Source organism: Seramator thermalis, from assembly GCF_004138125.1.
GTDB classification, from domain to species: Bacteria; Bacteroidota; Bacteroidia; order Bacteroidales; family Dysgonomonadaceae; genus Seramator; species Seramator thermalis.
The window spans coordinates 1-52,970 of record NZ_RXHS01000017.1 but is presented as its reverse complement, the minus strand read 5'-3'; the positions used below and the strand labels follow the sequence as shown (position 1 = coordinate 52,970).

The following is a 52,970-nucleotide window of genomic DNA, read 5'->3' as shown; positions in this document are numbered from 1 at the left end:
AGAGAAATCTAATAATACGCTAATAATACGCTAACGATTACCGGTAAAGTTTGGAATCTCTGCACCAAGATTATAAACGCCAAAGTTTATTAGGAATAAATCAAGGGGTATTTAATCGGGTGCTTACGTTTTATCTTCTATCATTGGAAGGAGCAATGGTTTGAATTCTGTTTTATTTTGTATTGCCACTAATCTTATTCCTATTGCTCTCACAATTGCATTGGGAGAAGAAAATAGCGATTCGAAATGAATGTTTCGGTAATGTTTGGCTGCATTTACAATCACATTAAAATCCAATATAGATAGGCTTCGGGTATAATCGGCCAGAAAACTTAAATCGCTATCAGCATTCACTTTTACATAGGCTTGAATGGCTTCGGATCTGACTATATCATTTTTGCTGTAAATATATTTCGCAATGGATGGATTAAATTCTGATAATTGAAAATCCCCTGCTACTCGTAAGGCAAACATTTTGTTTCTGACATAAAGCGACCGCAGGTTTTTTTTCACCACGTCATCAAAATTCATTTCATGAAAAAGTGTAATGCAATCGTCGTGCACTTTCCCTTTTGTGAGGACTGCCGAGATTCTCAGTTGGTTAACAAATAATCTTTTTTCGGATTTCGATTTTGTGAGAGCCATGAGCTTTCTTGCATCTGCCGTCGAACATTCTTTCGTTAAATAATCCATCATTCGATTAAGCGTGTCTCGATTAAATTCTTGTTCTTTCTTGTCTGTGAACAACCTTCTGGCTGTTCCGATATATAGCGAAAACAGTTCGAGAACGGTTATCGATAGGAACACCAATACAAGTGCCTGCACCACATAAAGCCATCCGTGAGCGTGACTCACGATAGGATAAGCCGGATTATGAAAGATAAAGTATGGATTAGTGATGTCTTTTTGTCCAAGATAAAGGAACGTCAGCACAAACACCGATCCTCCAATTGCAACCACTACCCATGGAGAAAGATACTTCCTATAAATTCCTGCAAATCTCATATTAAAATCGATATTTATACCCTGCTTCCACCATATATCTGTTTCGATATTGCTTGGTAGAATTTTGATTAATTTGTTCGTACATATATCCCATGCGAATGTTGAAATCGGATATCCTGTTCAATTTGAAGTTTTTTTCCACCTTGATGTGATAGGACATGAGTTCGTTGAACGAGCTTTGCGACGTCGTGAGAATATCGTCGGGCGAATTACCTACTCCTGCTTCTATTCCCCAGTAATTCATCGGACTTTTTCCGTAGAGTCGATATTTGATGACAACTGATAGTGACTGTAAGTCGTTTTGCAAAACATAAAATGGTCGTATCGAAAGCCAGTTGTTGCCAAAATAATTTCCGATATTGCCGGTAACGATAAATACATCTTTGTTTGTCGCATTCGGATAATTCATGTAGCGCCCGCCTAAGGATGCTTCCCATTTATTCGCCGGTACAAAAAAGTATTCGATACCCATGCGATAGCGAGGAAATAAATTTGCATTCGACGCATAACCCAAGCCGAATTGAAGGTAATTTTTTTTGTATATTGTCCAATAATCGTTTAGTTCTATCAAAAAATCGTTTTTGGTAAATCGGTTTGCGTAATAGATATCGGCAGCAAGCGTATTGCCTGTTGCTATTTTTTTAGAATAACCGATGGATACAAGATGATGCGGATCGATATTATCGAACATGTCAAGCGAATACGACAACGTAACCAAGTTAGTCCGCCGGTTGAGCAATAAGGAGGTATAGAGCTGATCGATGGTGTCGTTTGCAAGATAATGCTTATATTTATCCTGTTCGGCAAGTTTAATTCCTTTTTCATATTCTCTTGTTTCCCGGTAAGCGATCAATTGTTTGGTAAGCAAATCTTTCGTATCGGAATATCCATTTTTTTCGGCTTCTTCTCCCGCTTTTGACAAGGTCTGAAAATCGTTCGATCGCAACAAAATGTTGAGATAACTGCTGTAAAAATCATCATTTAAGTAGTTCATATCCTTGGCTTTTTCTATGAAGATAAGAGCCGAATCGTTTTTGTGTGACCAGGAATATACGTTTGCGACAAAAACATAAATGTCGGCTCGTGACGAATCGGTTTGTAATGCCATGTTTGCGTCATGCAATGATTCTTCATATTTCCCCTGGTGCGCTTTTTGAATCGCAACGTTGAGAAGTGAATCGACGTTTGTTTGGGCATTTGCCGGTTCAATGCACAGTATGCAAATGCAAAAGAAGAGTAATAAGGGCAATATTTTTTTGTTCATAGGGTTATTGATTTTTCTTTTATTCATATGCGCTATGATTGCTCTACGACGTTTTTTTGTTTTAAGTAGTGGCAAATTTCAGCAGCTATTTCGATTGGATCAAATGGTCTTTCGATAATTCTGTTGGCTCCAACTTCACGTGCTTTGAGCAAAAATTCGGGTGTTTCTATAACTGAGAAAAACCAAATCGGCGTGATGATTCTCAAATTGAATCTTATGGTATACATTAAATCGATGGATGAGTTTTGTGTAAAAATTCCGTCCAAAATAATCAGATCCGAAGGTTGGTTGTTAAGTGACTCATGAATCATCGGAAGCGAATCCCATATTTGTATTTGAATATTCGAGTGCAAAAGTTTTACAAATCTTTCTATCAACAGATAGAAAGTGGGACTGTCTGAAATTACTTCGAGACGATATTCGGGATCATTTTTATTATTTTTCATATTTTTAAAAATAATTGCAGTGCATTTGCTTTATTAAAAGGAGTATTTGATAATCTTTTCTCATTAAACTTGATTTTACAGCCGCTATACAAACGCAAAAGTTTCGAACTCATAAATTTGGCAGTCATAAGGTAAAAGAGCCTCTGAGCGGGTAAGCTTTAAGTAAAATTTTCTATGAAGCAAAAGATCAATGATTCCCGGCTCATTATTTTGTGAATAGGACCGATTCTCCTGTTTGGTCGAATGTTCCTCAATGGATGAAGGGTTATAATTATGTTTGTCTGTTTTAACAAGTGATAAAAACGATTATCATATTTTGCAAATTTACTAATTAAACACAAATGGAGAAATATAGTTTGTTTTTTTTTGAACAAAACTCCTTTTCCGAATGTAAAATGTCTGTAGTTTTGCAAATATGCGACAGCATAATTTTACGGCACTTCATTTGAGAAAAATACGAAGAACATTTGTTCTTCAAAATTTTTACAAATCACATTCTTTCCGGCACTTCAATTCCCAGTAAGCCCATTGCTTTTTTTATCGTAAGGGCTGCGTTTTTCGAAAGCATCAGACGAAAATTGCGCAAGGCAACATTTCCTTCACGCAGAATTGGAAAATCGTGATAAAACTGATTATATTCTTTCACCAAATCGTAGGCATAATTGGCGACCAGCGAAACATTATATTCTGTTCCGGCCTGTTTCACAACAGATTCGAAATCGGAAAGCAATTGCACCAGAGCTTCTTCTTTCTCCGATAATTTGACATCTTCCGAAAGATGATCGGGCATTTCAATGCCTTGCTCGGCAGCTTTTCGCTGAATGGATTGGATTCGCGCATGCGTATATTGGATAAAAGGTCCTGTATTGCCATTGAAATCGATGGATTCTTTGGGGTTGAAAGTCATATTTTTTTTCGGATCGACTTTCAGAATGAAATACTTCAGAGCACCTAATCCAATCATGCGAACAATATTTTCGGCCTCTTCAGGCGAACAATCATCGAGTTTACCCAATTCTTTGGATGTTTCGCGTGCTGTTTCTATCATTTCGGCCATTAAATCGTCGGCATCGACCACTGTACCTTCGCGAGACTTCATTTTGCCTTCCGGCAACTCTACCATTCCATACGAAAAATGTACCAATCCTTTACCAAATTCGAATCCCAGCATATCAAGCAGGATCGACAACACCTGGAAATGATAATTCTGTTCGTTTCCCACAACATAAATCATGGTGTCGATCGGATAATCGTCGAAACGCAATTTTGCCGTACCAATATCCTGCGTTATGTAAACAGATGTTCCATCGGCTCGAAGCAACAACTTGTGATCCAAACCATAAGAAGTGAGATCAGCCCAAACCGAACCATCATCCTTTTGATAGAATAATCCTTCTTTCAGTCCACGAAGCACTTCTTGTTTGCCGGCCAAATAGGTTTGCGATTCGTAATAAATTTTGTCGAACGAAACGCCAAGCTGACGATACGTTTCGTCAAATCCCTCATACACCCAATTATTCATCATTTTCCATAAACTTACCGTTTCCGGATCGCCTGCTTCCCATTTGCGAAGCATTTCGCGTGCTTCCTGCATGAGTACCGACTGCTCTTCGGCCTGTTCCTTCGAAAGGCCCTTTTCCTGCAACTCGGCTATTTCGGCTTTATAGTTTTTATCGAAAAGGACATAATAATCGCCCACCAAATGGTCGCCTTTTTTTCCGGATGATTCAGGCGTTTCACCATTGCCCCATTTTTTCCAGGCCAGCATCGATTTGCAAATATGAATGCCTCGGTCGTTCACGATATTGGTTTTTACGACACATTTGCCATTGGCTTTCAACACTTCGCTCAACGAATGACCAAGCAGATTATTCCTTACGTGCCCCAGATGCAACGGTTTATTGGTGTTCGGCGAAGAATATTCGACCATGAACAGCGGGGCATTATCATTTGCCGACACAAATCCGAAATCGGGTGCGGCATCAATTGCTTCGAGCAATCGAATCCAAACGTTCGACGCAACAGTCAGGTTTAAAAATCCTTTGATGACGTTATATTCGGCAATGAACGAAGTTTTGTCCATCAGATAGGCTCCTATTTCCTGTGCTGTTTGCTCCGGATTTTTTTTCGATATTTTGAGCAACGGAAACGTAACCAATGTGTAATGTCCTTTAAATTCCTTTTTGGTTTTCTGAAGTGTGATTTGCGAAGCGTCCACATTGGCATGATAAAGTTCGTTGAGAGCGCCGATGATTGTATTTTGAAGATTTTGCTCGATGTTCATATCGTGAATTTGCTGATTGAGAGTGCAAAGGTAAAAAAAATATATTTATGCCACGCGTACCAATATCCATTCCTTCCTTTTGGAAAGCATTTGGGAGAAAACGAAGAAAATTTTTCGCCATAACAACCCGGTCGAATTACGATTTCGTAATGACTTTTCCTTTCGTAACTAACATCTCAAAGCTACTGTTTATTGATTTCTAAAGCGGCAGTACATTTATCGACCAAATATACCAATGATTTGTAAGCAATTCCGCTATTAACAGAAAGTCCGATTTCGCAAGTACGACTGTTTGAATATCCTTCTGTAGCGTCGAGCTTGGCATGTTTGAGGGGAGCAAGCGCCGAACGGTTTAATTCGGGATGGAAGAAACCCCGATCGCCGGCCCAGCCACAACAAGTAACGTTTTCGGGCACAATCACCTTTTCGGCACATAGCGAAGCTACACGATAGAATTTGTCTTCGATTTGCATTTTTGTGGTGCTGCATGTGTTGTGTATAGCGATGGAAACAGGCTGCCGTGTGAATTGCAAACGATCGAGCAAAAAATCGTGAATAAAATCCACCTGATCATAAAGTTTCAAACGTGGATCGAGCGTTTCGCGCATGTGAAGCAGACAGGGGCTCATATCGCAAACTAACGGCAATTTGCCGTTACGGGTTGCCGACAATAACGCTTCGTTGAGCTCGGTTTCTTTTTTCTTTGCCTGTTTTCGAAATCCCTTGCTACTGAAAGCCATACCGCAACATAATTTGTCTTTCCCTTCGGGAATAATGACCGTGTAGTTGGCTTTTTGAAGCAGCGAAAGCATTTTCGAGGGAACGTCCTCCGATTCGTCGTACCCAAAAGAAGGGCCACCCATCGCTCGGGTAATACACGACGGGAAATATACCACTGCCGGAGCATCGGCATCGTTGGCGGGAAAAATCGAACGGTCGATTTTCCGACTGCCCGAAGGCGTGTATCGTGTCCAAAGCGGGAAAAGACCGTCACCTACTTTAAATAAGCCATGGGTAACATTTTCGAGCGCATTGTAGCCGACAATTTTTGCCAGCGCATGCGGAAATCTCATCAACCCGCGCAGCGAAGTCGTAGTTTTATCCATATTTGCAGCTACAACATCGGCAATGGTATTGGCCAACAGACCGTTATTATGAAAACGAAGTTCTTTCACCAACGTTCCCGTATTAATGCCTACAGGGCAAGCTATAGCGCACAAACCGTCCGTAGCACAAGTTTCGTCCATCGGATAGGAAATCTCCTTTTCCAGCTGACGAAAAGTTTTTTTTCTGTCTTTTCCCGATAAAGCCTTTTCAGTCAGATTACGGTATGCTACAATGCGTTGACGCGGTGTAAGCGTCAAGTTTTTCGAAGGGCAATTCACCTCGCAGAAACCACATTCGATGCATTTGTCGATAAGTGGATTTGCTTCAGGAATGCGCTTCAAATTTTTGATAAAAACATCGGGATCGTCGTTGATCAATACTCCCGGATTTAGAATATTATCGGGATCGAACGCTTTTTTGATTCGTTTCATTAGGGCATAAATATCGCTTCCCCACTCTTTTTCGACGAAAGGTGCCATATTTCGGCCTGTACCGTGTTCGGCTTTCAGGCTTCCCTGATGTTTAATGGCAACCATTTCACTCAGTTCGTTCATAAATTGGGCATACTGACGAATGCCTTTCTCAGAGTTGATATCGGGGAAAACCGTGAAATGCACATTGCCGTCCAGTAAGTGTCCCCACATCACGGCATCGGGATAACCGGAGTCCACGAGCAATTGGCGTACATCGGTTAGCGCATCACCCAAAACATTCGCGCCAAAAGCCACATCTTCGATGATGCATGCGGTGTGAACGGGACGCGCAGCCGCTGCCGATGCAAAAAGTCCGTTTCGTACTTTCCAATACGTATTGTAAAGATGTACGTCACTTGTAAACTTGATAGGGGCAAGCGTGTGAACAGATGACAGTTTTTCCTCTATTTCACGAATCTGCTTTAGTAAGGTCTCTTCGTCATCGGCCGAAGTATCGATGAGAAGTGCTGCTGCATTTTCAGGTAGCGATTTCAGTTCGTCAGGCATCCCCTCCTGATTTTCTACCGCACGCAATGCGTTGCGATCCATCAATTCGGCAGCACTCACTTCGCACGACCGCAAAGGAAGAATAGCCTCACAAACATCGCGTAACCGAGCAAAATAAATCATCGCAGTGGCTTTGAGCGGTGCATCGTGAACGGTTTTAAAGGTAACTTGAGAAATAAACCCGAGCGTACCTTCGGAGCCAACCATCAAATGACGAATGATTTCGACAGGATCCTCAAAATCGATCAGCGAATTTACTCCATATCCACAGGTATTTTTGAGTCGAAACTTCCGCGATATTTTTTCGTAAATGGGCTCGCTTGTTGTTGCGAGAAGATGAAGTTGTTGAATTTCGGCTATCAGTTGTGGGTGTGTTTCAATGAAACGCCGACGACTTACCGTGTCCGCCGTATCCAGTATCGATCCGTCGGCAAAAACAATGCGCATCGCTTTCACGGTGTTGTAGCTGTTATGCCGAATGCCGTAACTCGATCCGCTGGCATTGTTCGAAACGATTCCGCCTATTTTTGCCGAAGCAATAGAAGCCGGTTTGGGTCCTATTTTCCGATGATAGCGCATCAGCATTCGATTGGCAGCAGCACCCACAACGCCACAACCGAAGGTAGCTGTTCGTCCGCTATTGGTGATCGATGCAAAATCGAATCCCTGTCCGATTTCCATCAAGACAGAGTCCGAAACGGTTTGTCCACTAAGGCTTGTACTTGCTGCCTTGAACGTTATGGGGACTTGATTGTTTTTGCAAAAAGAAAGCAATCGAACGACTTCTTCTTCCGAATTAACTTTGACCACTGCTTTTGGAATCATCCGATACAATCCGGCATCGGTGCCTTTGGTCAGCAACGAAAGCTCGTCGGTGAAAACTTGTTCCTTGGGAAAGAGCTTGAACAGCTGTTTACGAAGTTTCGATGTATCCATCATTTTTTTGTGATAAAGATAGTATCAAAATTTAAAGATGATGCGGGTATATCAAAAAAAACATCGATGAAGAAATATATTATTCCTTCATCGACCCGAAGATACTTCCTAAAAAACGGAAGATGTTAAACAGCGGTCGGAATCGAACTTACTTCAAAGAAACGAAAACTTCTTTGTCCACTTCTTCCAACGTCAATTTTCCTTCACGTGCCAGCCAGCCAATGGCTGCATACAAGTCTTTGTCTGTAAGTTTCGTCAATTTTTTCAGGTCTTTTACGCTTGAACGGCCGGCTGCATCCAATTGTGTCCAAACTTTGCCGGCGTTACAACCAATCTTTTCTACCATGATGCTCATTTTTTTTATTTTCTGTGCAAAGATACCTTTTTTTGAGTTATTTTGCAAAAAATCAGGTGAAAAGGTGAAAAAGCCTTTTGTACGCATAATTCAACACAACCTCCCCGATAGCCTGAGAGAAAAGTTTTATCGGTTCTCTTTGATTTGCGATATCAGATCGGATACTTGTCGGATAAGAGAATGTTTTTCGTCGTTGAAGATGACGAAATCCGAAAGCTTCACTTTTTCCTCGTCCGGAAATTGATGTCGCATGCGTTCTTCTATTTTTTCAGGTGTTGTCTTGTCGCGTTGCAAAGCGCGTGTTATTCGAAGCGACATCGGAGCATAGACTGTAACAATGCTATCGAACATGCTCTGAAAATTTGCTTCGAAAAGCAACGCCGCTTCCATTGCCACTATTTCCGATTCGGAATGGATTTCGACCCATCGCAAAAAATCTTTTTGCAGTTCGGGATGAATAACGGAGTTGGCTATGCGGAGTTTTTCGGGATCGTTGAAAATAATTTGGGCAAACTTTTGCTTGTCGAGTTTCCCTGAAGCATACAGATTTTCACCAAAGTATTGCGTCAATTTTTCGCGAATGAGAGGTGATTCGTCATTGAGTCGTTTGGCTTCCATATCGGCATTATAAATCGGTATGTCGTAAAGTTTCAATAGCTCGGATACTACTGATTTTCCGCTGCCAATGCCACCGGTTATTCCAATTTTGATCATTTGTATTTATTCGAGATTCTCGAAAAGAAATTCTACCGAACCCGGCGATAAGCGGGGGTTGCGAATCATTGCAGGCGACTGCGTCAGTTCTATCTCTATTTTACCGTCTTCTTGAGACTTAAGTTTGGTATAATCGAGATCAATGGCGAAGTCTTCCGGGCTAATTTTTTTATAATCTTCCAAAGTTGCAAGGAAAGAAACCTTGATTTGTGACGGAAAGAATTTAACCTCAAGATTGTCTGGAAGATTGGAGCAAGTGATCGGGATATCAAAGCTTTTCTCAGTGTATTCCTTAATCGGGATATATATTTCCACTTCGTCCGGAACGAACTTCACACCCTCCACTTTTTTGATTTTGATCTTGAATTGCGAGGTTGCTTTCAAGTTATCGAAAACGGTGTATTCGGTCAGAGCATTTGTTAGGTTTTCGAGAATCTTCTTGGAAGAGTATGCTGTAACTATTTCGGGGATAAATGATATGCTGTCGGTTACCAGATTGGCGCCACTTGTAGTGATTTCTCCGTCGAATACCACTGAGAGTTGCTTTTTTTCGAGCTTTGAGGTTGAGATCGGTATCAATGCCGGATAATAGCTGAGCAGGGTGGCTTTGGGGAAAAGATTATTGAGAATATATCGGAGTTCGTTTCCCTGTATGGTTTGAATGTTTTTTTCGTGATATTCTCCGACATCTATTCGAAGCGTGTCCGGCTTGAAAATGTCGTATCTGAAAATTTGCGATCCAACGTCCGAAATTCTGACATCAATATGTTGTGGCGTCGGTTGATCGAAAACCACATCTTCGGGCACGTTGATGTATTTGACCGGAACGCGATAAGAGCCTTCGACGTTTTCGCGACGGAAAAAGAGCATCAGCCAAAAGATATAGGCCATCAAGAGAAAAAAAAGGAATGCAAGCATATTTCTCCAGGGAAAATTGGAGAAATATGCCCGCACTCTCGGTTTCCAAATCTCTATGATAGCTTTGACGTCAATCATAGCTCGGCATCCAAGTGGGGTTTACTTATTAACGTCTTGGGCAGAAGCGTAAACAGAGCTTTTTTCGAATTTCAATTTTACGCCATCAGCCACCTCCACCAAAAAGTAGGTGTCGCCAACTTCTTTGATGCGACCGTGAATGCCGCCGGCTGTAACTACTTTGTCGCCAACCTGCATCGACTCGCGCGCTTTCTGAAGTTCTTTCTGTTTTTTTTGTTGGGGGCGAATCATGAAAAAATAAAAAACAGCAATGATAGCAATCATCATGATCAGCGTCATTCCCATTCCTCCTCCGTTTGCTGAGGATCCTGCTTGCAATAATACGTCCATTTCGATAAAATTTTGAAGTGAGTGAAATTAGTTTTTTAAAATGATATGTTCCTTTTTTGCTTCGTTGGCTATTGCGTCCAAAATGCCGTTGACGAAAGTCCCGCTTTTAGGCGTGCTGTACGATTTGGCAATATCGATGAATTCATTGAGCGTAACGCTGGTAGGAATGGACTCGCAGGTATAAAGTTCGGCGACGGCCACTTGCATAATAATCATGTCCATGAAAGCGATACGGTCGAAATCCCATTTTTGAGTATGCTTCTCGATGAGTTCCCGATATTTTTTTTCGTTTAGAATGGTTTCGTCCAAAAGTTTAAGAGCAAACTGTTTGTCCTCTTCGTCCTTAAACATGGGTAAAAGCGGTTGGTTGTCGCCATTCTGCTCCGAAAACTGCTTGATTGTTTTTAGCACGAAAGTTTCCACTGTTTCCACATCGTCATTCCAGAAAATGCTTTCGTCTTCGAGAATATCGTCGAGTTCGTCATTCAGATAGATATATTGCTTAAATATTTTTCGCCAAAAATCCTTGTCGTCGGCATAGGTTGGCGAAACATTGCCAGTATAGTTCTTATATTCTTCCGAGCCGAGAATCGTGTCCAACAGGTTTTTGACGAAAGTTTCGTTTTCGTCCCAACTCATGGGCCTTTCGGACAGATATTTGTTTAATGTCTTGTTGGTTCTGAGTTGTTTGATGAATTTGTTCTCGATAAGATGAGTGTTGGGATTCAGATCTTCTTCGGTTGGCAAAAATTTATTTTTTTTCATCTCAACACGTTCTTCATACAAGTCTGTTATTTTCACCATCAACAGGAGTAAGTAAAAATAAAGATCGTATGATTTTTGAAATCCTTGCAGTAGTTCTTTTTCCGCATTTTTCAGATTATTGTTCGAATTTTGATACCACGCATAAACGATCTGAACAATTCGGATACGAATTAAGTTTCTATTAATCATTGTTGAAATGAGCTTTTACATCGCAAAAATACGTATTTTTTCCTTATCGACAAGATAAAATTCGGGAAAATAGCGCTTTCTTATAACTGGAAGGTTTGGTTTAACAGGATTTTCGAAATAGTTTTATAAATTTGTGTCTAAAATCTGTCAACCCTTTATTAAATCTTCAAAAATGAAAAAAAACAGTGCCGTTATTTTTATGTTAGCCTTTTTCACGATGGTAACTTTCGCCCAGCAAAGCAAGACATCTGTGGCTATTATTCCCGAACCTGTTTCGCTTGTCGAAAAAGGAGGGGTGTATGTTCTGCCTGATCCGATCATCGTTGTTTCCCCTTCTGACAAGGAGATGGCGTATGTCAATGATTATCTCCGTAACAAACTTTCGGCGGCTACGGGTAAACGGATATCTGTAACCGAGCGTGCTTCACAACCGGCTATTCGATTGATATTGAACAAAAAAGCGGAAAAGGAAATTGGAAACGAAGGCTACACTTTTTCATCAACAGCCAACGGAGTGACTATTAAGGCTAATACGCCCGCAGGATTATTCTACGGCGTGCAGACTTTTTTCCAACTGTTACCGCCGCAAATCGAAAGCACCACCTTGGTAGAAAATATCGACTGGCAGCTTCCACAGGTCGAAATCACAGATTACCCGCGCGTTGGATGGCGCGGCATGATGCTCGACGTTTCACGCCATTTCTTTACGGTGGACGAAGTGAAACGATTTATCGACAACATGGTGAAGTATAAATTCAATACGTTTCACTGGCACTGGACCGACGACGAGGGCTGGCGGATCGAAATCAAGAGTTTGCCCAAACTCACCGAAGTGGGGGCATGGCGTGTTGACAAAGTGGGATGGTTCGGGACTTTTTCGAAACCGCTCCCCGACGAGCCTAAAACCTATGGAGGATTCTACACTCAGGATCAAATTCGCGACATCGTTCGTTATGCCGCTGAACGTTTCGTTCGGGTAATGCCCGAAATAGATGTTCCCGGACACAGTTTGGCAGCCATTGCATCATACCCTGAACTCTCGTGTACGCCGGGAGCAGAGGAATATTCGGTTCGCGCCGGTGAAGAATTTATGGACTGGTCGCATGGTGCACCACCCATTGCTTATGTAGATAATACACTATGTCCGGCCAACGAAAAAGTGTACGATTTCATGGATAAGGTAATTACCGAAGTGGCCCAATTGTTCCCGTTCGAATATATTCATTCCGGAGGAGACGAAGCACCCCACAATTTTTGGGAGAATAATCCGCAAGTGAAAGAACTCATGAAACGCGAAGGACTGAAAACCATGCCCGAAGTGCAATCCTATTTTGGCAAGCGTATCGAAAAAATTATTCAATCGAAAGGAAAAAAGATGATGGGATGGGATGAGATTTTGGAAGGAGGTATCACTCCAACTACTGCATTGATGAGCTGGCGCGGTATTGATGCCGGCATCGAAGCTTCCAAATCGGGACATTATGTGGTAATGAGTCCGACCAATTTTGTTTATATCGATTACATGCAGGGCGATCCATGCACCGAAGCTCCCGTTTATGCCACGTTGCGACTCAATCAGTCCTACAAGTTCGATCCTCTCCCAACCGGAGTCAATGAGAAATTTGTTCTGGGTGGGCAAGCCAATCTGTGGACCGAACAGATTTACAATATTCGTCAGGCGGAATACATGACTTGGCCGAGGGGATTTGCAATTGCCGAATCGTTATGGTCGCCCAAGGAGAAAAAAGATTGGAATAAATTCGTGACGAAAACCGAAGCACAATTTCCACGTCTCGACTGGGCTCAGACCAAATATTCCCCGGCAATGTACGATCCGATTGTTTCGGTCAGGAAAGAAGGGGAAAAATATTTTGTCGAACTCACTCCCGAAATCGATGGACTCGATATCTATACCAGCTTCGACGGATCTACTCCCGATAATTTCTATCCCAAATATTCGGCACCTCTGCTTATTCCCAAAGATGCACGATTGATGCGCATTATTACCTATCGTGATGGCAAACCGATTGGAAGGTTGATGTCAATCACGGTGGATGATTTGAAGAGTAGGGCAAAATAAAATATTTGCCGAATCGAAAGATTATCACTACATTTGCACCACTTTTTTAAGAAGCTCCCGTGTGATGGGAAATAAAGAAGCAATGTAAATACTTTATTTTGAGTAACACAAACAAAAACAAAAATGAAAACATTTGAATTAAAAGGCGAAATCAGAAACGATTTCGGCAAGAAAGCAGCTAAAACATATCGTTCACAGGGACTTATTCCTTGCGTGGTATATGGAGGAAGCAACGAAGAAAACCTGAATTTTCTGGTAAAGAGCGGTGATGTTCGCAAACTGATTTACACTCCCGAAGTGCAATTGGTTAGTCTTGACTTGGGTTCCAAAAAAATGAGAGCCATCATCAAGGAAATTCAATTTCATCCCGTGAAAGAAGAAATTCTTCATATCGATTTTCTGCATGTATTTGACGATGTTCCCGTCGTTATGGAAATTCCCGTTCAGTTGGAAGGCCTTGCCGAAGGAGTTCGTGCCGGTGGTAAATTATCGCTCGACATGCGCAAACTCAAGGTGAAAGCGCTTGCCGACAAATTACCGGAGAAATTGGTCATCGATGTTGAAAAGCTCCAGTTGGGTAAATCTATTCAAGTTGGCGAACTTCAATTCGAAGGATTGGAAATCCTCAACTCCAAAAACGCCGTTGTTTGTCGCGTTCAGCTTACTCGCGCTGCCAGAGGTGCTGCTGCAAAAGCATAATCGAGGTTTTACGAAAGATTTTTGGAATGAAATATCTGATTGCAGGTCTGGGAAATATCGGACCCGACTACGAAAATACCCGCCACAACATAGGCTTTATGATATTGGACGCTTTTGCAAAAGCGTCCAATGTTGTTTTTCAGGATAAGCGTTACGGATTTGTAGCCGAAACGCGACTCCGTAACCGGTCGCTCTTGCTGCTGAAACCATCCACGTTTATGAACCTGAGCGGCAACGCAGTGCGCTATTGGTTGCAACATGAGAAAATCGATAACGAGCATCTGCTGGTCGTGGTGGATGATTTGTCATTACCATTCGGTTCGCTTCGGCTCAAATCGAAAGGAAGCGATGCGGGGCACAACGGATTGAAGAACATTCAGGAGCTGATCGGCCAAAACTATGCCCGATTGCGCTTCGGCATCGGAAATGACTTTCCACGCGGTCGTCAAGTTGATTATGTATTAAGTGAATTTTCGGATGAGGAAAAAATCTTGCTCCCGCAAAAAATAGAAACAGCAGTGGACATCATTCGCAGTTTTTGCCTGTCGGGTGCAGATGTTACGATGAATCAGTACAACAAACGATAACAACCAACTTTCAACCAACAGCAAACGGCAATGGATGAGGTACGTATAGACAAATGGTTGTGGGCCGTTCGGATTTTCAAAACCCGAACAATTGCCGCCGAAGCCATCAAAAAAGGGCGAGTGATGGTTGGAGGTGTTGCCGTAAAACCTTCGCGCATGATTCGCGTGGGAGATGTTGTGCAAGTGCGCAAACCTCCCGTTACGTTTTCCTTCAAAGTACTTGCCTTGAGCGACAAGCGCATGGGGGCAAAGCTCGTTCCTCAGTTTATGGAAAACATCACCCCACCTGATCAATACGAATTATTGGAGCTCAACAAAATCAGCGGTTTTGTCGATAGACAGCGAGGAACAGGTCGCCCCACAAAAAAAGATCGCCGCAATTTGGAACAGTTCACCGATCAGTTCGATTTCGAAAATTTTGATTGGGACGATTAAATTTTCAGTTTCCCGTCCGCTTTGTCAAGACAAGGCACAAAATGCACTGTATCCGATTGCAGACAATAGGGCACATCGCCATCGGCGCCAGTGACCACTAACCGTCGATAATGATCGGTATCCTTTACATATTCCAACGGATTATTTTTAGCTTTTCGCCACAATTCGAGGGCAATGCGAAGGGCATCCGAATCGATTGTGATTTCCGACTTTTCCGATAAGCGCTCGGCAAAAGCACCTCCAAAAAGCATATCTTCTATATTGATTTTATTCTGCCATCCGGCACAAATCACCACCACGCGTCCTCCAATTGAAAGACATTTTTCGGTCAACACTTGCAAATTGCTAAAAGCGCCCACGAAAAGTTGACGACAGTTGCGTGCCTTTTCGATGGCTTGTGTTCCATTGGTTGTAGTGAAAACGACTTCTTTCCCCTCGACTTTTTCTCTTGGATAATCGAACGGAGAATTTCCGCCATCGGCAAAATCGCATTTTCGAGCGTTACGTTCGGCTCCTACCCGGTAACCCTCCGATTTATAACGTTGAGCCTCGGCAATATCTGCCACGGGGATCACGGCCGAAGCACCGTTTTGCAGCATGGCACATATTGTTGTCGATGCCCTGAAAATATCGGCAACAATCACGATGTCGCCCTCCTTTTCATAATAGGGGTAAAGAGCCGGAGAAGGGCATACGTCCACTGTCATAAGCATTGAGTTTTGTGCAAATTTACGAAATACATCCGGTTGTGAAGAATGAAGTGGGGAAGAAATGAGCATTAAATCATAAAATCCTCAAACCTTTGTATCAAACGAAAATTATCATGTAAATTTGGAGAAATTTTCACCGGTATCAATGGAAATGACCAACTACAAACTTATTCTTGGCTCCAACTCACCTCGTCGCAAAGAGTTGCTGTCGGGAATTGATATTGAATACGAGATTGTTGCGTTGCCCGATATTGAAGAATCGTATCCCGAAACCCTTCCGAAAGAAGAAGTGCCGGAATTTCTTGCACGAAAAAAAGCGTCGGCATACGTCGGAATGTTCTCGGATGATTCCCTGCTTTTGACTGCCGATACCATCGTGTTGCTCGAAGGCACTATTTTGGGCAAACCTGCAGATAAGGCCGAAGCCGCGAGAATGCTCCATTTTCTTGCCGCAAAAACACATCGCGTGATAACGGGAGTTTGCCTCACTTCGAAAACAAAGCAAGTATCTTTTTCCGATACTGCTTACGTTACGTTTGGCGAACTGTCTGACGAAGAAATAGAATATTACGTGGAGAAATACGAACCCCTCGACAAAGCCGGTGCTTATGGAGTGCAGGAATGGATCGGATATGTGGGCGTGGAGAGAATCGAAGGATCGTATTTCAACGTGATGGGACTTCCGATTTTCCGCGTCTATCGGGAAATCAAAAAGTTTTAAACCGATACGATTCCATCCATTAATTCCCAATTAAATCATCTCAGCTGTGGTGCGATTGAAAATTATCATGTAAATTTGTGTCGTGCAAACACGATGTGGCACAACAACATTCACTTCAACTAACAACATCATTGCTATGCTTACAGTCGAAAAAATCGGTGGAACGTCCATGTCACAATTTCAGGACGTACTCAACAACATCATCAAAGGCAATCGCAAAGGCGATGCTCTTTATAACCGCATTTTCGTGGTTTCGGCATATAACAACGTTACCAACTGGCTCCTCGAACACAAAAAAACCGGCGAACCCGGTATCTATCATAAATTCCTGCAAGGGGAAGATTTCAGCAGTGCACTTGACGATTTTTGCAAACGACTCTTGCTCATCAACGACGGCTTTGCCGATATCGGTCTCGATCTGAAAGAGGCACGCGATTTCATCCGTTTTCGAGTCGATCAGGCTAAAACGATTCTCTACAGTCTTTCGAAAGTGCTTGCCTCCGGCTATGTCAACCAGACCGATATTTATCTCGCTGCGCGAGAAATTCTTTCGTCTATCGGAGAAGCGCATTCGGCATGGAACTCGACGAATATCCTCAACAACAACGGCATCAACGCCCGTTTTGTGGATTTGTGCGGATTTAATGACAGCGAACCACTCACCATCGACCAACGTATTCACAAGGAGTTCAAAGATATCGATTTCAGCAAGATTTTGTGTATTGCCACAGGTTACACCAAAGGAACGGAAGGCATTATGCGCGCTTTCGATCGCGGCTATTCCGAAGTAACGTTCAGCAAAATCGCCGTTGATGTGAAAGCCGACGAAGCGGTGATTCACAAGGAATATCACCTGTCGAGTGCCGATCCCAAAATTGTGGGCGTGGAAAACAGCGTCCCCGTAGGTCATACCAATTATATTATTGCCGATCAGTTGGCCGACATCGGCATGGAAGCCATTCACCCGAAAGCTGCCAAACCTTTGGAATTGGCCGGCATCAACATTCGCATCAAAAATACGTTCGAACCGGAACATCCCGGAACAGTTATTTCGCGCGATTATATCTCGCCCGAACCACGTGTCGAAATTGTTTCAGGATCGCGCAAAGTCGTCGCTATCGAGGTGCACGACCCAATGATGGTGGGCGAACCCGGTTTCGACGGACACATCATGCAATACTTTCAGAAACACGGAGTGAGTTATATTCTCAAATCTACCAATGCCAACTCCATCACAATGGTTGTTTGGGACAATCCCAAATCGGTAGAATTGATCAAAGTACTTACCGATGTTTTTTATCAGGTTACGGCCCGACCGGTAGCCATTGTTTGCGCGATGGGGACAAATATCGCCATGCCCGGATTTCTCTATCGTGCTACCAAAGCGCTTTACGAAAAAGGAATCAACATCGAAAGTTTCGCACAATCACTTATGCAGGTCAATATGCAGTTTGTCATCAATCGCGAACATTATGAGGAAGCCGTGATTGCGCTCAACAAAGAGTTGTGTCATCATAAAGCATCGTAATAACGGATTTTTGGCAAGCGCTCACTAAATTAAGTTAAAGTTGGATACGCGACGTCCAACTTTTCTTTTTTTGTTTTTACTTTGCGAAACAAAGTACTTTTTATTTATGGAAAATAATAATGAAGCATTAAAAACGGTGCGCGATATTAAGTCGATGATGGAAAAATCGTCGCGCTTCACTTCGTTCAGTGGAACATCGGCTATCCTCATCGGAACGATAGCTTTGGCCGGAGCAGCAATGGTCAGATCGATGTTGCACGATACACTTGATTTGTCGATGGCGACAAGTTCATTATCAAAGTTAATTGCGGTCGGAATTGCCGTTTTCGTTCTTTCGTTGATCATCGTTCTGTTTTTCTCGGCTCAAAAAGCGCGCAAGGCGGGACAACAATTCGTGAACAAACAAATGTGGCGCACCCTTTTCAATTTTCTTTTACCTCTTTTTGTTGGCGGGCTGTTTTGTGCTTCGTTAATCGCAGGTGGCGAATATCGGTTATTGTCTCCTGCCATGCTGCTATTTTACGGGTTGGCTCTCGTAAATGCTTCAAAATATACTTACGGAAGCATTTTCTGGTTGGGCTGCACCGAACTGTTGACAGGCATTTTTTCGTTGTTTGTTCCATCCGATTATGCTTTGCTGTGCTGGTCAATCGGATTTGGATGGGTGCACATCGTGTATGGAATTTATTTTTATTTCGCGGTCGAACGCAGATAATTTTTTCGGTAATCAGTCAAACCGGTGAAAAATCCTCTCGAAGATATTAACAAGGCATTCGAAAGTAAAACCCGACTCGAAATTATGTCGGTTTTAATGGTAAACGACAAAATCGATTTCAATTCGTTGAAGGAGTTGCTCGGATTGACCGACGGCAACCTTGCAAGCCATACCCGCGCGTTGGAGAACTTGGGATATATTGTTTCCACAAAACGCTTTGTGGGTCGAAAACCTCAAACAACCTATTCGAAAACTCCTTTAGGCGAAAAAGCTTTCAAAGATCATCTGATGGCTTTGGAAGCTTTTATCCGACAAAATTTATGATACGATTTCCTTCTTTATGATGTTTCACTAAAATCAAAAATCCCAAATTTATGACATCTCCCGATTCTACGCAACGCAATCCTCAACGACACAATTCGGAAGGAAGTTTTCCGGAACGATATGCTACCACCATCAAACTGGTGATTATAGGGATACTGACACTCGTATTGCTTATCCCGCTTTTGATGATTCAATCGCTCATCGATGAACGACAAACTACCCGACAAAAAGCAATCGAAGAAATCACTTCGAAATGGGGTGGAAAGCAAACCATTACCGGGCCGTGTTTCGTCATTCCTTATACGAAAACGCTGATAAAGGATGATTTGCAAACCATTGTCGAGCAGAATTTGGTGCTGCTTCCCGAAGTGCTCCACGTTTCGGCCAATGCTGTTGTGGAAAGCCGCAAACGCGGCATCTATGATGCCTCCGTGTACGGATCGGATATCATTCTCAAAGGGTCATTCGATATGCAGGCTCTGGAGAAGTCGGGAGTCAGCCTTTCGCAAATAAAATGGGACGAAATTCGATTGATTTTAGGAATTTCGGATTTGAAGGGAATTAAGGAAATAAGTCCGTTGCAAATAGCCAGTGCAAACGTCGATTTTGAGCCGGGTATTCCTGTGCGCAATTTATCTTTAGGATTTGGTTCGTCAACTGTTGCCGAAAAGGAAGTGGCAACGAAAGAAAAAACCGGTAGTTTGTTCGGTCAGGGAATGAATGCGAAAATGACGTTCGACGAAAAAGATTCTCCAATTTATTCCGATTCACTGCCATTCTCCATGTCGATGAAATTGAACGGATCGCAAGGATTTTATGTGGTGCCGGTTGGAAAAGTTACGAAAGTGCACCTCTCATCGGACTGGGCTTCGCCCGGATTCGACGGCAATTTTCTACCGGACAGTCGCCAAATCGACCAAAACGGATTTACCGCCGATTGGAAAATTCTCGATATCAATCGCAGTTACGGTCAAATCATCACCGGCGACGACGATGCTTCGATGAGTCAGATGGCCGACTCACGTTTCGGCGTTCAGTTTGTCCAGTCGGTCGATCAATATCGGCAAAATATGCGCGCCGTGAAATATGGCATCCTCATTATTTTGCTCACTTTTGTAGCCGTATTCTTCATGGAAATGATCCGAAAAAATGCAGTGCATCCGTTCCGGTATCTGCTCATTGGGCTTGCCTTGGTACTGTTTTATTCGTTGTTGCTTTCGCTTTCGGAAGTATTGGGATTCGCCCCGGCATACCTTATCGCCGCCGCAATGACGGCAGTGCTTATTTCACTTCACTTGTCGAGCATTCTCCGAAGCGCAAAACAAGGTTGGCTGGTGGGCGCCCTGCTTGCAATTTTGTATGCATTTATTTTCATGCTGATCCACATGGAAAGTTACGCTCTTTTGGCCGGTAGTCTTGGGCTGTTCGTTATACTTGCCTTGGTGATGTATTTTTCGAAGAAATTCAATCTGTAGAATTTTTTTGGGAGATCAGGAAAGACTTGTTGCTGAATATGGGTAAAATTACTCGTATATATTCACTCTTCGTTTTGTAGAACGACCATTTCACTGCCACATGATGTATTTCCCATTTTGCGGAACGACCAATCACTATTCGAAAAGGTTACCGAACTGTTAAAGGAAGGATAATTTTTCGTCTGAAATTACCGTTTGTTATCACGAGGAACGACTTTTGTGCAGACACAAAACCTACTTTCCGCTATGAGGAACGACTTTTTATCGGTAAAACACTCCTTCCGCAGGATGCGGAGTGCCCTATTTCTGCTACTTTGCTTGCTCCGCATTGCGCGGAACGACCTTTGTTTGTTCGAACTGTTCACTCCGCAAAATGAGGAACGACCTTTGTCACCCGAAAAAGGTTGTTCGGCGTTAAAAGCAACGACCTTTGTTCGCAGACAAAACTCACTCGTCGCCGTGAGGAACGGCTTTTGTGTCTGCACAAAAGTCACTCTCCCTTAAAAATAGTTATCGAAAACGGCACAACATTCCATAATTTGTTAACGGAATGGGTCATGTAAATCGTAAAAGGTCGGTCGTCAAAGTGAAAAGCGACCATTTTGGGTTCACAAATGCCATTCCGCATTTTGGAAAGTACGTTTTGTGTGAACACAAAGGTCACTCGTCAAAATGGAAAGTGACCAATGTTATGACACAAAACCTACTCGTCGCGTTAGAAAGTGTAAAAAGTGATATAAAACTGCCGTTTCAACTTAACGACTATAGCTAAATGTAAACGAATGTGAACATATTTACGAATTAAAAATAATGTAATATTAAATAAATATTGATGATTATTTTAGGTAATTAACTAAATCCTAACAGGTTTTCAAAACCTGTTAGGATTGAAACCTTACAAATCACCTTCGTAATGTTGATAAAGAAAATCGTTATAAGGGAAGCGTGTAATGTGAATTTCTTTCACCTTTTTGTAAATCAATTGCTTCAGCTCATCAATATTTTCTTTTTCCTTTGCGGAAATAAAAATGCAGTTGTCTTGCAGTTTGTTCATCCAGGTTTGTTTCAACTCTTCGAGCGAATAGTTTTCGCGACGTTTGGGAGTCAGGTCGTCATCTCCCTTTACCACGTGTGTGAAAGCATCGATTTTATTAAATACCAGAATGGTAGGTTTCGGTGTTTTGTCAATTTCGTAGAGCGTTTTTTCCACCACTTCTATTTGTTCTTCGAATGCGGGATGCGAAATATCCACAACATGCAATAAAATATCGGCCTCACGCACTTCGTCGAGGGTAGATTTAAACGACTCAATCAGGTTGGTGGGCAATTTACGAATGAAACCCACCGTATCGGTGAGCAAAAACGGCAGGTTGTCGATAGTTACCTTGCGCACCGTGGTGTCAAGCGTAGCAAACAATTTGTTTTCGGCAAAAATTTCCGATTTACTCAGCAGGTTCATCAATGTGGATTTTCCCACATTGGTGTATCCCACCAGCGCCACACGCACCATTTTGCCCCGATTTTTACGCTGGACGGATTTTTGCATGTCGATGTCCTTCAACTCTTTCTTCAGACGCGAAATTTTGTCGAGAATGATGCGGCGGTCTGTTTCCAACTGTGTTTCACCCGGACCGCGCATAATTACGCCACCACCACCATGCTGGCGTTCGAGGTGGGTCCACATGCGCGTAAGTCGCGGCAGCAGATACTGATATTGGGCAAGTTCAACCTGCGCTTTGGCATGAGCTGTTTGTGCGCGCATGGCAAAGATGTCGAGGATGAGACTTGTCCGATCGAGGATGCGGATCTTCAATTCTTTTTCGATATTGCGGATTTGCTTGGCTGACAGTTCATCGTCAAAAATGGCCACGCCGATTTGATTTTCTTCGTCGGCAACGTATTCCTTTATTTCCTGCAGTTTGCCTGCACCGACAAAAGTAACCGAATTGGGCATTTCGAGCCGCTGAACGAAGCGTTTTTCGGGAACAATACCGGCCGTTTCGGCCAAAAAGGCCAACTCGTCGAGATATTCATTCACCTTCTCTTCGCTTTGATCGGGTGTGATAAGTCCGACCAAAATGGCTTTTTCACTTTTTATTTCGGTAATTATGAGGTCTTTCATTCGAATTTCTTGTAATTTTTTTTCGTGCGTTCAAACAACAAATTTCGCAATAATTTTTTATTTCGTATTACGCGCCGGCAAATTTAATTCGATTTACGGCGTGGAAAGGAATAAAGACAAGAACTACCCCTTACAAATTGTTTGCGAACAAAGGATCTGCATTGATCTCTCCATTCTTACTTGAGATACGTTTCATAATAAATCGACGTTCAAAATTCATTTATCCGTAAATTCGTCAGATTATTTATCGCATCCAACTTGTCCGTTGAAAATCGTCATGTAAATGGCTAATACCAATCCATATTGTTATAAGGCGAGCTGTTGCGTTGGTATTTGAGATCTTGCAATAACGAAGCGTTTGCGCGAATCACAAAGTTGTATGATTTGTAGGGCCCGAGCGGAATAAAGTTGGCTGACATGCTCCAGCAGTGGAGGTTTCGAGAGATGGAGCAATTCACGCTCGTAAATTTTTTGAGATCGAAATTAAAGTCGGTATTGAAGGTGAAATTCCAGTTTTTTGTGGGCTGTATCGATCCGCTAAAACCTAAATTGTGGGTAAATTCGCCCTTGTATTCCATTTTATCGTAGTCAAATTCGCTTCCCAATCCATAGCGGATAGAATAGTTGAAGGATAAGTTCCAATTGACCGAATTTTTCAGATAACCATCTGCATCATACTCGCCTTGACTTTGTTCGTCAGATTCGAAAACGCTTGTGCGTGGTGTTTCTTCATTAGGGTTTCGTCCCAGTGTCCCGTCGTCCGGCAGTTCGGTAATGTTTTCTCCTTCTTTGTTTTCGTCTTTTCCGGTTTCTTTGTCTCTACCGAACAGTTTATTGAAAGTGTCCTGATTGAATGAATACGAAAATGAGGTTCCTGTACCCATCAATCGACCAAAGCCTTTGCCATGACCGATTCGCAATTTATCGACATGAACCGGGCGTCCGTTTGCGTCGAGTTCGTAGATGTACGGATCCCATGAACCGCTCAAACTCAGTGTGTACGATTTCGATAGTTTCAGTCGGATGTTCGTATTGATATTGCTCCATTTCATCGAGTCGGCCATCATGTTGTAGCTAAAACTAATGCCGAGATCGTCGATGAGACTGATTTTTTTATACCCGGTAGAGTCGTTGTCGCTGCGTACTTTCATTTCGACGTTGTTTTTGAAATCGAATCCGATACTTCCGCTTTCTCCTGTAGGAGCTGTACCGAACATCATACGGCTGTAGGGTGAATAGGTATATTCCACGTCCTCTCCATACTCATCTTTGTAGTAATATGTTTCGTAGAAATTGTAACGCGGTTTCCCGAAATCGGGAGTATAGCCCAAACTTATGGACGGCGAAAATACGTGTCGGATAGTTTGTACCTTGTCGCCGAATATTTTCCACGGCGTGTAGAATCCATACAACTTGGTGTTGAAACTCAAAGATGTGCTATAATCGTAAACGCGTTGAAATCCATAAATCGTGTCCACCACGACGTTTTGTTTTTTTACCGGATCCCACGCCTGCATGTGTTTCGAGGTGTACCAACGCTCGTTGTAGTTGATAGACGGGGAAATCTGAATGTAATCGAAAAGTGTGAAAGTGGCACTGATGGGAATGCTATGACGCATGCCATTAGTCCAGTCTTTTACCAGATTCGATTGAAGAAAACGGTTTTCTTTTGTTGTGATAGAATTACGAAACTCACCCGAATAGCTCATCGATATTTTCTCATACCAGCGCTCGTCGCCAATGGCATCCTTTCGTTTGAATGGATAGATTCTACTCATGTTGATAGAGACGTTGGGCAGTGTGGCAGAAATAGTGGAATCGCGAGATACCTGATTGATGTTCATGGTAGCCGAAAGACTCCAGGGAGAATCAGGGAATCGTTGAGTAAGACTGACGCTGGAGCTTTTGGTATTGTTCGAAGATTCGCGATTGTATAAATAGGATAAATCGTTAAGGTTTGCCTTACTGGTCGAAAAATTGACGCTGGCCGATAATGTGCGATACATATTCGCTTTGGGGTCTTGTGAATGTGTCCAGTTTACGCGAAAATCTTTCGAAACCGAATAGTCCGGCAATCCCTTGTCTCCAAGAACCGTGTTTAGATAATAGGTGTTGAAACTGCCCGAAAATTTGTAACGCTTGCGGTAGTTCGAACGCGCGCCGATGCCCCAACTCCCTTTTGTGTATATTTCGCCCGTGATCGCCAGATCTACATAATCATTTATGGCCCAATAATAACCTCCGTTTTGCAGATAAAAGCCACGACTCATTTCATCTCCATAACTGGGCATGATGATTCCTGAAGAATAGGTTTGGGTAAACGGGAAAAATGCAAAGGGAAGAACAACCGGAAAAAGCGGCACATCCGCCACCACCAGCCATGCAGGGCCGGTAACAACATCTTTTCCGGGTCGGACTTTTGCTTTCGATAAATTCAGATAAAAATGCGGATGATCATGCAAGTCGCAAGTAGTATATTTGGCGTTGCGCATATAAAATGAATTGTCGGAATTCATTTTTGCATCCTTCGCCACGATGTATCCTTCGCCCTGTTGTGTTACAACTTGGTTGATGAATGCCTTCCGGGTTTGGAAGTTGTAACGAACTTTTTTCATTTCGTACTGCGTCCCGTTATCGTCGAAAACGGGATAGCCAAATTCTTTGCCTACAGAATCGAGACCGTAGGTAGATGAAATGGTATTGCTATCGAGATCGGCGGTAATAAACGCGCCTTTTATCCCAATTTTCCCATATTTCACTTCGGCTTCGCCGTACAAAAACCCAAGATTGTCTTTTGTGAATATCATCGAATCTTGGGCGGTGTAATATACGGGGGCTTCGAGTGTTTCCTTTTTTTGATTGAGACTATCGATTTTTAGTGAGTCATTTGGAGCTGCACCCTGGAGGTTGGTTGGTGGTAAAGTGTCATTGCTCAGCGTTCTTGTTTGAGAAAAAGAAAGTTGAGAAAGAAGCAAAAAGAATATGGTAAGTATGCCGATCTCCGAGTATCTCATCAAAAACTGCTGATAGCGTATGGTTTCGAAGCACAAAGCTAATCATTAATGCGATAATCTGCCTCACATTTTATCAAAAAGAAACTTAACTGAATTCCAACAGCATATTTTTAAGACGATCGAAATCGTTGGGCAAAAAAATCGATTGCTTTGGCTGACGCATGAATTCCGACAACCTTTCGGGAATTTCTATGGTTTTTCCGATGCAATTTTCCACCACTTCCTTAAATTTTGCGGGATGTGCCGTAGCGAGAAAAATTCCTTTTTCGTCGTCATTTTTTCTTTCCTTCAATGCTTTGTAGGCACAAGCTCCATGCGGATCGAGCAGATATCCTGTTTGCTCGTATGTTTCGCGAATAGTTTTTCGGATTTCGTCGTCGTTGTACGTGTTCCCTGAGATATCGTTTGCGATCGATGCATGTTCGGCGTGATACAAATCGAGAATTCGGTCGAAATTGCTGGGAGCGCCCACGTCCATAGCGTTGGCAATGGTCTGAACGGAGGGTTTCGGCTGATACAGACCTGTTTCAAGATAGCGAAAAAACACATCGTTGCGGTTATTGGCAGCCACGAAGCGGTTCACGGGTAAGCCCATTCGCTTTGCGAACAATCCTGCCGTAAGATTTCCCAAATTTCCGCTGGGTACGGAAATTACCACATTGTCGGCACTGTTTTGAGCCGCCAGTTGGGCAAAGGCATGGAAGTAGTAGAACGATTGGGGCAGAAAACGTGCTACGTTGATGGAATTTGCCGATGTCAGATTTAGTTTTCGGTTCAGCTCATCGTCCATAAATGCCGCTTTCACCAATGCCTGGCAATCGTCGAACGTGCCGTCGATTTCCAATGCTACAATGTTTCGCCCGAGCGTAGTGAATTGCGCTTCCTGAATATCGCTCACTTTTCCCGAAGGATAAAGAACAAATACCTGAATGCCTTCTACGCCCAGAAAACCGTTTGCCACGGCACTTCCCGTGTCGCCCGAGGTTGCCACCAGCACTTTCACGTCGCTTTGTCCTTGTTCCTTTACGAAATAGGACAGCATGCGTGCCATAAATCGAGCGCCGACATCTTTGAAGGCAAAAGTAGGGCCGTGAAACAATTCGAGAACATACACATCTTCCTCAACCTTATGCAGCGGAATTTCGAAGTTGAGCGTGTCTGCAACGATTGCGTCCAGTTTTTCTTTCGGGATATCCTCTCCAAAGAAGGCTTGAGCCACTGTTTGTGCTATTTCTGTCAGGCTTTTCTCTCCAATATGATCAAAAAAATCTTTCGGTAACCGGTTTATTTTCTCCGGCATGTAAAGTCCCTTATCCGGGGCCAACCCTTTCACCACTGCTTCGCGAAGAGTGGCTTCCGGAGCTTTATGATTTGTGCTGTAATATTTCATTTCTTTACTTCTTTATTTCTTCACTTCTCATTTCTCACTTCTTATTTTCTATCCCAATCAGTGTTTTCATAAACTCGTCTCCGTGCAGCAAGCTGAAACCGCCATTTTGTGCCGAAAATTCGTCATATTGCTCCACCGAATCGGGTTCGATGCCCTTATGATAGATCACGAAAGGAATGGCTGCCCGCGTGTGCGTTCGGAGGGCACAGGGTGTCGGGTGATCGGGTAGTACCGCAATTGCAACGGGTTCGTCCCATTTTTCGGTCTCTTCATAAATTGTTTTCAGTACCCTATGATCGAGAAATTCGATGGTTTTTATTTTGAGAGGAACATCGCCTTCGTGGCCGGCTTCGTCGCTCGCTTCGATATGAAGATACACGAAATCTTTCTTTTTCAGTTCATCCAAAGCTGCTTGCGCTTTGCCTTCGTAGTTGGTATTGTACAGTCCCGTGGCACCTTCCACCAGAATCACCTCCAGTCCTGCATATACGCCTATGCCTCGAATCAGATCTACTGCCGAAATCACCGATCCGCTTTGGATAGGAAACATCTCGCTCAGCGGCTGCATCTGCGGTCGATATCCCGGCGACCACGGCCAAATGCTGTTTGCGGGATCTTTGCCTTCGGCAATACGTTTTTTGTTGATGGGATGATCGGCCAAAATCTCCTGCGAAGCCAGTATCAGTCGATTGAGAGCTTCGGCAGTGAGCTTCGAAGCCTCGTCTGTCGGTTTTATCAAAGCCGGACGAAAAGGCTTCTCGGGAATGTCGTGAGGCGGTGTGCAATCGATGTGTTTATTGCCGCCTTTCATCTTCAGTAGATGACGATAGGAAACGCCCGGAAAGAAGGTGAAGGTTTCGTCGCCCAATTTTTCGTTCAGAAAAGCGATGAGTTCTGCCGCTTCTTCCGATGAAATATGGCCTGCCGAATGATTTTTCAATAAATCGCCTTCGATGCAAACCAAGTTGCATCGCATGGCCATTTCTCCTGGCAGAATATCCACGCCCATACTTGCCGCTTCCAATACGCCGCGACCTTCGTAAACTTTCGGGACGTCGTATCCCATCACCGACAGATTGGCAATCTCGCTTCCGGGAGCAAATCCTTCGGGAACGGTGTCGAGCATGCCGCTGCGACCTTTCTTCGCCAACAAATCCATCGTTGGCGTGTGTGCCACCTGCAGTGGTGTTTTGTTTCCCAATTGGGCTATTGGTTCGTCGGCCATGCCGTCACCCAAAACAATAATGTATTTCATTTTTCCTGTATTTTAGTTGTATTGCTGCGATTTATTTTTCTGCTGCCCTCCAATCATCGAATGTTTGCAATGGAAATGATGTCGGCAAAGACGCCTGCCGCCGTCACGCTGGCACCGGCCCCGTATCCTTTGATTACCATCGGATATTCGTTGTAGCGTTCGGTCGTGATCATGATAATGTTGTTGCTTCCTTCCAAATCGTAGAACGGATGCCCCTTTTCGATCTCGCGTAGGCCGACTTCGCATTCTCCACGCTCGTAGGTCGCCACGAAACGAAGTTTCTTGTCTTCTTTGGCCAGCTCCTTGCGTCGTGCTTCGAAATATTCGTCCATTTCGGAAATCGTATTCCAAAATTCTTCCAGTGTCCCTTCGAAATATTTTTGGTCGATAAACAGGTGTTTCTTCACGTCCGACTGTTCCACTCTGGCTCCTGCTTCGCGCGAGAGAATGATCAGCTTCCGAATCACATCCAGTCCGCTCAGATCGATGCGCGGATCGGGTTCGGCATATTGGGCTTCTACCGCCATGCGGATGGCTTTGCTGAAAGGGATGTTTTCGCTCAACGTGTTGAAAATGAAATTGAGCGTACCGGAGAGCACGGCTTCGAGTTTCAAGATATTGTCGCCGGAATTCACCAGCGAGTTCATCGTGTTGATGATCGGAAGTCCTGCCCCCACATTGGTTTCGAACAGAAACTTCACGCCGGTTTTGCGTGCGGTTTCTTTCAATTTGTGATAATTGTCGTACGACGATGAGGCGGCTATTTTGTTGGCCGTCACCACCGAAATGTTTTTCGACATCAATTCCTCGTAAAGCGAAGCGATATCGGCACTTGCCGTGCAGTCCACAAATACGGCGTTGAAAATGTTCATTTTCAGAATCTCATCGCGAATGAGTTTGGGAGAGCTTTTTACGCCGTTCGTCATCAGGTTGTCCATATAGTTTTCGAGCGATATTCCTTCTCTCGAAAAAAGTGCTTTGCGACCGTTGGCAATTCCCACGATGTTGATGCGCAGTTTGTTTCTATCTTTCAGAATTTGCTGTTGCTGCTTGATTTGGTCCAGTAGTTTGCTTCCCACCGTACCGGTTCCGACTACGAAAAGGTTCAACTCCTGGTAGAGCGAAAGGAAAAACGAATCGTGGATGACATTGAGCGATTTTCGCAAATCGTTTTTCGAAATCACGCACGAAATGTTGGTTTCGCCCGCTCCCTGTGCCAGCGCCACGATGTTGATGCCGCTGCGTCCCAGCGTTTCGAAAAACTTGCCCGCTATGCCAGGCACGTGTCTCATGTTTTGTCCTACGATGGCAATGGTGGCCAAATCATATTCAACCTGAATTTCGTTGATGCTGCCCATTGCTATTTCGTGAGCAAACTCATGGTTGAGCACTTTTTGCGAAAGAGCCGCATCAACGGAACGAACACCTATCGACGTGCTGCTTTCCGACGAGGCTTGCGACACCAGAAACACACTGATGCCTACATTGGCCAGCGCCGTGAAGATGCGTTTGTTGACGCCGATCACGCCTACCATTCCCAAGCCGGTGATGGTGATGAGTGCCGTATCGTTGATGGACGAAATTCCTTTGATGATTTTCCCGTTCGGCGTGGGCTCGATGTGCCGAATGAGAGTGCCTTCAGAGGCGGGATTTAGCGTATTTTTTACGTAAATGGGGATGTTTTTGTGATACACCGGGAAAATTGTTGGCGGATAAATCACTTTTGCCCCGAAGTTCGAAAGCTCGATGGCTTCGGTGAACGAAAGTTCCTCGATCACATAAGCCGAATTGATGATTTTGGGATCGGCCGTCATGAAACCGTCCACATCGGTCCATATCTCGAGCATCGAAGCATCCATCGCGGCAGCTATAATGGCCGCGGTGTAGTCCGATCCGCCTCGTCCCAGATTGGTGATGTCGCCGTTGTCCTTGCTCGACGATATAAAGCCCGGCACAACTGCCACCTTGTCGAATGGATCTTTCGAAAATGTTTTTCGAATCAGTTCGTTCGACAAATCCAAATCGGGCATGTGCCGCGCAAACTGTTTTGTGGTTTTGATAAATTGGGTAGCGTCGTAGAGTTTGGCGCCGTCTATCACTTTGCCGATGATAATCGACGAAAGTCGTTCGCCATAGCTTACTATTTTGTCCGAAGTTTTTTGCGACAGATCGCCAATCAGAAATACCCCGCGCAAAATGTTTCTCAATTCGTCGAATAGAACTTGAGTTTTCCGGCGAACTTCCTCTTTGTCGGGTGGCGAAACGATCATTGCTTCGATCAGCTCCTCGTGTCGGAGTATGATTTCCTCGAGCATCGGTTTGTATCCGGCATTGCCCTTCACGGCAAAATCGGCAGAAAGAAGCAGTCGGTCGGTAACGCCGCCGAGTGCCGATACTACTACGATCACGGGTGCTTCTTCGGCTTCAACGATCTGTTTTACCGATTTGATCGATTCGGGAGAACCGACGGACGAACCGCCAAATTTCATTACTTTCATCTTGGATATCGATATTTCGTTCGCTACGGAGCGAACGGTGATTGGTTTGTTTGGAAATGTTTTTGATTGTAAGAATCGAAGGTGATTCTTGGGAATGGGGTGTTGTGAATTGCCCTTGTTGTTTGGAAAAAAGAAGATCAGATAACCCCGCAAGGGGTCATCATCGAGGTAGTGTATTGGGTGTATGTGAAATGCAACAATGGCATCGCAGAATGATTTTGTTGCAAAGATAGCTGAATTATGGAAAAAATGAAATAAAAATCGAAAAAAAGATGTAATTTGATCAATGAAGCCCCGTTTTCAATGTTTTCTTTGACAGAATCGTGCAATATCCGGACAGCATGGCTACTTCCAACAGATTTCTTACGAAATGGTGAGTGCCGCCAAAGTCCCCACGTCATTTGAAAACCAAAAAAAAATATGTACTTTTGCGAAAATCAATCTGTTTCCTGTCGGAATGAAAATCGACCGAACTCATTTTTTCGGCATCTTTTGGCCGGCTTTTTTGTCAATCGCCATACTTTCGTCCTGCGGCAAAGGGGAAAGTAAACATCCGCTCGACGATTTCGAAACCATTCGTCGGAAGGATACGCTTACCGTGCTTACACTCAATACCTCCACATCCTATTTTATCTATCGCGATCAACCGATGGGCTACCATTACGACATGATTCGCGATTTTTGCGACAAACACGATCTGGAACTGAACATCGTGCTTGCGCAAAATTCCGCTTCGCTGGTAGAAATGCTTTTGCAGGGCGCAGGAGACGTGATTGCCTACAATGTGCCGGTGGAAAACCGACTCAAGGATTCGCTTATCTATTGCGGATTGACCCACATATCGCATCAGGTTTTGGTGCAACGGGCCAACAGGGGCGACACGCTGCTCACCGACGTCACACAACTGGTGGGTAAAGATGTAACCGTCATTTCCCGAACCAAGTATTACGACCGCGTTGTCAATCTCAACGAAGAGTTGGGCGGCGGGATCAACATCGTGGCCGTCGATAAGGATACGGTGGTGGTGGAGGATTTGATCCGGATGGTTTCGAACGGCGAAATTGCATATACCGTTGCCGACGATTATCTGGCACGATTAAACAAAACATACTTTTCCAATATCGATATATCGCTTCCGGTGAGTTTCGATCAGCGGTCGTCGTGGGCCGTGCGCAAAGATAGTCCCGTTTTGGCCGACTCGCTCGACGCCTGGTTTGCCCGCGCAAATGCCGAACCCTCTTACCGCCGAATTACGAAGCGCTACTTCGAAGAATCCAAGAATTTTGCGATGGCCGGCGATTTGGCAGTTACAGCTTTTTTCAAACCCGGGCAACTGTCGCCTTACGACGATTACTTTAAAAAATATGGAGCCGAATACGGTATCGATTGGCGTCTGCTTGCCTCGGTGGCTTATCAGGAATCGACGTTTGTAAACGGCAACGAATCGTGGGCCGGCGCTGCCGGAATCATGGGACTGATGCCTTCTACGGCGGCGAGTTTGGGCGTGAGCCGGCAAGATATTTTCGATCCCGAACTCAATATCAAGGCTGCCACCTTTTATCTGAAAAGGCTTATTCAGGCATTTTCGTCCATCGAAAACCCCGATGAGCGCATCAAGCTGGCACTTGCCGCCTACAACGGCGGAATCGGTCATGTGTACGACGGTCAGGCGCTTGCCCAAAAATACGGTTCCGATCCGCAAGTGTGGGACGATAGCGTGGAAAAATATTTGAGTCTGAAACGTTTTGAGAAATATTACAAAGATCCGGTGTGCAATTCGGGCTATTTTCGCAGCGACGAAACTCTCCGGTATGTAGACGAGGTGATGCGGCGCTGGGAACTATATCGACAAAAGGTGAAGTAGATATTCTGTCTGCAAGGGGAAGCAAACACGCGAAGTGAAATCGTTGTGTGCTTGGCGAGTCTGCCGATGTGTTTTTCGTCAATTTAGCGCACTCTCACGAGCAGCGGCCAAAGCCTCGAACAAAACGAGGAGACAATGCGCGGGGCATCGTCTCCTCTCCATTGCGATTCGCCGTCGAATGGTCAATATTCTGTTATTCAACGCTTGTCCGAAATCCCGAATTCCATCCACTGCGTTTGCGGAAATTCGAGTTTTACCACTTTTTTGGCTTCACTGTATTTTTGGGTCAGCTCTTCCATCTTGGCGTTCAACGCATCGGTTTTCGACTTCAGGTCGGCTTTCAGTTTTTCCTGCTCGTCGTTAAGTTTTTTCGCTTCGGTGCGAATGCTTTCCATTTCGGTTACGAAAGCGGAATCGATGCCGCGTTTCGATATTTTTTCTGCGTTGGCATTCAATGCCGTTACCATCACTTGTGCCTGAGAAATCATCTCGGCAAAACTCAATTTTGATTTTGACATAGATTATAAATTTTAGTGAATAAAATAATTGAGGACAACGAAAACGTGATTTTCGATGCTGTCCTTTTATCTGCACTCGAATACAAAGTTTTTCTGTCTCGCGAAACATTTGATGCACCTGTAGGAAACCTTCCTACAGATGCAAAATTGTTTCCTATACCTGTAGGAACTCTTCCTACACTTCGAAAATTGTTTCCTACACTTGTAGGAAACTTCCCTACATGTGGAAAATGATCTCCTACATCTGTAGGATGAGTCCCTACACGTCGAAAATTGTTTCCTACACCTGTAGGGTCTTTTCCTCGAGGTGAGAGATCGGATGAAAGCACTCGATGGGGCTCCCCTTACCGGTTGGCATACATTTCGTCGTAGTAGCGCTGATAATCGCCGCTGGTAACGTTGTCCATCCATTCCTGATTGTCGAGATACCAACGAACGGTTTTTTCGATGCCTTCTTCAAATTGTAGCGAAGGCTCCCATCCGAGTTCGTTTTTCAGTTTCGACGAATCGATGGCGTAGCGTAGGTCGTGCCCCGCGCGGTCGGTAACGAAGGTGATGAGGTGATCGGACGCGCCCTCGGGGCGATTGAGCAACCTGTCCACCGTACGGACGATTACACGGATCAGGTCGATATTTTTCCATTCGTTGAAGCCGCCGATGTTGTAGGTCTCGCCATCCCGGCCGTGATGAAAAATAACATCGATGGCGCGTGCATGATCTTCCACGAAAAGCCAGTCGCGCACGTTTTCGCCCTTGCCATACACGGGCAGCGGTTTGTTGTGACGAATGTTGTGGATAAAAAGCGGTATGAGTTTTTCGGGAAACTGGTAGGGCCCGTAGTTGTTGGAGCAGTTCGAAATAACCACAGGCAGTCCGTAGGTATCGTGATAGGCGCGTACGAAATGGTCGCTGCTTGCCTTCGAAGCCGAGTAAGGGCTGTGAGGATTGTAGCGGGTGTCTTCGGTGAACAGTGTTTCGTCGAAATCCAAAGCGCCATACACTTCGTCGGTGGAGATATGATAAAATCGCTTTCCGGCATAATCGCCTTCCCATGTCATTTTGGCTGCCTGCAGCAGCGACAGGGTACCCATCACGTTGGTGCGGGCAAAGGTGAAGGGATCTTTGATGCTCCGATCGACATGGCTTTCGGCCGCGAGGTGAATGACGCCGTCGATGGCATATTGCTCGAAGAGCGAGAGCATATCGTCGAGTTCGCAGATGTCGCCTTTCACGAAAACGTAATTGGGACGGTCTTTGATGTCTTTCAGGTTGGCCAGATTGCCGGCATAAGTGAGTTTGTCGAGATTGATGATGCGATAGTCGGGATATTTGTTCACAAACAGCCGAACCACGTGCGATCCGATGAATCCGGCGCCGCCCGTAACGAGGATATTTCGAGAGAATGATTGTGCCATAACATAATATATTATAATGTGATGATTGGATGAATTCGGATTCGGATAAAAAACTATATTGACAACGATTGTGCAAACTCACTGAAAGTGGGATGCTTTTTGTCTTTCTCGGATAAAAGGATGGATTCGGGCGGAATTTGCCAATCGATATTCAACGTTGGATCGTTCCACAAGATGCCTCCTTCGGCCTGTGGCGCGTAATAGTTGTCGCATTTGTATTGAAATACGGCTTCGTCGCTCAGCACTACAAATCCGTGAGCAAAGCCGCGCGGGAGGAAAAACTGCAGTTTGTTCTCTTCCGAGAGTTCAACCGCCACATATTGCCCGAAAGTGGGAGAGTGGGGTCTGATATCGACGGCCACGTCGAGCACCCGCCCAAGAACCACCCGCACGAGTTTTGCCTGAGCAAAAGGAGGTTTCTGAAAATGCAGTCCGCGCAGCACGCCGTAGCCCGATCGTGATTCGTTGTCCTGCACAAAGTGTGTGTCGGCGATGTTTTGGCGAAACCACTCTTCGGAATACGATTCGAAAAAATAGCCGCGCGGGTCGCCAAAAACTTTTGGTTCGACGATAAATACTCCGGGTATTGTCGTTTCGATTTTTTTCATAAACAAAATGATGCTTTCGGAAGATTATTTCTTGACCAGCCTGATCAGATACTGCCCATATTGATTTTTTTTCATCGTCTCGGCCAGGTGGAGCAATTGTTCGTTGGAAATCCATCCGTTTTGCCAAGCAATCTCTTCGAGACAGGCAATTTTGAGTCCTTGCCGTTTTTCGAGCACTTCCACGAATGTGGATGCTTCCGAGAGCGAATCGTGCGTCCCCGTGTCGAGCCAGGCAAATCCTCGACCGAACAATTCCACTTTCAAAGCGCCCCGATTGAGATATTCCTGATTGACAGTCGTGATTTCGAGTTCGCCCCGAGCCGACGGCTTGATGTGTTTTGCAATCTCCACCACGCTGTTGGGATAAAAATAAAGTCCCACCACCGCATAGTTCGATTTGGGATGTTCGGGCTTTTCTTCGATGCTCAGCACATTGCCTTCGGCATCGAATTCGGCCACGCCGTAGCGTTCGGGATCGTTGACGTAGTAGCCGAACACGGTAGCAGTTTGTAGCCTTTCGACGTTATCGACAGCCGACCTGAGCATTGCCGTGAAACTTTGGCCATGAAAGATATTGTCGCCCAGCACCATGCAGACGCTATCGTCGCCGATAAACTCCTCGCCGATGATAAAGGCTTGTGCCAAACCTTCGGGACGGGGTTGTTCGGCATATTCGAAGCGAAGGCCGTAATCGGAACCGTCGCCCAGCAATCGCCGGAATCCGGGTAAATCCTGCGGCGTGGAAATGATGAGGATGTCGCGAATGCCGGCCAGCATCAGGGTTGAAATGGGATAATACACCATTGGTTTGTCGTAGATTGGCAGCATTTGCTTCGAAACCCCTTTGGTAATAGGGTAAAGGCGTGTTCCGCTGCCGCCTGCCAATACAATTCCTTTCATGATGTTTTCTTTTTTTGTCGGTTTTATCAAGCAAAGTTACATGATAATTTTCAATCGGCGTCAAGGTTGGGCTATTTAATTGGGAGTTGGCGGCAGGTCGATCCGAAAATGACAGTTGAGGGGGGGACTTTCTTATCGTCTTTATTTTTCGAATTGCTATAAAATAATTCTGTCAACCTAAAAAAGAAAAAAATCATTATCTTTGCGCGATGATGTTATTTGTAAGTAACATGAGTGACAAAAAACTTACAAAACATTGAATTAACCCCCAATAGATATTGGCCAAATGTCGGTAGAAATAAAAAAAGTTGACGGTAAGGAGATGCTCAAACAGTTTGTGCATTTCGGTATTGATTTATATAAGGGCAACGAATATTATGTCCCGCCCTTGATTTATGACGAGTTGGCAACGTTGAACAAAGAAAAAAATCCCGCATTCGATCATTGCGAAGCTACCTATTTCATGGCATTTCGCGATGAAAAGCCGGTGGGTCGCATTGCTGTTTTCGTCAATTACAAAGCTAACGAAGTATGGAATGAGCAAAATGCACGGTTCGGATTTGTGGATTTCATCGACGACAACGAGGTGGTTGATGCACTTTTCGGCGCGGCCGAAAGTTGGGCGCGTTTTAAAGGAATGAAAAAGATACATGGCCCGATGGGCTTCACCGATCTCGATCCGGAAGGATTGCTTATAGAGGGTTTCGACCGGATCGGAACCATGTCCACGCGTTACAGCTATCCCTATTACAAGGATCAGATCGAACGCTTGGGCTATGTCAAAGATCAGGATTGGTACGAATACCTGATACCGGTGCCGAAGGAAATTCCCGAACGGTTTATGCGTGTGGGAGAAGCCGTGAGAAAAAGATTTCGCCTTACGGTGAAAAAGTTTGACAACAAAAAAGATGTGTGGCCTTATGCAAAAGATATTTTCACGTTGATCAATCGTGCATATCAAAACATTTACGGATATGTGCCTCTCACCGATCGCCAGATTGATTACTACGTGAATATGTATATCCCCATGCTGCGACTCAATTTTCTTTCGCTTGTGCTGCGTGAGGAGGACAACAAAATCGTGGGCGTCGGCATAGGCTTACCCAGTTTGGCAAAGGCATTGCAGAAAGCCGAAGGAAAGTTTCTGCCTACCGGTTGGTATCACCTTTACAATGCCTTGAAAGGAAAAAACAATAAGGTGCTCGATTTGTTGTTGATCGGCGTCGATCCGGAGTATCAGGGCAAAGGAGTGAATGCCCTCATCTTTAGCCAATTTATTCCGGAGGCCATCGACCTCGGATTCGAGTATGCAGAGAGCAATCCCGAATTGGAAACCAATGGGAAAGTGCGCTCGATGTGGGAAGATTTCAATGCCAAGCATCACAAAACAAGAAGGGCATACATCAAGAGTCTTTGATTGCAACACGATCGAAGATATTCAGGTTGATTGTTTTAATTTTTCAGGAAGATTTTAGAAAGGACGGTGGATAAAGAAGTGGCAGAATTAGATAAAAATTTGCTTTCAACTAACGGGAATTATCAGGAAGAAAACATCGTTACGCTTGAATGGCAGGAGCATATCCGTCGCCGCCCGGGCATGTACATCGGAAAGTTGGGCGACGGTTCGTCGTATGACGACGGTATTTACGTACTGCTCAAGGAGGTGCTCGATAATTCCATCGACGAGTTTATGATGGGTTTCGGAAAAACCATCGAAGTGAAAATCGAAGGGTCAAATGTCAGTGTCCGCGATTACGGTCGTGGTGTACCACTCGGCAAAGTGAAGGATGTTTCTTCCAAAATGAATACAGGCGCCAAGTACGACTCAAAGGCTTTCAAGAAATCGGTGGGGCTCAACGGTGTCGGCATCAAAGCCGTTAACGCGCTTTCGTCGCGTTTTTTTATTGAAAGTTACCGCGATGGCAAATCGAGTTGTGTGGAATACCAACGCGGAATCGTGGTTCGTGAAGAAACTTCCGATGCGACGGGCGAAAGCAACGGTACGCTTGTGTCGTTTACGCCCGATCCGGAAATATTCGACGGATATGTTTATCGGGAACAGTTTATTGAACCGTTACTCAAAAACTATGTATTTCTGAATACCGGCTTAACGATTGTTTTCAACGGAAAGAAATATACGTCGAAAAACGGACTTGAAGATCTGCTCAACGAAAATCTGACGTCCGAAAATCTCTATCCCATCATTCATCTTTATGGTGAAGACATTGAAGTAGCCATCACCCACACCAATCAGTACGGAGAAGAATATTACTCGTTTGTCAACGGGCAGCACACTTCGCAGGGCGGAACGCATCTTTCGGCTTTTCGCGAGGCTTCGGCACGCACCATCAAGGAATTTTTCAATCGCAATTTCGAATATTCCGATATTCGTAACGGCATTGTGGCTGCAATCAGCATCAAAGTGGAGGAACCGGTTTTTGAATCGCAAACCAAAACGAAGCTCGGATCGAGAGACATGTCACCCAATGGCGTTTCCGTTAACAAATATATCGGCGACTTTCTGAAAAAAGAGCTCGACAATTATTTGCACAAAAATCCCGAAACAGCCGATATTCTTCAGAAAAAAATTCTTGATTCGGAAAAAGAACGTAAAGCCATTGCAGGCGTAACCAAACTCGCGCGTGAAAGAGCAAAAAAAGCAAGTCTGCACAACAAAAAATTGCGCGACTGCCGCATTCATTATAATGATGCCAAAGGCGATCAGCTCGACGAAACATCTATCTTTATCACCGAGGGTGATTCGGCGAGCGGTTCTATCACCAAAAGTCGCGATCCGAATCTACAGGCCGTTTTCAGTCTGCGCGGGAAACCGCTTAACTGCTTCGGACTTACAAAAAAAATCGTTTACGAAAATGAGGAATTCAATTTGCTGCAGGCAGCCCTCAATATCGAAGACGGCATGGAAGGGCTTCGCTATAATAAGGTGATCATCGCCACCGATGCCGATACCGATGGTATGCATATACGACTGCTGTTACTCACGTTTTTCCTGCAATTCTTTCCTGATTTGATCAAGAAAAATCACGTATATATCCTGCAAACGCCGTTATTCAGGGTGCGTAACAAGAAAAAAACAATTTATTGCTACACCGACGAAGAACGCCTCGCTGCCATCGACGAATTAGGGCCGAATCCCGAGATAACACGATTCAAAGGTTTGGGCGAAATATCGCCTGACGAATTTCGTCATTTCATCGGCCCCGACATGCGACTTGACAGAGTTACCATGCGTAAGGAAGACTTGTTGAAAGAGCTGTTGGAGTTTTATATGGGCAAAAATACGCCTGAGCGCCAGAATTTCATCATCGAAAATCTGGTGATCGATGGGGATGAAGTGGCATAGGTTTTCATCACGATACAAAATACGCGAGCATTTCTGCTTGACTTTAATCGAATTTTTGGCGCGTTGCTCCCGAATAAACATTTTATATCTCGGTTATCCAACTCATTAAAATTTGAAAAATGGACGATTCCCATCAAGCTTCATTTTATACCGGGAATGTTTCCGATAATGCCGACAAGCGCATCGCCCTTTTCCCGGGCACATTCGATCCATTCACCATCGGTCACGAATCGCTCGTGCAGAGAGCATTGGGACTGGTGGATGAAATCGTAATTGCAATTGGTGTCAACGAATCGAAAAAAACCTACTTTTCGCTCGAACAACGATTGCACATGATCGGCAACCTCTATGAAAACGAGCCCCGCGTCAAAGTAGGTTATTATGATTCTCTCACCATCGATTTTGCAAAAAAAACCGGCGCAAAATACATTTTACGGGGAATTCGATCCGTAAACGATTTCGAATACGAAAAAACGATCGCCGACATGAATCGTGCACTCTCGGGAATCGAAACCTTTGTTCTGTTCACCGAACCCGCGCTCACACACGTAAGTTCGACTCAAGTGAGAGAATTGCTTCGATATGGGCACGATGTTTCCGATTTTGTACCCAAAGGAATGAAGATCAAAATGTAAACAGGCTAAAATCAGATTTATGAACAAAAAAATAATCGCTTTTCTTTTCACCCTCTTTTTGATTTCGACCGAAGGATTCGGACAATTGCGCCCCAGTTTGGATGGTCTCAAACTCGAACGAACCTTACAGCTCATCAAAAATCTATATGTGGACGATGTGGATTCCGAAAAATTGACGGAAACAGCTATTAGAGCAATGCTCAGCGACCTCGATCCACATTCTTCCTATCTTGATAAAGAAGAAGTGAAGGCAATGAACGAACCTTTACAAGGCGATTTCGAAGGAATCGGTATCTCGTTCAATATGCTCACGGACACACTCTATGTGATGGAAGTTATTTCGGGAGGACCATCGCAGGAGGTAGGCATTTTGCCGGGAGATAAAATTCTGTATGTGAACGATACGCTGATTGCCGGTGTCAAAATGAATACGAATGACGTTATTCGCAAGCTGAGAGGCCCGAAAGGAACAGAAGTGAAGGTAAAGGTCTTGCGCAGAAATACTCCTCAATTGCTCGAGTTCCGCATCGTTCGCGACAAAATTCCCATTTACAGCATAGACGCTTCGTATATGGTTGACGATCATACCGGCTACATCCGTTTGAGTCGCTTTGCCGCTACATCTACCGATGAGTTTCGAAAGGCCGAAAACGCACTACTTACAGCCGGAATGAAAAATCTGATTCTTGATCTGACAGGCAATGGGGGGGGTATTTTGCAAACTGCTACCGATATCACCGACGAGTTCCTCGAAGAGGGCAAACTTATCGTTTATACCGAAGGTAAAAATCAACCCCGGTATAGTATCAATTCCACCGACAAAGGCAATTTCAAGAAAGGCAATTTGGTAGTGCTTGTTGACGAAGGATCGGCTTCGGCCAGCGAAATTCTTTCGGGAGCAGTGCAGGATTGGGACAGAGGGGTGATTGTGGGACGACGTACATTCGGAAAGGGACTCGTGCAACGGCAGTTGCCGCTTCCCGACGGCACCATGATACGTCTGACCGTTGCGCGTTATTATACCCCTACCGGACGCAGCATTCAAAAACCTTACGAGAACGGAGATCTCGAGTCCTATAACATGGACGTACTTAACCGTTATAATCGCGGAGAGCTCATTCATGCCGATAGTATCCATTTCCCCGATTCGTTGAAATATAAGACATTGGTCAACAAGCGTACTGTTTATGGTGGAGGAGGCATAATGCCCGATTATTTTGTTCCTATTGATACCACCACGCTCACCAATCTGCACCGTGATCTCATTGCAAAAGGTATTGTCAATCGGATTTCGATATCCGAAGTCGATCGTAATCGCAAGACGTTACTCGCCACTTATCCCGATGCGGAAACATTCAAAAAAGGATATGGGATATCTCCCCAAATCATTGACAATCTCAAACAAATGGCTGATGCAGATAGCATTAAATGGGATGATGAGCAGTTCGAACGCTCGCAAAGTCTTCTTTTTACTCAATTGAAAGCTCTTATCGCACGTGATTTGTACAACTCGTCTGCATATTTCAGAATTATGAACGACGAAAACGAAATATTCAAAGAAGCTTTTCGCATTATCAACGACGAGGAACGATACAATAACCTGTTGAAAGGGCTCGCAAATAAGTTCTCGAGCCCAAACTCATAAATACGACGAAAAAAATGTGTGGAATTGTTGGTTATATCGGTAAACGGCAAGCATACGATGTTTTGATCAAAGGATTGAAGCGCTTGGAATACAGAGGCTACGACAGTGCCGGAATTGCTTTGCTTTCGGACAATAACCTCAACGTTTACAAAACAAAGGGAAAGGTTTCGGATTTGGAAGCTTTTGCTCAAGGAAAAGATATCGGCGGGACAATGGGTATCGCTCACACACGATGGGCTACGCATGGCGAGCCCAATCAGGTGAATGCTCATCCGCATTACTCTCAATCGGAGCGAATTGCTCTGATCCACAACGGCATCATCGAAAACTATTCTGAACTCAAAGAGGGCCTTCTGATGCACGGTTTCACTTTTCAAAGCCAAACCGACACCGAGGTACTTGTTCAACTGATAGAATACGTTAAAAACGAACATGCCGTTGATTTGGCCACCGCCGTGCAATTGGCTCTGAACGAAGTGGTGGGGGCCTATGCGATTGCCGTTATCGATTTGGATAATCCCGATGTTATCGTGGCTGCCCGCAAAGGTAGTCCGCTCATCATCGGGATTGGCGATGACGAGTATTTCCTTGCTTCCGATGCAACACCCATAGTAGAATATACAAACAAAGTGATTTACCTGGATGAGGAAGAAATCGCTTCTCTCGATCTTATTAACGGACTTCACGTCAAAACGATTTCGAACGTGGAGAAAACACCGCAAATCAAACAACTCGAAATGACCATCAGTCAGCTCGAAAAGAGTGGATATCCGCATTTCATGCTGAAAGAAATTTTCGAACAGCCTCGAACACTTACCGACTGTATGCGCGGTCGTGTCAACATATCGGAGAACAATATTTCCATTGCCGGCATCATCGATCACAAAGATAAATTTCTGAATGCGAAACGCATCATTATTTCGGCCTGTGGTACTTCGTGGCATGCCGGATTGATAGGTAAATACGTCATCGAAGAATTTACACGTATTCCGGTTGAAGTAGAGTATTCATCAGAATTCAGATACCGAAATCCGGTCATCGACAGGGACGATGTGGTGATGGTTATTTCGCAATCGGGAGAGACGGCCGATACTCTTGCCGCGGCCCAATTAGCCAAATCGAAAGGCGCTTTTTTGTTCGGAATATGTAATGTGGTGGGTTCGTCCATCGCACGTACTACGCATGCCGGCTGTTATACACACGTCGGGCCCGAAATCGGAGTGGCATCTACTAAAGCCTTTACCGCTCAAGTAACTGTGTTGACCATGATTGCTTTGGTGTTGGGAAAGGAAAAGGGAACCATATCGGAAGAGATGTATCTCTCCATTTTGAAAGAAATGTCGCGCATACCTGAGAAAATCATTTCCATTTTGAAACAAGACAATTTGATAGCTGAACTTTCGAAGATATTTACCTATGCGCAACATTTCATCTACCTTGGGCGAGGTTTCAATTATCCGGTAGCACTTGAAGGTGCGTTGAAGTTGAAAGAAATCTCATATATACATGCCGAAGGATATCCAGCCGCAGAAATGAAGCATGGTCCCATAGCGCTGATCAGTCAAGAAATGCCGGTTGTGGTAATCGCTCCTATGGGTGGAGTAGTTTATGACAAGGTAGTGAGCAATATTCAGGAGGTAAAAGCGCGAAAAGGGAAAATTATAGCCGTGGTGTCTGAAAACGATCGGACGGTTCGCGAAATGGCCGATCATGTGATCACCATCCCCGAAACGGACGAATGTCTTTATCCGATTCTCACTTCCATCCCGTTGCAACTGCTCGCCTATCACATTGCCGTTATCAAAGGATGCGACGTTGATCAGCCTCGCAATCTTGCCAAATCGGTTACGGTGGAATAGGGGTGTAGATGATTTTTTCTCATGCGGCAAAAATAATCCTTACTGCATTTCTCGCAGTCGCACTTCTATGCCACTGTTTTTCAAAAGTCCTCCTAATGGTTTTACGTCCGTATTTCCAAAATGGTAAGGATACAAAACCTTTGGAGAAAACATTTTAGCCGCATTCACCGCTTGTGCAACTGTCATCGTGTAGGGCTGATTAACGGGCAAGAAGGCGATATCGATATTTTTCAGATTTTTCATTTCAGGAATATCTTCCGTATCGCCTGCGATATAAATCCTCAATCCGTCAATGGAGAGGACGTATCCGTTGTCGCGTGAACGGGGGTGGAATTGTTCACGTCCCGGTGTAATGTTGTATGCCGGCACGGCTTCGATGGTTATTTGATTCGGTAACTCCATTTTGTCGCCATTCTTCATTATTTTGGCTTTTGTATTACCCGATTTTTTAGCACTCGATTCGTTCATTACCGGCACAGTGTTTTCTTTGGTCAAAGCTTCAATTGCTTTCGGATCGAGATGATCCTCATGCTCGTGTGTGATCAAAATAACATCGGCTTTGGGAAAAGTCGAATAATCGGCAAACATGGATACCGGATCAACCTGAATCAAGAAATTGTCATAAGCAATTTGCAGGCTACCGTGTTTAATAAACGTAATTTTTACTTCGCGATTGTGTTTTGTTTTGAAAGTATCGCTTACATAAGCCTCATTTTTCGCATTCAATGAGGGAAATAGCATCAAAGTCATCATCAACATTACTGATAATTGAACATTTCGTTTCACATCTCCAATTTTTTTTGATTTGTTTGAAATATCTTCAGTTCCCCATATAACAATCAATCAAGTAGGTTTGTTTGTGAGAGAATATAGCTGAAAAGAGTACAAAAATGCTTTTCCCGAAACTAAAAAAAATGTTGATTTAATGCTGACCCAGAATTTCACTAATCAGATCTTTCATCTGTTTTCCACTAAATTGTGTCCGAAACTCGATGCTTAATTTCCCGTCGAAAAACCTTTCGGCATGTTTGATTTTCACTTTCTCTTCCTGTCGTAATTCATCCATGCTTCCCACATTTTTAGTTTCTACAATAAAATGCAGTTTTTGCCCGCCGTCTTTAAACTTGAGGACGTAGGCAAAGTCAGGCGAATAGCTTTTGCCTCCGGCCACAGGTATTTTGATGGAATTTTTAGGAATTTTTGTAAAAACGATTACCTGATCGATATTCGACTGTATGTTCGATTTTTCCAAATCGGAATCATAATACAATTCGTCGAAATAGTAATTTTGCGCTACGTCCTCTTCGGAATATAACAATCCCACTTCCGACGCCGTAATTTCCTTAAGAGGAAGTCCCTCGTCACTGGTCAGTTTAGTTGGATGGATAGACCCGGAAACATTTTGATACTCGATACTGAATTTGTTGAACGCATTAGCCATCAAATAATATTCAAAATTCTGTTTGATGGTTCGGATGGTTTTCATGTTCAGAAAAGAGTTGATATCCGTTCCCGAATCGATAATCGACCGGTGAATGGTTTTGATTTGTATATCCAATACTTTCGAAAGTTCTTTCAAAAAGTCACTGTATTTCATGGTCTTAATTTTCTCCCGATTGCTTCTGTATGTTGGAACGGAATCCTTCAAAATGGCTTTACCGTCAGCTACTTCTATTTTCTTCGTCATCTCTATCAATCCACCGTCCTCAAACTTGTTGTTTTCCGTCAGCAAATAGTTGGTAAAGAGCTCTTTGAAATTTGTTTCATTCTCAAATTTATATTCCAACACCACCTTTTCGTTTAGCTTTTCCCAAAGCTCTTTCAGTTCGCCGTATTTTTCCGTTCTGACGGTAATTTTTTTCTGCAAGTCAATAGCTTTGCGAATTTTATTGGAATTGACGCCATTGAAGATGAGTGCGTAATTTTGTTTTATGTAATCGAATCCGCCGGGTTTAAAATTATTGCTTCGAGTAATGACGTTATTTTTGTCGAGCAGTTCCAACAAGTCGTCTTCATTTGTGCGATACACTTCACATATCCTTCTAATCATCAATTCGGATAGTTTGTCGGGCACTGCATCGAGAGAAATAGCTCCCGATTTCTGATTGATTTCACTAACCAGTTTATCTACAAAGTCGCTTTCGGTAAAGTCAACAAAATAGTTCAAATAAAACTGTTCGTCTTTTACACGATTGCCATATTCATTCACTGGTAAACGCAAACCACGACCAACTTCTTGAAGTTTTGAAATTTCACTGCCACTGCTTCGGAGTTTGCAAATCTGAAATACGTTTGGATTGTCCCAACCTTCACGCAAAGTCCATTTTGAAAAAATAAATCGTCTTGGATTTTCTAAGTCAAGCATTGCTTGTTTGTCGTGCAAAATTTCGTTTATCTCTTTTTCAATGGCTTCGTCTTTTTCGGTATTGTCTTTTGAAAAATATCCTGCGTGTGTTGCCGAAAGGTCAAGCAATGTTTTTTCAAGGTAGGCTTTGTAAAAAGCATCCTTTTCTGTTTTAAGCAATTCTTCAATTTCTGCTTTGATGTATTGCTCAACAGTTTTGCGGATATATCCTTCTTTATTTCGGTATTCGTCTATATTGTCAATGAAGAAAAGTGTTAATGGTTTAATCTTTACTTCTCTTGTCAATAGTTGTTTTTCAATTTCAAAATGGTGTTTTATTGCTTTTTGAATCATTGTTTCCTGCAACTTTTCGGCATAAGAATAAGGGTTTATTTTATCACCCTTTTTCATTTCTAAACCGTTGGTTAAAACAACCGTGCTTTTGTTCAAGTTTTGAATTCCCAAATCGGACATTTCGGGATGAATCTTTTTTAGGCTTTCTTTTTTGGTAACTGTTACCGTTTTTCGTTTTTCATTTTCAATCAATTCAAAAGTAGCTTCAGTTCCATCAGAATCAATGAATTTTACAATTGCATTTTTTCCGCTTTCAAATTCTGTTATGTGTCCGATTACACCTTTCACTAAGTTTCTGTTGAACGAATCAACGGCTGTCAAAGTGTAAATCAAGTTTTCATATCCTTGAAAAGTCGCACCATAACGTAAAATAAATTGGGGCTTCATTTTCTGAATGTTCTCCCAAGTCTTATTGCCTTGCCCGAATTTGTGTGGCTCGTCAATAATCATAAAAGGTTTCGTTGCTCCAATGGCATCAAACGGAACAGTGTATTTGTCAAACAAACCTTTGTCAAAGCTTTTTTGCATTGTTTCAGAGTTAATCATACCTGCATTGATAATCATAACCTGAATACTGTTTTTCTCAAAAGTTCCGGCATTTACAAAACTGGTTACAGCCGGTGGTATGAATGATTTTTTACTCTTACTGTTTTTCTGACTTTCTACAATATGCAAATGAAGTGTTTTGCCATATTGTTCTTTAAAATGCTCACGGCTGCTGTCTGATTTCAAAAAGTCAATCGTTCCTGCTTTGATGGATAAAGTTGGAACAACGACTATGAATTTGAAAATGCCGTAGTTTTTATTGAGTTCAAAAATTGTTTTAGTGTAGGTATAAGTTTTACCAGTTCCAGTTTCCATCATTATATCAATGATGTTACTGTTACGCTTTATTTTTTCATCAATACCGTTACTTTCTTGAATAGCTCTAATATTTTCGGGATAAGTTCTTTCAGTCGTAAAATCAAATGCAGGGTTGATGTAGTTCTTATCCGCTTCTGTGGGCTGAACAAGACTAATATTCTCAAACACCGCAATAGTGCTATCTACTGCGTGTGATTGATGGTTTAGGTTTTTCTCAAAATTAAATCCCTTCATTGTTTTAGTCCTTAGTTTTTAGTGTTGAATTTTGAGTTGTTTTTACAATGCTCGTTAGCAATTTCACTAACTCTTGACAATCTTGAATAAAGGGTTTAAAATCAAAAGTTACCATTTGGCTTTTTTCCAAAAGTTCCAGCCAATATAAAGTTTCTCTTGCTTCTTTGCTTGAGATTGCCATTTTGTTGGCAAAATCTGCTTTACTTACACCTGCCAATGCTTCATTGATATTTGCCCCAATACTTGTTCCGCTTCGCAAAAGCTGTTTAGACAAAACAAATTCCTTTTGTTCTTGAAGAATTTTATATAGTTTTATAATTCGCAAAGCGAACTCAAAACTCTTATTTTTTACAATACTTTCTTTCATACTAAAAACCAAAGACTAAAAATTAGAAACTAGTAACGTGTTATAAAGTCAATGTCGCTTTTTTTCTTGTTGTTGTAAGTTTTTACGTTTTCTGAAATCTCTCGTAAACTCTTACTTTCAAAGTGATAGCCAAAGGCAATGATGCTTTTAGGTTCAAAATGTTTGTCTGAGTCAATCTTTTCCAATAATGCTTTCAGACTGTCAGTTGTAAAGCCCTTGTGCATAAGATACAATCTGCCATTGCCGTAATAAGCGGTGTAACCGCTTAAATCAACAATTTCCAACTCTTGCGTTAAGGCAATGCCGTCATAGGTTTTCCAAGTAGTGAGTAAGGCTTTGATGTCGTCTTCGGTTAATTTGCCGGCATCAAACAGCGTTTGCGAACTGTCAAACTGTTCTGCTTCAAAATTGTAATCTTCCCAAATTGGAGTTGTTTCAAAAATTTTGAAGGTGTTTTGATTTTTAAGTCGCTCCAATTTTTCAATTTCTGCTTTGTTTTCTTCGGTCGGGAGTTCTTTTTTGAGTTTTTCTATTTTTTCATCCAAACCCGCATTGATTTTTTTGGCAGCACGCAACAATCTTTCTTTGGTTATCTCAAAAATGGTGGGTTCGGCTTTCAGTTCATTTTTTACAAAATCGTAAGCTGTTTTGTTTTTCTTGGGGTCAATGGGTTCGGGCAATTGCACCAAAATAAATTTTCTGTTGCCGTACCCTGAGCCTGCCGAAGGGTCGGCATTCAGTTGCATTACGGCATCGCCTGTGGTGCCAGAGCCAGCGAAAAAGTCGAGGATGAGGTCATTATTTTCTGTGCAAAATTTACATAAATATTTAATTAGCGAAGTTGTTTTAGGGTAGCTAAATAATCCTTCTGTTTTGAATAGATCATTTAACTCTTTGTTTGCATCTTCATTTGTTCCAACATTACATTCAGTTTTAGAGATTATATCAGCAGGAACTTTCACACGTTCTCCGTCTTTTTCATAACGTATCGCAAATTTATCTGACTTGATATGAAATACTGTTCCGTCTTCAATTTCTTCATTTAAATTATTTTGAGTCCATTTAAAAGGGCCTTTTAATCTGAAATCAACATTAGCTTTACCATTCTTTATTTGTAAATCATCAATAAGTTCAACTCTATCATAAATTCCTTTTTTGTAATAACCTTCAATTTTAAAATAAACTTTTTCCTTGGGGAATTTAAGAACACCAATATTATTTCCATCATTTAACAATGGCATATCACCTCCATCTGTTATTCCTCCATTAAAAATTTTATTATTCACTTTTTTTTCAAAGCATAAAACGTACTCATATTTTTGTCTTACTTTTTTAGATAGGCTAGGTGGTGTGGATGTTTTATTCCATTTGTATATTGCCACAAAATTTTCTTCCCCAAAAATCTCATCCATGAGCAGGCGAAGTTGAGCCACTTCGTTGTCGTCAATAGACACAAAGATTACTCCATCATCTTTCAATAGTTGTTTAGCAATGTAAAGCCTCGGATACATAAAGGTAAGCCAAGCACTGTGGCTGTTGCTTTCGCTTTGGGTAAAATCTAAAATGCGTTTGGCTTTTTCTGCATCTACACCAATCAAGTTTTGTAATTCTTTTACGGTGTATTTTCTATCATCGTTATACACAAAACCATCATTGCCTGTATTGTAAGGCGGGTCTATGTAAATCATTTTTACTTGTTCGTAATAGGCATTGGCAAGGTGTTTCAGCACTTCCAAATTATCGCCTTTTATGAGCAAGTTTTCAGAATTAGCGTTTTCGGGTTTGCTATTATGAGTTTCGTCTGCTTTTAGCAAAGTGGTGGCAGGGTCGCTCGCCAAAAGTCTTGCGTAGCTTTTGCCTAACCAGTCTAAACCGTAACTCTCGGTAGAAAAACTTACTTCCTTTTCAGTTAGATTATTTTTGAATTTTTCTAATTGAAAATTTCCGTCTTTGTCAAAGCAATGCGGAAAATGAATTTTCAAAGTTTCCAAATCTTTATTTGGCACTTTTATGTTGTTCGTTATTTTTTGTTCCTTGCTCATTTCTTGTTCTTTTTAATGTCGTTGTCAATCAATAGTTCCTTTACATTTACGCCAAGAATTTCAGCGATTTCAAAAAGCACTTCAATTCGTGGTTGTTGTCTGTTTTGCACATAAGCATTTACCATATTGTAGCTTTTTCCCAATTGCTCGGCAAGCCAAGTTTGCTTAATGCCTTTTTCGTCCAACACTTCTTTTATTCTGTTCATTTGTTCAAATGATGTCAAGTCGCAAAGATAGGTTTATAATTTTTAGTATCTCATTTTGTAAGATAAAAAGTAATCAGAAAATTTTCAACAGTCTTGTCGGTGCGTTGGCAAAAAATGGCTCTTTTGGTTTTGCGAAGGGTTGGCTTGTGTGTCGGGCAAAACCAAATGTGCCATTTGTGAGTTGGCAGTCTTTTTACACTGACCGATAACGTTTTGGCGCTTGGCGCAGTGGCGGATTTCGGAGCACAAAACTGTCAATACACCACAAAAGTTGATGCGAGGTAGATTGTTCAATTAACCACGTCACCCGCCATTGAGCCAAACGCCTGTTGTGTGTAGTGCTTCTCAATACAATTTAAATTCTTTAATTTCTTTAAAGTCAGAATAATCAACCGTTCTATAATAATTTTCTTTAGAAAAAGATTCTTTGTGAGGTTCTTCGGTGTCTTTAAAACTAAAAACTTTTTTCCCGTCTTTACTAGCTATTTGTACTTCTCGTTTGTAACCTCTTAATCTTGAATAAGCGGTTTGAAATGTATCAACCCATTGCTCTTGTGATTTTTCGTCTAAGTGTGTTACCCATGATAACATCCACCAAATCCGCTCTTCTGCATGGTCAACCGTTTCAAGCATACAATGTCTCCAAAAGCATTTTACATTATTTGCCCTTGCTTCTCTTCCAAGTTGAACTAAAGATTGTAAACATTCAATCCCTACATGGTAGTGATTACTTTTAATGGCAGAACAACCTAGATAACCTAACTCTTCTAAACATCTATATAGAAAGTCAGAGTTTTTAAGTTCAACGGCTTTTTGACCAACTATTTTAATTTGTGCAGGAAAAGTTGGAAGATGAAGTTCAAAAAATCTATTTTCTTCATCTTTTGGAGGTTCATAAATTCCCTTTTGTGCAAGTTGTCTATTGAGGGACACCACAAATAAAGCTCCATCACTGTTGTCTTTTTCTAAAATTTTCTTGGCAAAATTGGTCAATGAGCCAATCATGTTTAAGTATACTTCTTTCGTTTGTTCATTGTTTAATGCTTTTTCCTTAAGGAAAATACCGACCTTTTCAAGAAATGTATTTTGTTGGTTTTTACTGTTTGGTTGTTCACTTATAATTACCGCAACTTTTTCAAATGAGTTATTTACAAGTTTATGAATCTTAAATTTAAAGTCTGATTTGTCAGTTAATTCATGATTTACAGTAGTGTTTATTAGATTTAAAAAACTATCCAATATTTGCTCAAATATATTAGTGTCTGTGTTTTTGATACTAATTTCAATGACTTCAGTAATAAAGTCAAATGGATTATTTTTTACAGAAATAGTTTGATACTTTGATTCTCCAAAATCGTGCATCGGAGTTTCATCAACTTTTGAAAATTCTAATTTTTTCAAATGACTTATATGCTCTTTCGCTCTTTTGTCATATTGTTTTATAAAAGTAGAAATTGCACTATTTTTCAACATTCGACCAAGAAAATATTTTGGATTTGATTCTTCATTAGAGATTATCAATAAAAATATTAGCATATAGGCTAAAATAGGGATTGTGTATAAGCTTACTGTCGGAACATATTCCTTTCCAATAAAAAGTGAAAGTAAGGGTGCTAAGGCAATCAAAATAGTCAAGAATGAGTATGTTAATTGTCTTTTTGAAGTCGCTTTTAAGAGTGCTTTATAAGGCGAAAATTGATATTGCAAAAAGGAAAAACTAATCGAGAATGTTGCAATTGTTAAGGATATGGATATTAAAGAGGCGTTGTAAGTTTCTAATTGCTGATTGTTAGTTATACAATGCAAAAAAGCACTTAACAAAATGAATGGAAGAAATAGCAATGTTTTGTAAATGTTTTTCACTGTCGGTTTAGTTTTAGCATTACACACAACGGTTAACGGCTTTGCGAAGGCGGGGCTAAGAAATTTAAAACTTTCTATAAATACGAACTCGAGCAAAAACCATTTTCGTTTTTCAAACTTACAAAAAATAAAAAAAACGAAATGTTTTTTTGCGACTTAAAGTGCGAAAATCTTCAACGCCAGGGAATTTTGCCCCCGCTTTTGCAAAGCCGATGTTATGTGATGGCAATTTTTTGTACTTTTTGTATTAGCCCGTAATAACCGAGCACTTTAATTGTATTTAATCTTTTTTATTACTTTTGTATCGGACAAGCTGATCCGATGGTGATATATTATACCGAAGGATTTCTAAGGGGTTATTACTAATTGTAGTTTCCCCTTTTATAATTTCCTGTTCCGCTCTTTCATTTCTTCGTGGCATTGAGCCACTTGAAATGAGGACAAGCTGAACCTCCGGATCCTTATTGCCCGATGGTATATTATCTTTTTCTTTTCGCAGGCTTTCAGCGTACTTTTCCCTGTACTCTACAGGAGAACAGTAATCAAGTCTATGCAATATCCAATCATAGTTGTAATTCTTAATGAATTGATCAATGCCGTTATAATCCTCCTCGAAAGAAGAAAATGTTTCTATCTGCAGCACCTGTTCTTCCAGGGTGCGGTGAAACCGCTCTATTATCCCGTTGCACTGTGGAGACCGTACAAAAGCTTTGGACATCTCCAGTCCCAGGTATTTCATTTCATTCATAAAATCAGCAGAGTCATATTGTGACCCGTGGTCGCTTCTTAACTGCAGCTTCATCCCCGTACAGACATTCTTATCTATAGTTCCAAACGTTTTACGTACAGCTGCTCTGACCGGTTGCATGGCTGCAAAACGATTACCTTTCTTTGCGATATGCCACGAGATAATCTCATCGTTAAAGTGATCTATTACACCAAAGAACCAGTGCCAACCCGATCC

The 52,970-nt window shown here is 42.8% G+C and carries 43 protein-coding genes; 16 read left to right on the top strand and 27 right to left on the bottom strand.

Features of this window, described 5'->3' with window-relative positions:
* Positions 1 to 123: 123 nt before the first annotated feature.
* The 10 genes from EJN84_RS10990 to nusB all read right to left on the bottom strand — a co-directional run bounded on the left by EJN84_RS10990 (position 124) and on the right by nusB (position 11,371).
* Positions 124 to 1,005: a hypothetical protein gene (locus tag EJN84_RS10990; protein ID WP_129595463.1), complete on the bottom strand. Its 882-nt coding sequence runs from the start codon at positions 1,003 to 1,005 to the stop codon at positions 124 to 126.
* A gap of 1 nt (position 1,006) precedes the next feature.
* Entirely contained in the window at positions 1,007 to 2,269 is a 1,263-nt protein-coding gene (locus EJN84_RS10985) for a YaiO family outer membrane beta-barrel protein (RefSeq protein WP_165004292.1), read from the bottom strand.
* Positions 2,270 to 2,301: 32 nt separating this feature from the next.
* A complete protein-coding gene (locus tag EJN84_RS10980; protein WP_129595461.1) occupies positions 2,302 to 2,715 on the bottom strand; it encodes a response regulator in 414 nt (137 codons plus the stop codon).
* Positions 2,716 to 3,205: 490 nt separating this feature from the next.
* Positions 3,206 to 4,999, bottom strand: a complete 1,794-nt coding sequence (argS, locus tag EJN84_RS10975) for an arginine--tRNA ligase (RefSeq protein ID WP_129595460.1) — start codon at positions 4,997 to 4,999, stop codon at positions 3,206 to 3,208.
* A gap of 182 nt (positions 5,000 to 5,181) precedes the next feature.
* A complete protein-coding gene (locus EJN84_RS10970; RefSeq protein ID WP_238944008.1) occupies positions 5,182 to 8,025 on the bottom strand; it encodes an FAD-binding and (Fe-S)-binding domain-containing protein in 2,844 nt (947 codons plus the stop codon).
* 145 nt (positions 8,026 to 8,170) lie between these two features.
* Positions 8,171 to 8,368, bottom strand: coding sequence for a winged helix-turn-helix domain-containing protein (locus EJN84_RS10965; RefSeq protein ID WP_129595466.1), 198 nt, complete (start codon positions 8,366 to 8,368; stop codon positions 8,171 to 8,173).
* Positions 8,369 to 8,503: 135 nt separating this feature from the next.
* Entirely contained in the window at positions 8,504 to 9,091 is a 588-nt protein-coding gene (gene coaE, locus EJN84_RS10960; RefSeq protein WP_129595459.1) for a dephospho-CoA kinase, read from the bottom strand.
* Between the two features lie 6 nt (positions 9,092 to 9,097).
* The gene (locus EJN84_RS10955) at positions 9,098 to 10,087 is read right to left on the bottom strand and encodes a YbbR-like domain-containing protein (RefSeq protein WP_129595458.1); all 990 of its coding nucleotides are present in this window, start codon (positions 10,085 to 10,087) and stop codon (positions 9,098 to 9,100) included.
* Between the two features lie 21 nt (positions 10,088 to 10,108).
* Positions 10,109 to 10,417, bottom strand: coding sequence for a preprotein translocase subunit YajC (gene yajC, locus EJN84_RS10950; protein WP_101486448.1), 309 nt, complete (start codon positions 10,415 to 10,417; stop codon positions 10,109 to 10,111).
* A gap of 27 nt (positions 10,418 to 10,444) precedes the next feature.
* Positions 10,445 to 11,371 (bottom strand): transcription antitermination factor NusB, encoded by a 927-nt coding sequence (nusB, locus tag EJN84_RS10945; protein WP_101486449.1) that lies wholly within the window; start codon positions 11,369 to 11,371, stop codon positions 10,445 to 10,447.
* 172 nt (positions 11,372 to 11,543) lie between these two features.
* Between nusB and EJN84_RS10940 the strand changes: the two genes are divergently transcribed.
* The 4 genes from EJN84_RS10940 (at position 11,544) to EJN84_RS10925 (ending at position 15,172) form a co-directional block, all read left to right on the top strand.
* On the top strand, positions 11,544 to 13,451 hold the full coding sequence (locus tag EJN84_RS10940; RefSeq protein WP_129595457.1) for a beta-N-acetylhexosaminidase: 1,908 nt from the start codon (positions 11,544 to 11,546) through the stop codon (positions 13,449 to 13,451).
* A 123-nt stretch (positions 13,452 to 13,574) separates the two neighbouring features.
* Entirely contained in the window at positions 13,575 to 14,150 is a 576-nt protein-coding gene (locus EJN84_RS10935) for a 50S ribosomal protein L25/general stress protein Ctc (protein WP_129595456.1), read from the top strand.
* 26 nt (positions 14,151 to 14,176) lie between these two features.
* On the top strand, positions 14,177 to 14,737 hold the full coding sequence (gene pth / locus EJN84_RS10930; RefSeq protein ID WP_129595455.1) for an aminoacyl-tRNA hydrolase: 561 nt from the start codon (positions 14,177 to 14,179) through the stop codon (positions 14,735 to 14,737).
* Between the two features lie 30 nt (positions 14,738 to 14,767).
* Positions 14,768 to 15,172, top strand: a complete 405-nt coding sequence (locus EJN84_RS10925; RefSeq protein ID WP_129595454.1) for an RNA-binding S4 domain-containing protein — start codon at positions 14,768 to 14,770, stop codon at positions 15,170 to 15,172.
* On the opposite strand, the gene EJN84_RS10920 is transcribed toward EJN84_RS10925, so the two are convergent.
* Positions 15,169 to 15,879 carry a 2-phosphosulfolactate phosphatase gene (locus EJN84_RS10920; RefSeq protein ID WP_129595453.1) on the bottom strand — a complete coding sequence of 237 codons (711 nt, stop codon included), beginning with the start codon at positions 15,877 to 15,879 and terminating at the stop codon, positions 15,169 to 15,171. The two genes, EJN84_RS10925 and EJN84_RS10920, sit on opposite strands and share 4 nt — an antisense overlap.
* A 148-nt stretch (positions 15,880 to 16,027) precedes the next feature.
* On the opposite strand from EJN84_RS10920, the gene EJN84_RS10915 reads away from it, so the two are divergent.
* The 5 genes from EJN84_RS10915 to creD all read left to right on the top strand — a co-directional run bounded on the left by EJN84_RS10915 (position 16,028) and on the right by creD (position 20,645).
* The gene (locus EJN84_RS10915; protein WP_129595452.1) at positions 16,028 to 16,603 is read left to right on the top strand and encodes a Maf-like protein; all 576 of its coding nucleotides are present in this window, start codon (positions 16,028 to 16,030) and stop codon (positions 16,601 to 16,603) included.
* 136 nt (positions 16,604 to 16,739) lie between these two features.
* On the top strand, positions 16,740 to 18,131 hold the full coding sequence (locus EJN84_RS10910; protein ID WP_129595451.1) for an aspartate kinase: 1,392 nt from the start codon (positions 16,740 to 16,742) through the stop codon (positions 18,129 to 18,131).
* 106 nt (positions 18,132 to 18,237) lie between these two features.
* Positions 18,238 to 18,846: a hypothetical protein gene (locus tag EJN84_RS10905; RefSeq protein ID WP_129595450.1), complete on the top strand. Its 609-nt coding sequence runs from the start codon at positions 18,238 to 18,240 to the stop codon at positions 18,844 to 18,846.
* Positions 18,847 to 18,870: 24 nt separating this feature from the next.
* A complete protein-coding gene (locus EJN84_RS10900) occupies positions 18,871 to 19,170 on the top strand; it encodes a winged helix-turn-helix domain-containing protein (RefSeq protein WP_129595449.1) in 300 nt (99 codons plus the stop codon).
* A 50-nt stretch (positions 19,171 to 19,220) separates the two neighbouring features.
* A complete protein-coding gene (gene creD, locus EJN84_RS10895) occupies positions 19,221 to 20,645 on the top strand; it encodes a cell envelope integrity protein CreD (RefSeq protein ID WP_129595448.1) in 1,425 nt (474 codons plus the stop codon).
* Between the two features lie 895 nt (positions 20,646 to 21,540).
* Here creD and hflX read toward each other — a convergent pair.
* The 5 genes from hflX to thrA form a co-directional block, all read right to left on the bottom strand.
* Positions 21,541 to 22,767: a GTPase HflX gene (hflX, locus tag EJN84_RS10890; protein ID WP_129595447.1), complete on the bottom strand. Its 1,227-nt coding sequence runs from the start codon at positions 22,765 to 22,767 to the stop codon at positions 21,541 to 21,543.
* A gap of 287 nt (positions 22,768 to 23,054) precedes the next feature.
* Positions 23,055 to 25,781, bottom strand: coding sequence for a putative LPS assembly protein LptD (locus EJN84_RS10885; protein WP_129595446.1), 2,727 nt, complete (start codon positions 25,779 to 25,781; stop codon positions 23,055 to 23,057).
* Between the two features lie 85 nt (positions 25,782 to 25,866).
* Positions 25,867 to 27,171 carry a threonine synthase gene (gene thrC, locus EJN84_RS10880; protein ID WP_129595445.1) on the bottom strand — a complete coding sequence of 435 codons (1,305 nt, stop codon included), beginning with the start codon at positions 27,169 to 27,171 and terminating at the stop codon, positions 25,867 to 25,869.
* A gap of 34 nt (positions 27,172 to 27,205) precedes the next feature.
* On the bottom strand, positions 27,206 to 28,426 hold the full coding sequence (locus EJN84_RS10875) for a cofactor-independent phosphoglycerate mutase (protein ID WP_129595444.1): 1,221 nt from the start codon (positions 28,424 to 28,426) through the stop codon (positions 27,206 to 27,208).
* Positions 28,427 to 28,479: 53 nt separating this feature from the next.
* Complete coding sequence (thrA, locus tag EJN84_RS10870) at positions 28,480 to 30,924, bottom strand: bifunctional aspartate kinase/homoserine dehydrogenase I (protein WP_129595443.1); 2,445 nt, start codon at positions 30,922 to 30,924, stop codon at positions 28,480 to 28,482.
* Between the two features lie 457 nt (positions 30,925 to 31,381).
* Between thrA and EJN84_RS10865 the strand changes: the two genes are divergently transcribed.
* Positions 31,382 to 32,788, top strand: a complete 1,407-nt coding sequence (locus EJN84_RS10865) for an MltF family protein (protein ID WP_129595442.1) — start codon at positions 31,382 to 31,384, stop codon at positions 32,786 to 32,788.
* A gap of 197 nt (positions 32,789 to 32,985) precedes the next feature.
* Here the strand turns inward: EJN84_RS10865 and EJN84_RS10860 are convergent, their stop codons facing one another.
* Entirely contained in the window at positions 32,986 to 33,306 is a 321-nt protein-coding gene (locus EJN84_RS10860) for a hypothetical protein (protein ID WP_129595441.1), read from the bottom strand.
* Between the two features lie 15 nt (positions 33,307 to 33,321).
* Between EJN84_RS10860 and EJN84_RS12295 the strand changes: the two genes are divergently transcribed.
* On the top strand, positions 33,322 to 33,540 hold the full coding sequence (locus EJN84_RS12295; protein ID WP_165004289.1) for a hypothetical protein: 219 nt from the start codon (positions 33,322 to 33,324) through the stop codon (positions 33,538 to 33,540).
* A 110-nt stretch (positions 33,541 to 33,650) separates the two neighbouring features.
* Here EJN84_RS12295 and rfbB read toward each other — a convergent pair whose 3' ends face one another.
* Genes rfbB through rfbA form a run of 3 tightly spaced genes read right to left on the bottom strand, consistent with a single transcriptional unit; the run spans position 33,651 to position 36,229 of the window.
* Entirely contained in the window at positions 33,651 to 34,721 is a 1,071-nt protein-coding gene (rfbB, locus tag EJN84_RS10850) for a dTDP-glucose 4,6-dehydratase (protein ID WP_129595440.1), read from the bottom strand.
* A gap of 53 nt (positions 34,722 to 34,774) precedes the next feature.
* The gene (rfbC, locus tag EJN84_RS10845) at positions 34,775 to 35,329 is read right to left on the bottom strand and encodes a dTDP-4-dehydrorhamnose 3,5-epimerase (protein WP_129595439.1); all 555 of its coding nucleotides are present in this window, start codon (positions 35,327 to 35,329) and stop codon (positions 34,775 to 34,777) included.
* A 24-nt stretch (positions 35,330 to 35,353) separates the two neighbouring features.
* Positions 35,354 to 36,229 (bottom strand): glucose-1-phosphate thymidylyltransferase RfbA, encoded by an 876-nt coding sequence (rfbA, locus tag EJN84_RS10840; protein ID WP_129595438.1) that lies wholly within the window; start codon positions 36,227 to 36,229, stop codon positions 35,354 to 35,356.
* A gap of 286 nt (positions 36,230 to 36,515) precedes the next feature.
* Between rfbA and EJN84_RS10835 the strand changes: the two genes are divergently transcribed.
* From EJN84_RS10835 to glmS, 5 genes are all read left to right on the top strand, one after another.
* Positions 36,516 to 37,646 (top strand): hypothetical protein, encoded by a 1,131-nt coding sequence (locus tag EJN84_RS10835; protein ID WP_129595437.1) that lies wholly within the window; start codon positions 36,516 to 36,518, stop codon positions 37,644 to 37,646.
* Between the two features lie 78 nt (positions 37,647 to 37,724).
* On the top strand, positions 37,725 to 39,593 hold the full coding sequence (locus EJN84_RS10830) for a DNA topoisomerase IV subunit B (protein ID WP_238944007.1): 1,869 nt from the start codon (positions 37,725 to 37,727) through the stop codon (positions 39,591 to 39,593).
* 119 nt (positions 39,594 to 39,712) lie between these two features.
* Positions 39,713 to 40,228, top strand: coding sequence for a pantetheine-phosphate adenylyltransferase (gene coaD / locus EJN84_RS10825; protein WP_129595436.1), 516 nt, complete (start codon positions 39,713 to 39,715; stop codon positions 40,226 to 40,228).
* Positions 40,229 to 40,247: 19 nt separating this feature from the next.
* A complete protein-coding gene (locus tag EJN84_RS10820) occupies positions 40,248 to 41,873 on the top strand; it encodes a S41 family peptidase (protein ID WP_129595435.1) in 1,626 nt (541 codons plus the stop codon).
* Between the two features lie 14 nt (positions 41,874 to 41,887).
* Positions 41,888 to 43,732, top strand: a complete 1,845-nt coding sequence (gene glmS / locus EJN84_RS10815; RefSeq protein ID WP_129595434.1) for a glutamine--fructose-6-phosphate transaminase (isomerizing) — start codon at positions 41,888 to 41,890, stop codon at positions 43,730 to 43,732.
* Between the two features lie 39 nt (positions 43,733 to 43,771).
* Here glmS and EJN84_RS10810 read toward each other — a convergent pair whose 3' ends face one another.
* The 7 genes from EJN84_RS10810 to EJN84_RS10775 form a co-directional block, all read right to left on the bottom strand.
* Complete coding sequence (locus EJN84_RS10810) at positions 43,772 to 44,491, bottom strand: MBL fold metallo-hydrolase (RefSeq protein WP_394343094.1); 720 nt, start codon at positions 44,489 to 44,491, stop codon at positions 43,772 to 43,774.
* Between the two features lie 163 nt (positions 44,492 to 44,654).
* Positions 44,655 to 47,528 (bottom strand): type III restriction-modification system endonuclease, encoded by a 2,874-nt coding sequence (locus EJN84_RS10805; protein WP_129595433.1) that lies wholly within the window; start codon positions 47,526 to 47,528, stop codon positions 44,655 to 44,657.
* A gap of 4 nt (positions 47,529 to 47,532) precedes the next feature.
* Entirely contained in the window at positions 47,533 to 47,895 is a 363-nt protein-coding gene (locus EJN84_RS10800) for a four helix bundle protein (RefSeq protein WP_129595432.1), read from the bottom strand.
* A 29-nt stretch (positions 47,896 to 47,924) separates the two neighbouring features.
* A complete protein-coding gene (locus tag EJN84_RS10795) occupies positions 47,925 to 49,937 on the bottom strand; it encodes a site-specific DNA-methyltransferase (RefSeq protein ID WP_129595431.1) in 2,013 nt (670 codons plus the stop codon).
* Positions 49,934 to 50,143 (bottom strand): helix-turn-helix domain-containing protein, encoded by a 210-nt coding sequence (locus tag EJN84_RS10790; RefSeq protein WP_129595430.1) that lies wholly within the window; start codon positions 50,141 to 50,143, stop codon positions 49,934 to 49,936. Before EJN84_RS10790 ends, EJN84_RS10795 begins: the two co-directional genes overlap by 4 nt.
* A gap of 345 nt (positions 50,144 to 50,488) precedes the next feature.
* Positions 50,489 to 52,006, bottom strand: coding sequence for a hypothetical protein (locus tag EJN84_RS10780; RefSeq protein ID WP_129595428.1), 1,518 nt, complete (start codon positions 52,004 to 52,006; stop codon positions 50,489 to 50,491).
* Between the two features lie 280 nt (positions 52,007 to 52,286).
* Positions 52,287 to 52,970, bottom strand: a 684-nt coding sequence (locus EJN84_RS10775) for an integrase core domain-containing protein (protein ID WP_165004286.1), incomplete at its 5' end; no start/stop codon positions are given.

What these genes read in the sequence shown, in the direction of transcription:
- EJN84_RS10990 (WP_129595463.1), bottom strand. Translation starts at nt 1,005, where the DNA reads ATGAGATTTGCAGGAATTTATAGGAAGTATCTTTCTCCATGGGTAGTG.
- EJN84_RS10985 (WP_165004292.1), bottom strand. Translation starts at nt 2,269, where the DNA reads ATGAACAAAAAAATATTGCCCTTATTACTCTTCTTTTGCATTTGCATA.
- EJN84_RS10980 (WP_129595461.1), bottom strand. Translation starts at nt 2,715, where the DNA reads ATGAAAAATAATAAAAATGATCCCGAATATCGTCTCGAAGTAATTTCA.
- argS (WP_129595460.1), bottom strand. Translation starts at nt 4,999, where the DNA reads ATGAACATCGAGCAAAATCTTCAAAATACAATCATCGGCGCTCTCAAC.
- EJN84_RS10970 (WP_238944008.1), bottom strand. Translation starts at nt 8,025, where the DNA reads ATGATGGATACATCGAAACTTCGTAAACAGCTGTTCAAGCTCTTTCCC.
- EJN84_RS10965 (WP_129595466.1), bottom strand. Translation starts at nt 8,368, where the DNA reads ATGGTAGAAAAGATTGGTTGTAACGCCGGCAAAGTTTGGACACAATTG.
- coaE (WP_129595459.1), bottom strand. Translation starts at nt 9,091, where the DNA reads ATGATCAAAATTGGAATAACCGGTGGCATTGGCAGCGGAAAATCAGTA.
- EJN84_RS10955 (WP_129595458.1), bottom strand. Translation starts at nt 10,087, where the DNA reads ATGATTGACGTCAAAGCTATCATAGAGATTTGGAAACCGAGAGTGCGG.
- yajC (WP_101486448.1), bottom strand. Translation starts at nt 10,417, where the DNA reads ATGGACGTATTATTGCAAGCAGGATCCTCAGCAAACGGAGGAGGAATG.
- nusB (WP_101486449.1), bottom strand. Translation starts at nt 11,371, where the DNA reads ATGATTAATAGAAACTTAATTCGTATCCGAATTGTTCAGATCGTTTAT.
- EJN84_RS10940 (WP_129595457.1), top strand. Translation starts at nt 11,544, where the DNA reads ATGAAAAAAAACAGTGCCGTTATTTTTATGTTAGCCTTTTTCACGATG.
- EJN84_RS10935 (WP_129595456.1), top strand. Translation starts at nt 13,575, where the DNA reads ATGAAAACATTTGAATTAAAAGGCGAAATCAGAAACGATTTCGGCAAG.
- pth (WP_129595455.1), top strand. Translation starts at nt 14,177, where the DNA reads ATGAAATATCTGATTGCAGGTCTGGGAAATATCGGACCCGACTACGAA.
- EJN84_RS10925 (WP_129595454.1), top strand. Translation starts at nt 14,768, where the DNA reads ATGGATGAGGTACGTATAGACAAATGGTTGTGGGCCGTTCGGATTTTC.
- EJN84_RS10920 (WP_129595453.1), bottom strand. Translation starts at nt 15,879, where the DNA reads ATGACAGTGGACGTATGCCCTTCTCCGGCTCTTTACCCCTATTATGAA.
- EJN84_RS10915 (WP_129595452.1), top strand. Translation starts at nt 16,028, where the DNA reads ATGGAAATGACCAACTACAAACTTATTCTTGGCTCCAACTCACCTCGT.
- EJN84_RS10910 (WP_129595451.1), top strand. Translation starts at nt 16,740, where the DNA reads ATGCTTACAGTCGAAAAAATCGGTGGAACGTCCATGTCACAATTTCAG.
- EJN84_RS10905 (WP_129595450.1), top strand. Translation starts at nt 18,238, where the DNA reads ATGGAAAATAATAATGAAGCATTAAAAACGGTGCGCGATATTAAGTCG.
- creD (WP_129595448.1), top strand. Translation starts at nt 19,221, where the DNA reads ATGACATCTCCCGATTCTACGCAACGCAATCCTCAACGACACAATTCG.
- hflX (WP_129595447.1), bottom strand. Translation starts at nt 22,767, where the DNA reads ATGAAAGACCTCATAATTACCGAAATAAAAAGTGAAAAAGCCATTTTG.
- EJN84_RS10885 (WP_129595446.1), bottom strand. Translation starts at nt 25,781, where the DNA reads ATGAGATACTCGGAGATCGGCATACTTACCATATTCTTTTTGCTTCTT.
- thrC (WP_129595445.1), bottom strand. Translation starts at nt 27,171, where the DNA reads ATGAAATATTACAGCACAAATCATAAAGCTCCGGAAGCCACTCTTCGC.
- EJN84_RS10875 (WP_129595444.1), bottom strand. Translation starts at nt 28,426, where the DNA reads ATGAAATACATTATTGTTTTGGGTGACGGCATGGCCGACGAACCAATA.
- thrA (WP_129595443.1), bottom strand. Translation starts at nt 30,924, where the DNA reads ATGAAAGTAATGAAATTTGGCGGTTCGTCCGTCGGTTCTCCCGAATCG.
- EJN84_RS10865 (WP_129595442.1), top strand. Translation starts at nt 31,382, where the DNA reads ATGAAAATCGACCGAACTCATTTTTTCGGCATCTTTTGGCCGGCTTTT.
- EJN84_RS10860 (WP_129595441.1), bottom strand. Translation starts at nt 33,306, where the DNA reads ATGTCAAAATCAAAATTGAGTTTTGCCGAGATGATTTCTCAGGCACAA.
- rfbB (WP_129595440.1), bottom strand. Translation starts at nt 34,721, where the DNA reads ATGGCACAATCATTCTCTCGAAATATCCTCGTTACGGGCGGCGCCGGA.
- rfbC (WP_129595439.1), bottom strand. Translation starts at nt 35,329, where the DNA reads ATGAAAAAAATCGAAACGACAATACCCGGAGTATTTATCGTCGAACCA.
- rfbA (WP_129595438.1), bottom strand. Translation starts at nt 36,229, where the DNA reads ATGAAAGGAATTGTATTGGCAGGCGGCAGCGGAACACGCCTTTACCCT.
- EJN84_RS10835 (WP_129595437.1), top strand. Translation starts at nt 36,516, where the DNA reads ATGTCGGTAGAAATAAAAAAAGTTGACGGTAAGGAGATGCTCAAACAG.
- coaD (WP_129595436.1), top strand. Translation starts at nt 39,713, where the DNA reads ATGGACGATTCCCATCAAGCTTCATTTTATACCGGGAATGTTTCCGAT.
- EJN84_RS10820 (WP_129595435.1), top strand. Translation starts at nt 40,248, where the DNA reads ATGAACAAAAAAATAATCGCTTTTCTTTTCACCCTCTTTTTGATTTCG.
- glmS (WP_129595434.1), top strand. Translation starts at nt 41,888, where the DNA reads ATGTGTGGAATTGTTGGTTATATCGGTAAACGGCAAGCATACGATGTT.
- EJN84_RS10810 (WP_394343094.1), bottom strand. Translation starts at nt 44,491, where the DNA reads ATGTTGATGATGACTTTGATGCTATTTCCCTCATTGAATGCGAAAAAT.
- EJN84_RS10805 (WP_129595433.1), bottom strand. Translation starts at nt 47,528, where the DNA reads ATGAAGGGATTTAATTTTGAGAAAAACCTAAACCATCAATCACACGCA.
- EJN84_RS10800 (WP_129595432.1), bottom strand. Translation starts at nt 47,895, where the DNA reads ATGAAAGAAAGTATTGTAAAAAATAAGAGTTTTGAGTTCGCTTTGCGA.
- EJN84_RS10795 (WP_129595431.1), bottom strand. Translation starts at nt 49,937, where the DNA reads ATGAGCAAGGAACAAAAAATAACGAACAACATAAAAGTGCCAAATAAA.
- EJN84_RS10790 (WP_129595430.1), bottom strand. Translation starts at nt 50,143, where the DNA reads ATGAACAGAATAAAAGAAGTGTTGGACGAAAAAGGCATTAAGCAAACT.